Consider the following 56,855-nt stretch of genomic DNA (forward strand, 5'->3'; position numbering starts at 1 on the left):
CCTGGCGCAGCTGGAGGATGGCCGCTACCGCGCGACGATTCTGGCCACCTGGCAGGACAAGCAGGGCCTTGCTTCCCCCTTCGTGCATTGGGGAGTGCTGAGCGAACCGCTGGTCACCATGGCGCTTGACTGCCTGCCCGCCGCGCACCTGCGCGGCTGTTTTACCCGCCTGCTGGGGGATCTCAAGCACAATTGCGCAGGCCTGCCGGACCTCATTCAGCTGATGCCGGAAGCAGCAGATGGCGAGCCGCGCTATCGGATGATCGAGGTCAAAGGACCGGGGGACCGCCTGCAGGATAACCAGCGTCGCTGGATCGACTTCTTCTGCCGCCAGGGAATGCCCGTCGAGGTTTGCCACGTGCGCTGGCAGCCCCATCCATGAGCCGCTATCGCGTGGCGGTGCGTACCCTGTGTGACTTCACCGCCCGCCAGGGCGACCTGGACCACCGCTTTACGCCCGCACCCAGTGCTCAGGAGGGCATCGAGGGGCACGCTCTGGTGGCCAAGCGGCGGGAAAAGATCCCCGGTTATCTCGCCGAACTGCCGCTCTCCGGTGAGTATCAAGGGCTGCGCGTATCTGGCCGCGCCGATGGTTTCGATGTGGCGGGCAACTGTGTCGAAGAGGTCAAGACCCATCGCGGTAGCCTGGCGCGCATGGCGGATAACCAAAGAGCGCTGCACTGGGCGCAGGTGAAAGTGTACGGCGCGCTGCTCTGTGCCGAGCGGGGCCTTGCACATATCACGCTGGCGCTGGTGTACCTGGAGATTGCCAGCGGTCAGGAAACCCGGCTGACCTGCGAGGCACGCGCCGATGAGCTGGAAACGTTTTTTGCCCACCAGTGTCAGCGCTTCCTGGCCTGGGCCGAGCAGGAGGCGGCCCACCGCGAGCGCCGTGATGCATGGCTCGCCACGCTGAGATTTCCCCATGCGGATTTCCGCCCCGGCCAGCGGGCACTGGCCGAGGATGTCTTCAAGGCGGCCAGCACCGGCCGCTGCCTGCTGGCCCAGGCGCCCACCGGTATCGGCAAGACCCTGGGCACGCTGTTTCCCATGCTCTCCGCGATGCCCCGCCAGCGGCTCGACCGCATCGCCTTTCTGACCATGAAAACCCCCGGCCGCCGCCTGGCGCTGGATGCCCTCACCAGCCTGCAGGCTCCCGCGCAGCCGCTACGGGTGCTGGAGCTGGTGGCGCGTGACAAGGCCTGCGAGCACCCTGGTACGGCGTGCCAGGGCGATGCCTGTCCGCTGGCAAAAGGCTTTTACGATCGCCTGCCCGCGGCCCGCCAGGCGGCGGTGGAACATGGCTGGCTAGACCGCGAGGCCCTGCGCGAGGTGGCGCTGGCGCATCAGGTGTGCCCTTACTACCTGGGCCAGGAACTGGCCCGCTGGGCCGATGTGGCCGTGGGGGATGTCAATCACTGGTTCGATAGCCACGCGCTTTTGCACGGGCTGGCCCAGGCCAACGACTGGCGGGTGGGCCTGCTGGTGGATGAAGCCCATAACCTGGTCGAGCGTGCCCGTGGCATGTACAGCGCTGCGCTCTCCCAGCAGCGTCTGAGCTACCTGCGGCGCCACTTCCCACCGGCGCTGGCCAAGCCCTTGGCGCGCGTTGGCAGGCAGTGGCAGGCCCTCAACAAGGCGGTGGCAGACCCGGCGCCGGAGCGTCGTTATCACCTGCTGGATGCGCTACCCAGCAAATTGGTGGGTGCACTGCATACCTTGGCCGGGGCGATCACGGATTATCTGGTGGAGCATCCCGACGGGGCGAGCCAGACGCTTCAGGAGCTGCTGTTCGAGGCGCTGGCGTTCTGTCGTCTGGCAGAGCAGTTTGGCGATCATTCGCTGTGCGACCTGGACGTCGCGGGGAAGGGCAGTGCCGTCCTCGGCCTGCGTAACGTGATCCCGGCGGATTTTCTTGGCCCGCGCTTCAAGCGTGCCCACTGCACGGTGCTGTTCTCCGCCACGCTGTCGCCCTTTCACTACTATCGCGACCTGCTGGGGCTGCCGGAGCACAGCGTCTGGCGCGAGGTGGCGTCTCCCTTCGTGGCGCAGCAGCTGGAAGTGCAGCTGCGCACGGATATCTCCACCCGTTACCATCACCGCGGGGCCTCGGTGGCGCCCATCGTGGCTACCCTGGCGGCGCAGTACCAGCGTCACCCGGGGCATTACCTGGCGTTCTTCAGCAGCTTTGCCTACCTGGAACAGGTGCTGGCTGCGTTTGCCCAGGCCCACCCGGACATTCCCGTGTTTGCCCAGACGCGCAGCATGCAGGAGGCCGAGCGCGACGCTTTTCTGGCGCGTTTTACGCCTGGCGGCTGCGGCATCGGTTTTGCAGTGCTGGGGGGCGCTTTCGCGGAGGGGATCGACCTGCCCGGCGAGCGGTTGATCGGTGCCTTTGTGGCCACGCTGGGCTTGCCGCCCTTCAACGACTTCAACGAAGCGCTGAAGGCTCGGCTACAGGCGCGCTTTGGGCGCGGAGACGACTATACCTACCGTGTGCCGGGCATGGTCAAGGTCGTACAGGCGGCGGGCCGGGTGATCCGTGGCCCTGAGGACCGTGGGGTTGTGGTATTAATGGATGACCGCTTTTCCCAGGCGCGTATACGGGCGCTGCTGCCTCGTTGGTGGCAGCTGGATACCCCTTGACGCTGAGTTACATCCCCTAACCCATAACCACAAGGACCGCATTGCACCATGGCCGATCTACTCTGGTACCAGTACGTGCTCATTGGGCTGATCTTTGCCTGGAGTGGCTTCGTGCGCACCAGTTTGGGCTTTGGCGGCGCCGTGCTGGCGCTGCCGTTCTTGCTGCTGGTCAGCAACGAGCCGCTGGTCTTTCTGCCCATCATTGCCATTCATCTGCTGATCTTCTCCAGCTGGATTGCCTGGAACGGGCACCGGCAGGTGCGGCAGGCGGGCCATGGGGCCGCGGTGCAAAGCAATATCGACTGGGGGTATCTGGTCAAGGCGCTGAAGATCATGATCATCCCCAAGCTGGTCGGGGTGGTGGGCCTGCTGACCCTGCCCAACCATGTCATGACCAGCGTCATCTTCGGCATCGTAATCATCTACGCCATTGGCTATGTCTTGAACAAACCGTTCCAAAGCAAGCACCGCTATGTGGATTACCTGCTGCTGGGGCTGGGCGGCTATGTCAGCGGCACCTCGCTGATTGGCGCGCCGCTGATCGTGGCGGTGTTTGCCGCCCATGTGGCCAAGGAGCAGCTGCGCGATACCATGTTCGTGCTGTGGTTCATCCTCGTGGTCATCAAGATGGTGTCGTTCGTGGTGGCGGGGGTCGACCTGCAGCTGGTACATCAGCTATGGCTGTTGCCGTGCGCTTTCATTGGCCACCTGCTGGGCGAAAAGGCGCACCGTTACCTGCTCCATGCCGATACCGGGCTGTTCTTTCGGGTGCTGGGGGCGGTGCTGATTCTGGTCAGCGTGGTGGGCTTGCTGAGCATGCCAGGCTGAATAACCTTTCAAGAGGAGCGGTGGTCGCATGAGATTCATCGACGCGCTGGCCAGCCTGCAACGTGCAGGTCGGCTGCACAGGTCCCTTCGGCGAGCGACCCAAGGCTTCGTTTGGCTCGTGCTGCCGCTGGCGCTGCCTGCCATGGCCAGCTGCCCTGCGGAGTCCTCCACGGACCTGGCGCACATCAAAGGCATTGGCGAGCAGGCCGCCCTCGCCGAAGGCCAGCGCGTGACCATCGATGGCGTCGTGACCGGGGAGTTTCTGGGACGCGAGCGCCTCAGCGGGTTCTACCTGCAGCAAACCACCGAGCAGGGCCCAGTAGGCATATTCGTGTATGCGCCGGAGCTGGCCGAGCACAAGGCCGCGCAGGTAGTGGCGGGCCAGCATCTTCAGCTACAGGCGCGTACAGGAAGCTTTCGCGGCACCCCTCAGCTGCAGCGCGTCACTCAGCTGGTGACCTGTGACAGCGCAGGCGAGCTGCCCGAACCCATTGCGTTATCCTGGCCCCAGGACGCGGCCTCGCTGGACGCCATGGAGGCGCTATTGGTCACTTTCCCTGAGCCGCTGACGGTCACCGATAACCATGATCTGGGCCGTTACGGCTCGCTGGCGCTGGCCAGCGAGCGGCGCTTTCGCCCGACCCATAGTGCCGCTCAGGCAGCTCCTTCGCCTGCGCCACTGCTGCTGGACGATGGCAGCTACCGCACGAACCCCGACCCCGTGCCCTATCTGAACGAGCAGGGGACGCGCCGCGTAGGCAGCACCCTTGACGGGCTGACCGGGGTGCTCACCCACGCCTTTGGCGGCTACCGTCTGCACCCCACGCAAGCGGTCACGTTCACCGACAGCAACCCCCGCCCCGGCCCGCTGGAAGCACCGGGTGATGCCCTGCGGGTGGCTACCTTCAACGTCGAGAACTACTTCATCACCCCGGGGGAGCGTGGTGCCGCCAATGCGCCCGCGCTGGAGCGCCAGCGCGGCAAGCTGGCAGCGGCCATCGCGGGGCTGGAGGCGGATATTCTGGCGCTGATCGAAATAGAGAACCGCCCCGACGCGTTGATCGATCTGGGCGAGCAGTTGCACCAGCGCACGGGGATTCGCTACCAGCCGGTGGGCGAGCCCGAGCGTCATGGCACGGACGCCATTCGGGTGGCGTTGCTCTATCGGCCGGACCGCGTGGAGGCCCTGGGAGCCCTGCATATCGACCGTGACGATGCCCACGACCGACCGCCGCTGGCCGGCTTCTTCCGCAGTGTGCGAGGAGGGCCAGAGGTAGGGGTGGTGACCGCGCACTTCAAGGCCAAATCCGGCTGCCCTGCGCAGGGGGATATCGACCGTGGCCAAGGCTGCTGGAACGAGCGGCGTGTTGCCCAGGCGCAGGCCACCCAGCGTTTTCTGGACACCTTGCGCGAGGAAGCGGGCCATGAGCGTTTGCTGCTACTGGGGGACCTCAATGCCTACGGTGCCGAAGACCCGATCCGCACTTTGGTACATGCAGGCATGACCGACCTGATCGCGCGTCATCTCCCCGCCGAGCGCCGTTACACCTACGTGTTTCGCGGTGAGTCCGGGTATCTTGACCACGCCCTGGCCAGCGCTGAACTGGCCGAGGCCGTGCAGCAGGTGCATACCTGGCCCATCAACGCCGATGAGCCGCGCTTTTTGAGCTACGACCAACAGCCGGACGACACCCCGCCCAGCCCGTTTCGCTCGTCAGACCATGACCCCATCGCGGTGGACCTGGTATGGCCATGAAACGTGGCGGGCGCTGATGAGGGGCGCAAAAACAAAAACGGCCACTTGCTCTAAGAGCTAAGTGGCCGTTTTCGTTGAATTCTTGGTCGGAATAGCAGGATTCGAACCTACGACCTCTGCCTCCCGAAGGGGATTTAGGGAGTTGATTGGGTAATAAGCTATCTCTTTGGATTGCGAGGTTAGTTCATTTATTTCAAAGAGTTACTCCTGTTTTGCCTTGTCATCTTTTTGCTGAGCCATATGGGTAATTTCCAACCTCTGGAACCTATTTGGAACCTAGAAAAAGGTGACCTTAATGGCTAAAACAACCGCTAGCCTGACGACCCGTACATTGGATCGCTTGACCAAAACGTTGCCTGATGGCCTCGAGGTGTGGGACACAGCCTTAGGTGGTTACCACATCCGCTCAGGTAAGCGTGGTCTTGCCTGTCGACTGTCTTACTACAACACGCTCGGTCAACGTCGTGTGCTGACGCTTGGCCGCTATGGTGAGATTACCGCGGAAGAAGCCCGCCAGTTGGCAAAGGAGGCATTGGCTGACATTGCTCAGGGTAAAGATCCCCGTGCCGTTGCTGAGCAGGCTAAATTCGATCACCAACTTCAAGCACAGCAAACGATTCGTTCTTATTTGGATGGCCCCTACAAAGCTTATCAAAGCCGAAAGAAGGGTGGCCAAGCTACCTTGAGCAGGCTTCATAAAGCCTTTGCGGACTGGCTTGATAGGCCTATGGCTAGTATTACACGTGCGGATGTTGAGCGTTGGCAGGCAGCACAAGAGGCCATGAAACCTTCTAGGCCCAATAGCAAAGCAGCTAACAAGCCACGCGCCTTCTCTACTATGAAGCGTGACTTCGGGGCGTTACACACCTTGCTCGCTCATGCCGCTGAGCGAAAAGTCATCTCTACCAATCCACTCAAGGGTATCAAGCTCCAGAAACCGGCTATGACAGAAGAGGAGCTAGCATCGGTGGGTAATGAGCGGCGGTACCTTGAGCCAGAAGAAGTACAGGCACTTTTTCTAGGCTTGGAGCTGTATCAAGAGGAAAGGCGGAAGCAGCGACGTAATAGTCGAGCGCACGGTAAGGCCTTTCTTCCAGACCTGGATCAGCTGGCATACGTCGATCACGTGAAGCCGTGGATTCTATTCATGTACTACACAGGCTTTCGTCCAGGGGACATAGCTGGGCTCTGCTGGGAGCACGTCAATTTACCCTTCAAAACTGTCCGAAAGACCATCGAGAAGACAGCACACCACCACCCTGAACCACAAACTTTCCCACTATCGAGCTCAGTCGTTGAGGTGTTGACGACTTGGCACAATCAGCAAGGAAAGCCTAAAACAGGACTGGTATTTCCTAACCCCTTAACAGGAAAGCGTTTTGATAGAACCGCGATGCAAAAGCCATGGGCGAAGGTCAGAGCGTTCGCCAAGTTACCTGACGACTTAGTGCTCTATACCCTACGCCATAATTTTGCATCGCAGTTGGTCATGGCTGGAGCCGACCTGCTAGCGGTCTCTAAGTTGATGGCTCACAGTGATATCCAGACGACGATTCAGCACTATGCCCACCTGAGGCCCGACCATACCCGCGACATTGTGGAAGCATTTGCTGCCTCTCTGGCCAACTCACAGGAACACCTGACGCATAGGCTACCCCGTTGCGTATTCCGCCCTATCGTGACCGCCCATTCCGTTTGAACGTGACCGTCTGTTCTGGATGATGGTGACCGCGCATTCCGTTTTATCGTGACCGATTTTGGGCAATTTTCCGGAATCGCCGGTCACGTTGCCGGAATCATCGGTCACGTTCCCCCGGAATCACATCCAACACGCTGGAATTCTTTAACTTTATTCGGCATACCCTTCTTTTTCATCACGAGGAAGTGCGGATGCCGGCTGCGAGGATTTCCATGCGACAGATCATCGAGGTCTTGCGCCTCAAGCACGAAGTAGGCCTGAGCCACGACCGCATTGCCCGCGCCTGTGGTCTCTCCAAAGGCGTGGTCGGCAAGTACGTCAGCCAGGCCCAGGCGAAGGGCATCACTTGGCCGTTGCCCGAGGATGCTGATGAGGCCTGGCTGGAAGTACGGCTGTTCCCCGTCAAGGCACCGCCCTCACGCTTTGCCGAGCCGGATTACTTCCAGGTCCACCAGGAACTCAAGACCAAGGGCGTTACCTTGCAATTGCTCTGGGCCGAGTACACGGAACGCCACGGCGACAAGGCCTACCGCTACAGCCAATTCTGCCACCACTACCGGCTCTGGCGGGGGCGGCAACGGCGCAGCATGCGCCAGGTCCACCGGGCCGGCGAGAAGGTCTTTATCGATTACTGCGGACCGACCGTGTCGGTGGTGGACCGGAGCACCGGAGAGATGCGTCAGGCCCAGGTCTTTGTCGCCGTGCTTGGCGCCTCCAGCTACACCTTCGCCGAGGCCACCGGGAGCCAGAGCCTGCCGGACTGGATCGCCTCCCACCAACGGATGCTGACGTTCTTCGGCGGGGTGCCGGCACTGCTGGTTCCGGACAACCTCAAGGCAGCGGTCACCAAGGCGGACCGTTACACCCCGAAGATCAACGAGACCTACGCTGAACTGGCTGCTCACTATCAGACGGCGGTGCTGCCCGCGCGTCCCTACAAGCCCAAGGACAAGGCAAAGGCTGAAGCCGCCGTGCTGTTGGTCGAGCGCTGGATCCTGGCCCGGTTACGGCACCAGACGTTCTTCTCTCTGGCCGAGTTGAACGCCGCCATCGCCGCGTTGTTACCAGCGCTGAACCAGCGCCCGTTCCAAGGACGGACAGAGAGTCGTCAAAGCCTGTTCGATGCCCTCGACCGACCGGCACTACGACCACTCCCCGCCACGCCCTACACCTACGCCGAGTGGCGTAAGGCACGGCCGGGTATCGACTATCACATCGAGATCGAGAAGCGGCTATACAGCGTGCCCCACGCCCTGGTGGGGGTGAAGCTGGACGTTCGGGTGACCGACACCTCCGTGGAGGTCATGCACAAAGGGCAGCGAGTGGCGCTACATCCTCGTCATGGTAAGGGCCGCTTCGCCACCCTGACTGAACACATGCCTAAATCGCACCAGGCCCATCAGAACTGGTCACCGGGACGGTTCCTGAACTGGGCCAATGACATCGGCCCCGGCACGCTGGGCGTGGTGCAGAAGCAGCTCAAGGATCGGCCTCATCCGGAACATGGTTACCGCGCCTGCCTGGGACTTCTGAACCTTAGTCGGCGCTACAGTCGTGATCGCCTGGAGCAGGCCTGTGCCCGGGCGCTGGCCATCCACTCCGCCAGTTACCAGAGCATCACCTCGATCCTGAAGCAGGGGCTGGATCAGTTACCGCTGCCGTTGGTCGAGGAGCCACCGGAACTGACCGAGCTGCCGGTTCACACCAACGTTCGCGGCCCCCACTACTACCACTGATCCCGGAGAAACGTATGCTAACGCACAACACCCTCGATACCTTGCGCCACCTCAAGCTGACGGGCATGGGCGATGCCCTGGAACAACAACGCGCCCAACCCGAAACCCACGACCTGGCGTTCGAGGAACGCCTGGCCCTGTTAGTGGATCGGGAGGTGCTGCACCGGGAAAACCGTCGGCTGGACCGGCTGCTCAAGGCCGCCCGCCTGCGCGTGCCGGCGTGCATCGAAGACATCGATTACCGTCATCCCCGGGGACTGGAACGCTCGCGTATGGCGGGCCTGGCGAGCAGCGACTGGATCCGCCAGTCCCTGAACCTGTGCATCACCGGGCCTACCGGTTGCGGCAAGACCTGGCTGGCCTGTGCCCTGGGCAATCAGGCCTGCCGGCAAGGCCTCTCGGTGCGCTACCTGCGAGTGCCGCGCCTGTTCGAGCAGGTGCGCATCGCGCACGGTGATGGTAGCTACGGTCGGCTGATGAACCAGTTGCTGAAGACCAACCTGCTGATCCTGGATGACTGGGGCATGCAGAAGATCACGGCGCAGCAGCGGCAGGACCTGATGGAAGTAATCGAAGACCGACACGGGCGGGGCTCCACCCTCATCGCCAGCCAGTTACCCACGGAGCACTGGCATGACTACATCGGCTCCGCCACGCTGGCAGACGCCATCATGGATCGGCTCCTGCACGGCGCTCACCGACTCAATCTGAAAGGGGAATCACTGAGAAAAACCAACGCACAAAAAACGGAATCGGTTGACCCATCGTGACCGCTCAGCGTACAAAACTCTCTCCAGCGTGAAGGCCGTGTGCAAATCGGTCACGATCACCGGAATGACCGGTCACGTTCGCCGGAATACGCACCCGTGAGCGGCCAAGTGCTACTAACCAGACAACGCTTGCTCGATAACATCGCGGGTTTTCGATGGATCATAAACAGTGCTGAATGCCCAGTGGCCAAAGCCTCCTTGAGTGTTGACGGCGGTTATCCAGTTATTCATGGCAGCTCGCTTCGCAGCGTTTTGCGAGCTGTCCTGACCTTTGACCTCAAGCACCAGAGTCTTGCCGTTGCTGAAGCGTATCAAATAGTCAGGCACGAAATTTCGAGATGATCCACGCCATAGGTAGCGAAGCTTGAAGTCGAGGTGATCATTTTTAGCCCAGGCAGTAATATCTGGATGTTTTTCACAGATATCCGCCACCATTTTTTCCCACGTACTGTCGTATACCACATGGCTAATTTGGGAGCGCTGCGTGGGCGAACAAGGCTTTGTGGTTAGCCAAGGGCGCATATAGGCAGTTGAACCAATAGGCTGATGTTCGTCGTAAATCAGCTCTTGTTTTTCAACATTTTGCTCAGTGACATAGTGGCCAACATGGCCGACGACTGTATCCATGTTGAGGGCAAAGAGCAGGCGTCGCCTGATAGGATCCTGGTGCCATAGGCTAGGAATATCGATTTTGTCACTGTTCAAAAATTGCTCAACAATCCGAATAAGCTGCACGGCGAGGTACTGCTTGTCGCCACCAAATGATTCTGCATTCTGCTGGTAGAGCTTCTTCGCAGCCCTAAAAATCAAATTCTGTAGTCGGAAGTCTTGAACCGCTTTTTCCAAGGCAATCTCTGTCACCATCTCCAGGTTCGGAGACCCTGTTAAGGAGGGAGCGATATCTGCGTTCAGCGGTGTTTGCCCCGGGTCAAGCTTAAGAGAGGGCACTTCCTCCCAGTTGATGACTAACTCGGGTTTCAGAACGTTATCGATACGTTCCACATTGGGCCAACGCAGTTCTAGATGATTGCGTCCTGTTTCGACCTCTACACGAACACTGGGCTTGGGTGGAGGGGGTGGTTCACCGCCACCGCTATCATCCTGGAAGATAGAGAGCGGAACACCAAAGACGTTGACGTACTCAGGAACAAATCTTTTCTCAGCCGTCATATCATGAGACACACGACGCAGGCCGCGCCCAATGACTTGCTCGCATAACAACTGACTTGTGAAGGCCCGCAGGCCCATAATATGAGTCACGTTGGCGGCATCCCAACCTTCTGAGAGCATCGCCACAGAAATGACATTCTGGAGCTGTTGGCCTGGTTTGCCTCGCTTGCCCACCGTATCCACAAGTGCACGCAGTTGTTCCTCCTGCTTCATCGCCAACAGGTCTGCTTGTTTATCCTCGGGCAAGCCCGATGCCTTGATCACCGCTTTCAGGCGTTCTGCGTACTGTTTATCTTTTGTGATGCTTTCGCCTTTCTCCGCCTTTTCCAGCACCTTGGAATCTACCCGAAGCGTGGCCTCAGGTGCTTGGGTTCCTGAGATCAAGCAATCACCGCTATTGAAGAAGCGTTCGATGCGAGCTGCTGTCTCGGTACGGTTACATACGGTCAGCATGACGGGGGGAATAGTATGCCCAGCGGTTTGCCATTGCTGCTTGGTCTCTTGCCAATCATAAGAAAGCAGTGCATAAGCTTTTTGAACCAAATCAGGCAAGGGGGCAGTGGCTTCGGCCTTGCGATTAAGGTCTTCTTTCACCTCCCCTTCACGGTAGAGATGATAGAGCTTACTGGCATAGGTCTTGGCGTTAGGCAGTGCATCATCACGAACGACGACACGAGGTGTTTTCACCAGCCCCGCCTCAATAGCATCGTTTAGGCCAAAGTCCGAGATGATCCACTCGAAGAGACCTGATTCCGTATTGCTCTTCCCAGTAGGAGCAAAAGGTGTCGCAGAGAGGTCAAAACAGCGGCGGATACGTCGTGTTTTATGAATTCGATCCAGTCCCTCTATCCAGCGAGTGGCCTCATCCAAGTCTATACCCATTTCCTCCGCTTGCTTCTTGCTGATTTTAGCTTCGGCTGGCTTTCGGTAAGCGTGGTGGGCCTCGTCGTTGATGACGATTAGATCCCGCTCATTCGCTAGCTTACCAAGTACTCTGCGGGTAAAGGCTTCGTCACTCTCTTTGCCTTTACGCACCACAGAACGGTCCTGCTCTTTTAATGGCATCAAGGCATGCCAGTTTTCGATAACCAGTTGTACCTGGTTCAGCTGCTGCCGCATGGCTTCGTTTGGGCAAAGGTTGAACTCATCGTACACGTTTTGCAGGTGCCCTGGTTGTAACACCTGCAAGCGGCTCTTCACTGTGAGCCCAGGGGCAACAATAAACACAGCCTTGGAGTAGCGCCGGTCTTTAGGGTACTGAATGGCGTTAAGCGTCTGCCAAGTAATGATCAACGACATGACAGATGTCTTACCCGACCCCGTGGCCATCTTGGAGTTATAGTCAAATCTGGTGGATGGCGGTCAGGCGACAGTCCTGTCTGACTGATCGGTTACCTGCTCTCCATCCTGAAACCGGACGTTGTTCACGACCAGTTCCAGCTTGCTGAACCCCTTGATGCGCTTCCAGCGCTTCTCGGCGCTCTGGAGCAGCTTGAAGACCATCGCCAGGGTCGTCGCTCGGGAGCCGCAGTTCCGGCTCCGCTTGGTCCTCAGGCGGACCGTGGCGAAGGTCGACTCGATCGGGTTGGTGGTGCGGATATGCACCCAGTGCTCTGCCGGGTAGTCGTAGAACGCCAGCAACTCCTCCCGATCCTTGGCCAGGCACTCCATGGCTCTGGGGTACTTGGCCTCGAAGCGTTTCACGGTGCGATCGAAGGCCTTGTGTGCCTCATCGCGGGTCTCGGCCATCCAGATCTCGTGAAGGTCGGCCTTGACCTTGAGCTGCACCGATTTTGGCAGCTTATTCAGTATGTTGGCAGTCTTATGTACCCAGCAGCGCTGATGGTCGGTCTCTGGGTAAACCTTGCTCAAGGCCGCCCAGAAGCCCATGGCGCCGTCGCCGACCGCGAGCTTGGGGGCGGTGGTCAGCCCGCGCCCACGCAGCCCCGTGAGCAGCTCTTTCCAGCTGGCTTCTGACTCACGCTGGCCATCTTCGACGACGACCAGTTCCTTGCGACCCTGCTCGGTGACGCCGATGATCACCAACAGGCACAGGCGGTCATCCATGCGCACGTTGCTGTAGATTCCGTCGGCCCACCAGTAGACGTAGCGCTGGTCGACCAGGTCTCGCTGCCGCCACTCGGCATGCTCGTCTTCCCACTGCTTCTTGAGCCGCGACACCGTGTTGGCTGACAGCCCCTTGGCCTGGTCGCCCAGCAGCGCCGCCAGGGCTTCCTGGTAGTCGCCGGTGGAGATTCCCTTCAGGTAGAGCCAGGGGATCAGCTCCTCGATGCTGCGGGCCCGCTTCAGGTAGGGGGGCAGCAGGCTGCTATTAAAGCGAGCGCCTCCACCGCTGCGGTCTCGCACCTTGGGCACCTGCACGCTGACATCCCCGATGCCAGTCTGGACCGTACGCTCGGGCAGGTACCCGTTGCGGACCACGGCCTGGCGGCCATCGTCGAGCCGATGATCGGCATACTGCGCCAAGAAGGTAGCCAGTTCGGCCTCGACAGCCTTGGCAATCAAGTCACGGGCGCCTTGGCGCAGCAGCTCGTGCAGCGGGTCAGCGACCTGGGGTTCTGGTTGTGAAAGAGCCCGGAGGGTAGAATCGGTCATGGCGTATCCACTCTGTTGGTTGAGATCTTGGTCGTGATCAATCAACAGGATACGCCACCCTTCCTATCTCCTCCCATACACCAGACTTGAGCTTAACTCGGCCATCTTGTTACAGATGCGTTCCCAAGGCCCGCCATCACCATGCAGGTAAATACCTTGGCGATACTGTTCTTGAGCCTCTAACCACCAAATCAGTGTTTCGATAGCTTCAAGTTGGCAAAAATAGAAGGGGTACTGGCGTGGGCCACCTTCCCATCGGCAGCCATCCTCATCCCATTCACCACGCTCATGCCAATGCTCTAACAGTTGTCGAGTTACCGAGGTGACCCCCGGGTAGCCCGCTTCTCGCCACTCATCAACACGTTCTCGAATGCGGTTTACCTGTTCCAGGGGTTCTGAACGCGTTGTATTGCTGCGAGTATCAAAAATATCGTAAGCGGCAGGACGACGACCTTGTTGTAAATTCAGCTTCTTACCATCTCGCTCCCAGTAAGCCGTTGGGACATCATAAGGCGAGTTGATGATCAGCGATGAATGGCTCATTCGGTGGTTCCTTCTACCGCGGTATATTTTTGCTGGCTATGGTTAGGCGTGTCGGGATACTGCAGCGCTAACTGTCGATTGAGAACCATAGGCTTCAGATAGCTGTGGCGTAAACTTTCACTGTTACGCTGCATCAGCGTAGCAAGTTCGTATACGCTGAGGTAGCGGCCTTGGCAAAGGGTTAGCAATATGTGTTTCACCGTCTCTGTTGGCGGTTTTCTACCCCGGGCGGGGCTTGCAACCTGCCAAAGGTAGTCAGCGACATCCCTACCGAACTGGCTCTCCAGCTCAGCAAACGGCTGATCATCGTTACCAGAGGCTAGGGAGCTATCCCCGGATAATAGGGAGCTAGATTCAGATACTAGGGAGCTGGCTTCGGATTCTAGGGAGCTAGGTTCGGATGCTAGGGAGCTGCTGGAATCGTCGTTCGCAGCAGTAACGGCGCCAATGCCTGCGGAGTGTGTGTGGTTGGGTTCTGCCAAGGTGTAGTACATGCCACGGCTGCGGCCGTGAGGCTCTAAAAAACCCTTATCAACGAGCCCAGCCAACATCCCTGTAATGTCGACACGATGCAGGGTCAGCATTGCTTGTAGGCGCTGGTTGGTGACCTGGTTTTCTGTAGAAGCGATGACGATGGCTTGAGCTTCATCACGAGAAAGAGCCTTGAACTCAGGGCCAAACAACTGGTGAAGCCGATCGAGCACATCTTCAGGCATCATGCTGATGAGCGGGAGTGATAGCTTGACGCGATCCGGGCGAAACGTCTCGCTCAAGCTAGGTGGCTGCCAAAGATTGGCGTGCCAGCTACGGCGAATTTTATCCAATCCTGAACCAGCTTTATCGCCTACGCCTAGCCATTGGAACATCTTCTGTAGCGACTTGTTTCGGCACTCGCTCACACCTCCGGCGACCAACTGTTCTTGCGAGAGCAGCAACGTACCAGGGTTCGAAAACTCAAACGCATCCTTGAAGCGCTCAATGATGATGCCACCCTGGCCAGAGTGATCAGCATGAATCAACGCATTCACCAAGGCTTCTTTCAGAGCTTCATGGGCATCACTAGACCCACGTCGTTCTTGATTGAAAGGCACTTTCAGTGCCGGATCATGGGTCAGCTTTTGTGAGACGCGCTGATAAAACTGAAAAAGATTAGCTTCCCAGGTGCCATCGATATGCAACCGGTCACTCCAGCGAATGTTGTCGTCGTCTGCTAACCGCTCACGAAAGTCGAGCTGAAAGCCGGGGAGTACCTCGTTGTCTTGAATGGCTTCCGTTTTGCCGAACATCAACAGCCCAGCTACCGTTAAGCCAGTACTACCTGTACGACGATCCTTACGCCAACCACCTAGCTTAGTGAGCAGGCCGATATCATCTTCTGTGAGCCAAGGGTGATCAGGTGCGCGTGAGGCCACACGGTTACGAAACTGTTTAAGCGAGGCAGCATCCAAGTCGTCTAAATCGAAGTGAGCCAGAATACGACTATCCGCAGGCTCATGGTCGAGACGATCCGCAAACATTCGCTGCACTTCCGCATCGTTGCAGCGGAAATCACCTTCGTGGTTACGCCGAAAGGTTCCTTTGATGGGATCTACCCCAATATAAACGGGGCGTTCGCTTCTGGATGCACGTGGGACTTCAATCACCAGAATGGCATCACCGCCGTACGTTTCGACATTGACGTGATGCTCCTGAAGAATATTGGCACTGACTTTCTGGGCATTGTTAATCGTCACCCAGAAGTCGCCCCGTAACTTCTCTACGTCCGTTTCGCTCAGCCGAGCGGTAACAGGGCCATCATCACCTTCCTTGACGCCGAGGTAGATTGTGCCGCCTGCGGTGTTAGCAAAAGCGCTATAGGTTTCCCATAGGCTCTTGGGCAGGCCGCCTTTGGCTGCTTTGTACTCGGTATCGACCCCTTCATGGCGAGACAATACCTCGAATAAGCTAAGTTGCTGGGTCATGGCTCAGTCCAACCGAACGACTTTGAGCGATTCAATGCCTCGGTTATCAACAATCTTCACCGCAATACACTGGTTATCGCCTGGCTCAAAAGGCAGCGATTTCGTGCCGTGGTACTGGTCGAGCAGCGACTCATTGAGCTCAGCACGAATGTCTTTCTTCAGCTTGTACCAGCCGTCTTTCTTGCCGGCCATGGGGAAGAAGACTTGGCGAGGGTAAAGCGAGCGGTCGTCGTAGTCGGTATCCAGCTCCCAAACTGCAATGTCACGCTTGCCACCGGACTTCAGCTCACCGGTTTTGGTATCAAAGTAATCGAAGCCATGTACTTCTACCTGTAACTTGCCACCTTCTAGCTGATGAACTTCTACATCCGGTTGACCCATGAGCCAGAAAGACTGGTTGCTGCGGCTATTTTTCTTCAAATCTTCGGTCAGCAAGTCAGTGTTCATCTGTACCCGCAAGGCCTGAATGCCTCGGATACTGTCGATATCTTTAGCGGCCTCAGGGTCGAAGGTGAAAGCACAGAACACCAGCAGCTTAGGAGTAGGGAAAAGGTCACCCGCTTCATTCTTGGCGATCTCTACCTGACGCTGCTCCAGTGCGGCATATTCAGGCCCAAAGCTAACGGCAACTCGCTCACCGGTATCGGCCACAGTGCCTACCGCATGCAAGTATTTGGCATCTGGCAGGGTTTCCAAATCCATCAGCTTGAGTAATTGGCCGCCTTTACCGCGTATACCCGCCTTTAACAGCTCATCCCGCCACTGGGCATGGCGTGAGGTCGCACCAGAACGGGCAACAGCTACATCGGCCTCTTTGGGTTGTTCCGCCTCATCTAAACCAAGCACGGTAGCAAAAGGCACGGCTTCGACGGTGAAGGGGCCGGTAATGCGCAGCTTATCTTTGCTGGCTTCGGGTTGATCGTAGAGGGTTTCCTGGCCAGCGTGGTTAGCGATACTTTCATCCATTTTTCGCTGCATGGCTTGGCGTGCCGTGTGGAAAGCATCAAAGCTAGCTTCTGCTTTAGCTGGCCAGTCGGTAGGAAAGTCGAAAGGCACTTCCCATTCCAGCAGTGCGTTAACCAGTACCGTTTCCCCAGAAGGTAACGTCACGGTTTTGCTGTCGGATGCAGAGAAATCAACCTTATCACCCTTGCGGCCACCCTCAGAAACCTTATAAGTCAGCGGCTCACCTTTGAGTTTGCTGTTCAACTCGGCCAAGGCTTGCTCAATGGTCGGGTGGTGCTGCTCATAGATCTGATCGATCTCAGGGTTATTGGCAATCGATTTGAGGGTGATATGCGGCACGGTCTTGTAGATAAAACCACCGCTCAACCCTTCCTGCGGATACTTGAGTTCAAAGTAGTCGTAGCTGGCGGTCATCAGGCGCTGCTTGGCTAGGGTTACAGCCACACGGGAGGTGTCACAGGTAACCCAACGCCTGCCCCATTTCTCGGCCACATAGGCGGTGGTGCCAGAGCCGCATGTGGGGTCGAGAACAAGATCCCCTGGGTCGGTCGTCATTAAAAGGCAGCGCTCGATAATAGCCGCCCCAGTTTGAACAACGTAAACTTTTGGATCTGAGCGGCTTTGTACGCCTCCTCCAATATCTGTCCACATAGAAGTGAGGCGTACCAATGGGAAATCATCAAAATAACGAACGTAGCTCAAGCTTCCATTTGACGTTTGTCCTGTCCTTGAGGCTTTAATAAGCCGATTCATTCCATTCGGAACCGATGCCTTCCAGTTATTGCTTTGCCCTGGGTGAAAAAAAGATCCTTTGTATATTATTGGTTTCGTTGTTTTTTCACGGAAACCAGATGACACAATCGTATCAAACCTGAATACCTTATTTATCTCTGTAGGCAATGCCTTGGATTGTGGTGTTCTCTTCCCAAAAAAACTCTCAGCCTGATCGTATTTCGAGGATGGATCATCTTCTTGCGTGGCTTTTCGATTGAAAAGAGGACGATATTTCAAAGATTTTCTACTTTTTCCATACCAAATAACGAAGTCACCAGCTCGGCTAAGCGTATCGCTAGTGAAAGATCCGGCAGTCTGGTAATGAATTAAAGATACGAAATTGTCGTCTCCGAAAACTTCATCTAATAAGCTTCTAACTCTGTGGATATTCTCATCTGAGATCTGCACAAACACTGAACCACTGTCACTCAGCAGCTCCCTAGCCAATAACAACCGATCACGCAGGTAGGTGAGGTAGGAGTGAATGCCCAGCTCCCAGGTATCCCGGAACGCTTTGATCATCTCCGGCTCTTGGGTCAGGTCCTCATCCTTACGATCCTTCACATCCCGCTTGTGGGTGAACGGCTGAAAGTTGGAGCCGTATTTGATGCCATAGGGTGGGTCGATGTAGATCATCTGAACCTGCCCCGCCATGCCTTCTTTCTGCAGCATGGAGTTCATGACCAGTAGGGAGTCACCCGCGATTAGGCGGTTGGCCCAGTCACGTTCATGCTTATAGAAGTCGATAGCTTCACGCAGGGGCAGGTTTTCAAACGGCGCATGGAAAATATCCGGCTGAAAGGCACTGCCGCTTTTCTGGCTGGCTTTCATACGCTTTTGAACTTCACCTAAAATAGTCGCTGGGTCGATCCGCTCGTGCACGTGCAGAGAAACCGTATCCACGTCAAAACTGGTTCGTTCAGCTTTGCCTGCCCACTGAAGGTACGGCGACTGCAAGCGCTTTAGCTCTTCTAACGCTGCCCGCATCTGCTCTTGATCACCAGACGCTAAAGCATCATCAATCAGCGTTTCTACCTGGGCACGGCTAGCGGAGGAGTCAAACTGTAGCTCAGGGTCTAAGTGGGGGTCATACGCCCAAGTGGTTCGTTCTTCCACACCATCGCTGGCGGTATCCACCATACCCACGTGCGGGTTGTTCTTGCGCTTTTCATCGTGGCGGTAGGAAAGCACCTGAGCTTGGTCGGCCTTCTTCTGACGGGCTTTGCTGGTAGGAGCTTTCCTGGTGGGTGCTGATGCCAGTGGCGGTTCAGCAGGCACCTCCTGCATTTGCAGGGTGAGGTCGGGTTCTTTGTTGGCAGCCTCTGATGATTGAACCAAGAAAACTGATCCCCCTCGACCACGTCCTTTACCCAGCGCGCCTTCCTCCACCAGGGCGTCGCGTACACGCTCAAAGGCGCTTCTATCGATGCTGCTGTCTTGATGAGTAATCAAGCCCAGTAACTTGACGTTACCTACGGTAGAGCCGTCCTGTGGAACGCTTGAAAGAATTAACTCACGCAGTTGGGTATCGGTCAGGCTCATGGGGGCATCCCTGTCATACATCTGAAGGTGTCATTAGGGCGAAATAGTGCCTGACCCACCAGGAAATGAGAAGGCGACGGCTCAATGCAACGATGGCTTCGGTACCCAACCCACTGTTTTGGGACTGTCATGAGCACCAACCTGTACCTGGCAATTAGTCCAATGCTACGAAATTTTTCTAGGTTAAATTAGATTATGAGAATATGATTTCTCACCCTCTTAAGGAGAATACTATGGGACGGTGGATCGTGCTGTTGGGGATGGTGGTATTATTAACCCGGCAATAAAATAGCTATGATGCGGCGTATCGAATTGACGGGGCTTTGAAGTATTTCGCGACTCGCCTCGGGAGCTTCTGAAGCTTCCGAAGGTGAGACATCGCCTTCCTCTTCAGCTGGTCTCTGCTGCGCGCCGGAGTACCGCTATGCACGCCGGCTTTGAGGTCGCAGTTCAGATACTCATCGGGGTTCAATTCCGGCGAGTAGGGTGGAAGGTAGAACACTTCAATCTCATCCCGATGCTCCGCCAGCCAGGCCTTGACGATCTTGGCGTGATGGACCTTGAGGTTGTCCAGGATCAGGAAGACCTTCCGCTTGGCATCACGAATCAAGCGCTTCATGAAGTCGATCAGAATTTGCGCATTCATGGTGCCGTCGAAAAACCGGAACCGTACCTTGCCCTGGTTAGTGACGGCGGAAATGAGATTGATCGTCGCTCTTCTCGCATTGAGCCGGAGGATGGGGGTGACGCCTTGAGGTGAGTAGCCACGCACATGCTGGCTATCGCTACGCAACCCGGTCTCATCGCCCCAGTAAATCTCGGCATCTTCGGCCTTGGCTCGGGCATGAATGGTTGGGTAGTCCTCCTCCAGCCAGCGCTTTACTTCGGCTGGACGCTGCTCATAGGCCTGCTTCTTGGGCTTCTGAACAGTGAACCCCCAGCGTTTCAGATATTCGCCAATGGTGCGAATTGGCACCCACTTCCCGGTTTCCAGCTTGATCAACTCCTGTACGGCCTTGCGTGTCCACAGGGCATACTGAAGCTTCAACTGGTCAGGTGTCTTGTCGACCAACATGGCCTGGAGTCGACTTTCTTCATCAGGGGTGAGCTGGCGGCCAGAGCCCTCTCTTCGCCCACGAACCTGGGCGAGCAAGGCCTTTAGACCGCCTTCACGGTATTTCGTAAGCCACCGGCCGACGGTGAGGGGGTGAACGCCAACCTCCTTGGCGATCTCTTTGTTCTTCATCCCACGCTTGGAAAGGCGAACCGCAAGTTTTCGCTTTTCTTCCTGAGCGGCGGGATGGAGTGTGCGAGCATCTTCTCTGTTCATGCCGGCATTATAGCATAGCTATTTGGATGCCGGGTTAATAACAGGGTGTGCTAGTAGTCCGCGACAGGCTCCTGAACTACCAGAAACAAGCTATCGGCCTATGGCCGAATCCTGGGTAAAGCTCCAGCGGTGTATTGAGCAAGGCCATCTTTCCCCCGAAATCAGTGCATTAGGAGAAAGGTACGCCAATGGGGCGTTTACGGACTATAGCTACAATGTGGGGCGCATGAATGCCCTCATTAATGCGGTTTATCGTGATACGCCTCGTGTTCATAGGGGACACTGTAACAGTCTGGCTTCGTCCATAGCAGGACGAAAACAACAAATCGACATGCACAACGCCCAAGTCGATCAGAACCGCCAGGCTCTCCAGAACCAGATCAATCAGATCAACCAGAACCGGCCGGTCATCTGTAACCGCGTCGGCACTTACACGATGTGCCAATAAGGGAAGCTACGAGCATGCTTGACCAGTTAAAAGACCTAGTTGAAAAAAAAGGATGGATTCGGTTGTGGTTAGTCGTTGGTCTGGTCATAGGCCTCATGGGCCTATTTGCTGGAAGCGAAGGATTGCTTTTTCTAGGGATGCTAGCCATTGGTTTAGGCTGGGTGTTGCGTTGGGTGGTGCGAGGATTTGAGTAGCACTGCCATATATAACGGCAGCACCTGGCGAGGAAATTGTATTGTCATCGTCAAGGTGACAGGTCGTCACTGTAACGATGACAAAATGGCTGACCTCAGAGCTCAGCCGCTAGGTTTGAAACGCTCGCGGTAAAATTGCTCCCATCATCCACCGTTTGGAAACCATGCCTATTTGCAAACCCTTGGATCGATGAGGTCTTGCCTTGCTCGATCCCAATGACATCGTAGCGATACTTCTGGGCGAAATCGACAAGCAGTTTCAGTAGTGCGGTGCCATGGCCTTGTCGAGTTTTATCGAAATCAATACGGGCAAGGATCAGGGCTCTGCCTCCCCAAAACTTATCCTCATGTTCAAAAACTCTGATGTAAAGGTCGAATTTTTTACGCTTGGCGGTGATGTTGGTGTTGAGGCTGGAGCAGAAGGCGCATGAGGTTTTATAGCCAAACCGGGCCATCAAAAAACTATCGAGGCGAGTGCATAAGGCGTCTACGTCTGAAAGCTCACGGCGGTCAAGAAGGGTCGTCATGTTGAGGGCCTCAGCCAGAAAGGGGGGGGATGAAATATCCTATCCAGCTGTGGAACCAAGCAGCAATATCAAAGAAATGAACCAGGCGTACCAGGCATCTAGTACCAGCAACGCAGCCCTATACTCTTGGTTCTAGCAGTTCGTCCTCCTCAACTGAGGAATGGATATGGGGATATCTACAGGTTATTGGCCTTGCCTGCATCCACCCACCCTGGTTGTGTGTGGAGAGTATCAAGCGACTCCTTGCTCAGGGAAGGTGAAGCCAGTGCTGTTCTGTGGGTAGAGGGTTAGCAGTGTTTGCGGAAAAGTACACCTGCCCTTATGGAGTTCTAAGGGCAGGTGTACTTTTTTGGCCACCCCCAAGCTGGCTGACAACTTTGGTTTCTCTTTGCCTCACCCCTCTTTCCCCTGCGGTGCCGGAACTGGCGCAGCAGACACTCCGCCGCTAAAGCGGCGGTCTCTACTGCTTGTTCCTTACCGCTGGGGAAAGAGGGATGCGCTTCTCGTTAGTTTGGTATTTTTTCAAATAAATCAGTGGCTTGGTTTTTTTTGGTGTTGTTGGTGCCTGGAAAAAGTACACCTTCCCTTAATGCACCTTTAAGGGAAGGTGTACTTTTTGGCTACGAAAAAACAGTGGCCAGTAGAGGACAGAAGTCTGAAGTTGATGAATAATGCTCCTCTTTTTTTCTCAGCATGGCACCCATAATGATCCAAGAAATTCTGCATGTAAGTAAGCGTTCATTCCAAGACGTAGTTGACCTACTTCACGTCACGGAGGGGCCTTAATAACTCCGGCGAGACCTTGTATTGCTTCCTGCCATCCTCCCCCAGCACGATCACACTCTTGCGGTTGATCTTGGTGACGATCCCAAGCACCGGTCCTTCTCGACCTTCGAAGGTCACTTTCAGACCAACCCGCAACCGACTCAAGGCTTGCAGGGTTTCCTGTTCTTGCAGTTCATCAATGCGCTGGCAGATGTACTGGTTCAGTTCCAGCAACTGGTCGATGCTCATGTCTTCAATGCGCATGAACGGTGGCCTCCGGCTGTGGGTTCTGGCGATCAGGATGACGTGGATCGATCAGCGCCCGTAGTGGATTCTCGGCGAACCGGATTTTCCAGAGTCGGGGCGTCAGGTCGCTGACTTCAAGGGCCGGGTGCTGGCTGATGCGTTGCAGTACGTCCACCAGGTAAGTGTAGGGGTTAATATCGTGCAGCTTGCAGGTGCTGATCAGGCTCTGGATGATACCCAGGTGTTCCGCGCCCAGTTCAGTCCAGCAGAACATCCAGTTTTTCTTGCCCATGGGAATGGGCCGCAAAGCCCGTTCCAGGTGGTTGGTGTCTGGCTGCACGTCCGGGTTTTCCAGGAACACGGTCAGGCTGGCTTCCCGGCTGAGAACGTAGTTCAGGGCCTTGGTCAGTGGGTCGCTGGGCACGAGGCCGCCTTGTGCCAACTGATCCCGGCACCACTGGAAGAAGTCGCTGACCACCGGCTTCGAGTGATCCAACCGGTACTGGCGTTTCTTCTCGCCAGTTAGCCCCTGAGCTTTGATGGCCTCTTCATTCCGATACAGCATCGCGATCCGTTGCAGGGCCTCGGTGACGGTCTCAGGATGATCTTTCTGTGCTTCGATAAAATAGCGGCGACCATGCACCCAACATTGGGCATGGGTGACGTTCTCCTGGGCCGCGGCATAACGGGCATAGGCCGCATAGCCGTCACTGATCAGGGTGCCGCTGAACGATTCGCTGAGTACCTGTTCAATGTGGGCGCGACCACGGCTGTTCGAGTAGGTGAACACCACCTCGTCGGCATCGCCGTACAGCGGCCAGAACCAGCCAGTTTTCATCTTGCCTTTTTGCGGGCCTGCGCGCCCCTGGTGGCCGGCTTTGATGGGCGTTTCATCCATCGCCAGCACCCGGCTGCGCAACACGTTGTCGGTCTGGGCATCCACGATGGGTCGCAGCAGGTCGATGGCCCGCTTGACCAGGTTGGTCAGGGTGCTGCGACTGACGGTGACGCCGGCTTGCCGGATGCGTTGGTGCTGACGATACAGCGGCAAGTGGAACTGGAACTTGTCGACCAGCAGCCCGGCCAGCAGGCTGACATCGGCCAGGCTGTTATCCAGTACGTTGAACGGGGCTGGCGTGGTAATGGGCTTGTCGCTGCCCTTACGCCGGAACACCGGGCGTTCGCACTTGAGCACCACATAACTGGAGGCCCGCTGGGCCAGCCGGAAGGTAGTCTTGCTGCCAATCACTTCGTACTGATCGGCCTCCAGGCCGGTCAGCTCCGGTGGCAGGTGCTCAACCACTTCTACCGGCACATCGGCAGTAAAGCGCAGGCCGGTGTCGTTCAGGCAGTCGTCGTCCCGCTGTTTCTTGGCGGTGCCACGCTGATAGGCTTTAACCGTGCGCTTCTCATTTTTCGGCGGCTGCACCGGAACCGGGGCGTCATCCGACGCGAACAGGCTATCCTGCCCAGGCAGGTCAAACACCTGCTTCTCGGATTTGGGGCCGAACAGCTGCTTCTTGAACCAGTCCAGTTGATGGGTCAACTGACGAATGGCTTCGGCCTGAGCGCCCAACTGCTCCCGCAACAGGGCATTCTCCTCGGCCAGGGCCGAGTAGGAAGGTGCGTTGGACTGGGATGCGGAAGCCGTTGAATTCATGGCCCATATTATACCGGAAGTCCGTCTTCTATACCCCTCGAAAACGCTTGAACTGGCGGTATTTCTGCACCTCGATGCCATCGATCAGCAGTTGCAGATCCGTCAATGTCAGGGGGCGCTGACCGGAGGCGGATAACGGCACCCGGAACTGCCCTTGTTCCAGGCGCTTGGCCCACAGGCAGTAACCGGTGGTCGTAAAATACAGCATCTTCATCTGAGTCTTGCGCCGATTAACGAAGACGAAATACTGGCCGCTGAGCGGGTCGTGCTTCAACTGATTCCGAACCAGGGCACTCAGGCCCCGGAACGATTTGCGCATGTCGGTGGGCTCGGTGCACAGCCAGATGCGGGCCTGGCTATCGAGTCCGATCATCCGTGCTGGCTCAGCCGGAGTTCAACGCCGTTGCCCAGGCTGAGCACAATGTGCCAGCCTGGGCCGGAGGATGGGGAGTTGCCCATCAACGACGAGAGATCCAGAAAACCGGCTTCACCGGATCCAGTCGAATCATTGGTCGACGGATCGGACAGACGCTTGCGCCAATTGCAGAAACTGGCGTAACCAATGTTCCCTTGTTTGCAAAATTGCGAAGCCGAGAGGCCGCTGTCACGCTGCTGATCAACCAGGGTCTGCCACTGTTCGGGTGTGCGGTGCTTTCTCATGGGGGTAACCTCGTGTTGGAAAATGTGAGGTTACTGTAGGGCGAATTTTAGCGAGGCGGCAGAACGTCGTGGAATGAACGCTTACTAGAGGAGGCTATAACGGAGCTGAAATTATCATCAAAATGACATTGTCTAGACAACTGGTGTTCATCTGCTTCCACCAGAATGGCGCTATTCCTAAAGGAGAAGCGTCATGTCTATTCCTACTATTAACGCTGAAGGCTTAAACAAGTCGTTTGGACACCGTCAGGTGCTAAACGACGTCAGCTTTCGCGTTGCAAAAGGCGAGATGGTTGCGCTGATTGGGCCATCCGGCTCAGGCAAGTCCACGTTACTACGCCATTTGGTCGGTCTGACCTGCGGAAACCGTCATCAGGGTGGCCGTGTGTCGCTGATGGGTCGTGAAGTGCAGGCGAGCGGGCATTTGCGCAGAGCCGCTCGCATCGAGCGCTGCCGCACCGGTTATATCTTTCAGCAGTTCAATTTGGTAGGGCGTCTCAGCGTACTGACCAATGTGTTGGTTGGGCAGTTGGGTAGCATGTCGCGGCTAAGAGCTCTCTTTGGCCGCTTTACCGAGCAGGAGCGCCAGCGTGCGCGTGCTTGCTTAGCCCGAGTAGGGCTGGAAGAGCTCATTGACCAGCGCGCCAATACGCTTTCGGGTGGACAAATGCAGCGGGTAGCCATTGCCCGGGTACTCATGCAGGACGCCGAACTGATCCTGGCGGATGAACCCATTGCTTCTCTCGACCCGCGTAGTGCCCGCGAGGTCATGGAAATTCTCAGCCGCATCCACGCTGAAGATGGCCGCACTGTCGTCGTCACCCTGCACCAGGTCGATGTAGCGCGTCGCTATTGCCACCGTGCCGTTGCGCTCAAGGATGGCCGCTTGTACTTCGATGGCCCCATTAACGAACTCACCGATGAACGCCTACAAGCGCTTTACGAAAATGCCGATCTTGATGAGCTCCGCGCAAGCGAAGCCTCAAACGGCGAAGCGCTGTCCAGTGATCGCAGAGATAGAAGGCCACATACCGTCGTAACGCCGGTGCTGGGCTGATACCTGTGCCGATCACGTATGAAACTTGCCATTGATAACCCTATTACTCTGGAGAGACACCCATGACGTTTAAATATCGCCGTTTGGTTCTGCCGCTGATGGCGGGAATTGGTCTGGTGGCTAGCGCTCAGCTGTTCGCCGCCGAAACGCTCAAGTTTGGCATTATTTCTACCGAATCGAGCCAGAACCAGCAACCTATGTGGCAGCCGTTTCTGGATGATATGTCACAGAGCCTTGGGGTAGAAGTTGAGCCCTTCTTTGCGACCGATTACGCCGCGGTGATTCAGGCAATGCGCTTCGATCAGATCGATCTCGCCTGGTACGGCAACAAATCGGCGATGGAAGCCGTCGATCGTGCGGGTGGCGAGGTGTTTGCCCAGACGATCCCTGAGAGTGGTGAGCCAGGGTATTGGAGCTTGATGATTGTGCATGAGGATAGCGACCTGCACAGCATCGAAGACGTATTGGCTAACGCATCTGATCTCGTCTTTGGTAACGGCGATCCCAATTCAACGTCTGGTTACTTGGTGCCCGGTTACTACGTGTTTGCCCAGAATGACGTGGATGCTTCTTCTGCCTTTAAGCGCACCTTGAACTCCAACCATGAAACGAACGCGCTTTCGGTCGCCAACCGACAGGTCGATGTGGCGACCTTCAATACCGAGAGTATGGCGCGCCTGGAGATCACCGCACCTGATAAAGCGGAACAACTTCGCGTGGTGTGGACATCTCCGCTGATCCCTTCTGATCCCCTCGTATGGCGCAGCAACCTGCCCGAGGAGACCAAAGAGAACTTGCGCGACTTCTTCTTCAATTATGGCGAAAGCGAAGAACAGAAGGAGATTTTAGCCCCACTGCAGTGGAGTCATTTTGCTCCTTCCAGCAACGATAGCCTCTTACCGGTTCGTCAACTTGCGTTGTTTAGTCAGCGTGCTGATATCGCCAATGACCAGAGTCTCTCTGACACTGATCGTGAAGCGCAGCTAGCGGCGTTAGATGAACAGCTGGATGCGCTCAATCAACGCCTCAAGGAAATGGAAGAGGCTGAATCGGACGCTCCCTCTGTGGCCAACGCCGAATAACGCTCAAGCACCTAATTGATTATCCACGGCGGGGGATCGCTGGCCGATCCCCCAGCCCGGAGAGACCATGAATACTCACGCTTCTCAAATGACAGCACCGCTGCAGCGCCGACGCAGCTGGTTTTCGCTAATCGCCTGGGGTGTGTTACTGGGTGTGCTGGCCTGGTCCTGGCAGGGTGCCGAAATGCGCCCCAGCTTGCTGGTGACGAATGCTGACAACATGGCCACATTGGCTGGGGATTTCTTTCCCCCCGCGTTCGGCAATCTGGGTCATTACATCAATCAAATGTTGATAACGATCCAAATCGCTATTTGGGGCACATTGCTGGCCATCATTGTTGCGGTGCCCTGCAGCCTGCTCTCTTCCGAAAACTTGGTGCCCTGGTGGGTTTACCAACCGATGCGTCGCCTCATGGACGCGTGCCGTGCCATCAATGAACTGGTCTTTGCCATGCTGTTCGTGGTGGCTGTGGGGCTGGGGCCTTTTGCCGGCACGCTGGCACTGTTTGTACACACAACGGGTGTGCTGGCGAAGCTGTTTTCAGAAGCAGTGGAAGCCAGCGATGCGGGCCCAATGGAAGGGATTCGCGTGACAGGAGCAGGGCGTATCGAGGAGATCACGTTTGGACTGATCCCTCAGGTACTGCCGCTATGGATATCGGTCAGCCTTTACCGCTTCGAGTCGAATATTCGTTCTGCAACCGTACTTGGCATGGTGGGCGGCGGCGGCATTGGGGTAGCGCTGTGGGAAACCATGCGCGGATTTCAGTTCGCTGAAACCGCCACCATCATGCTGGTCATCATCGTCGCTGTCACGTTGCTTGATGTTGCCTCCCAGCGTTTACGGAAGCGCTTCATTTAGGTTGGAAAACCTCGCCATGGTCTCCCTTATCGGGGTGCGAGGGGTAACCCAGCGTCTATTTGTCAGGAGTATAAATGTCTAGACAACTGATACAGCACCACCGTCAGGAAGCGAGCGAGCCGCGCTATCGCCAATTGGCTACGATTCTGGCCCAGGAAATTCGTAGCGACCATAGCGCCGGTGACCAACTACCAAGCGAACTGGCATTGGCCAAACGCTTTGAGGTAAATCGCCATACGGTTCGCCGTGCGCTGGATGAACTGGTCGCGGCCGGCATGGTGACGCGCCATCAAGGGTGGGGCACACAAGTGGTAGATCGACGGCTGGATTACATGGTGAGCGCCGGTAGCAAGGTCACCCACAACCTGGCGGAATTAGGGCTTAACACCGAAACACGCTGTTTAGATCAAGGGCTTTTGCATCCGCCAGAAGCTATCGCTCAGCGCTTTGAACTGGCTGAGGGTGAGTGTCTGTTATGCGTGGATACGTTGCGGCTTGTGGATGGTGCGCCGCTGCTTCATTTGCGTCATTGGTTCGATGCCTCTCGAGTGCCCGACTGGTGTGAGCGTTATCGCGGTGGCTCTACCCGCGCAGTGCTTGACCAGCACTATGGTCTGCGACTCTCCCGCGCCGCAGTGCGCCTGGATGCAGTTCAGGCGGATCGTGACGATAGCCGCTTACTGCAGTGCCCTCAGCTTGCGCCGCTATTGATTCTGACCAGCGACAACGTCGATGAATCACGGCGCTTGGTGGAAATTTCCGTCAGTCGCGCCCGGGCCGACCGTGTCGCCTACCACTTCGATTTTCCTAATGAGCGCTAACTCAGGGTCGGCCTTCACCGATCTGACAACGACGAGGAACAATGATGACTCCTGAACAGCGTCACCGCATTCTCGCGCTGACACCTATAGAGCGCCTCAATGAAGGCTGGCTGAAGCTTGGTATCAAGGCGACTCATCGCTGCGTACGCGGGCCTGAAACCGGGATGGTCATGGTGCGTGGCCGTATAGGCGGGACGGGCAATGCTTTTAACCTGGGCGAGATGACCCTGACCCGTGTCAGCGTGGTGCTCGATGAAAACGCGCCCGATGGTGGCGACATCGGCCATGGGTGGGTCGCGGGGCGGAGCCGTGAACACGCGGAGTTAATCGCCTTGATCGACGCTTGCGCCCACAAAGCGCACTGGGCGCGACGCATCGATGCGGAGCTGATTGAGCCACTGACTCAGGCGCTAGCGGACGAACGCGCTGAGCGCTCCCAGCTTGCTGCGGCAACGCGGGTCGATTTTTTCACAATGGTGCGAGGGGAGTAGATATGCACGACATCACGATGGAGCTCTCGTCGGAACAATCACCTCATGTGCCCAAGCCGCATCAATGGCCAGCATTGAAGGAAGCGGTTCACCACAGCCAGCAGCTGTTCCGACAAGTATTAAGCAGTATGGCCGAACCTGGCACCTTTGCTGAGGTGGACCTGGCACCGCTACCGCAAAACGTTGCGATGTCGCCCGCTGCCTGGGCAGTGCTACTGGTACTGTGTGACCTGGATACACGGGTATGGATTGCTGACGAGCTAAACCGTGATGGTTTAGCTGAGGCGGTCGCTTTCCATACCGGGGCACGCATTGTGAGTCGCGCGGAAGAGGCTGATTTTGCGCTTGTGGTGCCATCGACCTGTCAGGCAATGCCGCGCTTTTCTGAAGGCAGCGATATCTACCCTGACCGGAGTACCACGCTCATCGTGGTGCTGGAGTCCTTGGCGGAAGGGCGTAGTGATGCCAGCCGCCGCGGCAAGACATGTTGGCAATTAAGCGGACCCGGCATTTTAAACCAGCGAGTGCTTGAACTCGATGACACGGCCGAGGCGCTAATGCACCGCCTAGCGCTCAACCGCGCAAGCTTTCCACTGGGTCTCGACACGATTCTTACCTCGGGATCTTCCCTAACGGCCATTCCCCGTAGCACTCGTATCCAGAAGCCGTTGGAGGGTGCATCACCCACTCCCCTTACTCATCCAGCCAAGGAGCGCGTCTGATGTACGTTGCCGTTAAAGGAGGCGAGCAGGCCATTGCGAACGCCCACCGCTGGATGGCGGACCGCCGTCGAGGCGACCGACACCAGCCTGAACTGCAGACCGAACAGATTCGTGACCAGTTGGGGCTTGCGGTGGATCGCGTCATGGCAGAGGCCTCACTGATGGACGTTGAGCTTGCCGCGTTGGCGTTGAAGCAAGCCAGCGGTGACCTAACCGAAGCAGTGTTTCTGCTGCGTGCCTATCGAACCACGTTACCCCGGCTGGCCGACAGCGTGCCGCTCAAAACAGAGGCCATGCATGTCGAGCGGCGTATCAGTGCCGCCTTCAAGGATGTGCCTGGCGGGCAGGTGCTGGGGCCAACCTATGACTACACCCATCGACTGCTGGATTTCATGCTGCTGGCCGAAGGGGAGATTCCTGATCCGGAAAGAGCCCAGGCAGGGCTTGAGGCTTGCCCCCAGATCCTGGATTCGCTCGATGCCGAAGGATTGATTGAAAAAGAGCTGGACGATGGCGCCGAACCCTACGACATCACCAGGGATCCCCCCGATTTCCCCGTTGACCGAGCCACGCGTTTACAAATGCTAGCGCGAGGCGATGAGGGTTACTTGCTGGCGCTGGGCTACTCGACTCAGCGTGGCTATGGCCGCAACCACCCCTTTGCTGGCGAGATTCGTCAGGGCACCGTTGAGGTGGAAATCGAAGTGGAAGGCTTCGATGCTCCTCTCTGTATCGGTGAGGTCATGATCAGCGAATGCCAGATGATCAACCAGTTCGGCGGCAGCCGCGAAAAGTCGCCACAGTTTACCCGCGGCTACGGTTTGGCCTTTGGTCGCAATGAGCGCAAAACCATGGCGATGGCGTTGATCGACCGCTCCTTGCGCGCTGAAGAGCTTGGCGAACCGGTACAAGGGCCCGCCCAGCAAGCCGAGTTCGTGCTTGCCCATGCCGATAACGTCGAGGCCTCGGGCTTTGTTTCTCACTTGAAGTTACCGCACTACGTCGATTTTCAGTCGGAGCTAGAGCTGTTGCGCCGCCTACGCCGGGAGCACGACCTCCGCGAACCCTCAGAGCAGGAGCGCCCCGTATGACTCTCAGCGTTGATGACCAAGGTGGTCTAGCTTACAGCGGCTATAACTTTGCCTACTTGGACGAACAGACCAAACGTATGATTCGCCGCGCACTGCTAAAGGCTGTGGCGATTCCCGGCTATCAGGTGCCTTTCGGTGGTCGCGAAATGCCGATGCCCTATGGTTGGGGCACCGGCGGGATGCAGCTTACCGCCAGTATCCTCGGCGCTGACGATGTACTTAAAGTGATCGATCAAGGCGCCGATGACACGACTAACGCCGTCAGCATTCGCACATTTTTCGAGCGTGTGGCGGGGGTTGAAACCACCACCAGCACAGCGGCGGCTAGCGTTATCCAGACGCGCCATAGAATCCCGGAGCGTCCCCTTTCTCGACACCAGATCCTGGTGTTCCAGGTGCCCATTCCTGAGCCATTGAGATTTATCGAACCGAGCGAAGAGGAAACTCGGGTGATGCACGCTCTCGAAGAGTACGGCGTGATGCACGTGAAGCTCTACGAAGATATTGCTCGCCATGGCCATATCGCCACTACCTATGCCTATCCGGTGAAGGTGGATGAACGCTATGTGATGGATCCCTCGCCCATTCCCAAGTTCGATAACCCTAAACTCGATATGAATGAGGCGCTTATGCTGTTTGGCGCTGGGCGTGAGAAGCGCCTTTACGCGATTCCTCCCTATACCCAGGTCAAGAGTCTCGATTTCGAGGATCACCCGTTCGAGATCCAGTCGTGGGATGAGGCATGCGCGTTGTGTGGAGCTTCGGACAGCTACCTAGATGAGGTCATTACCGATGACCAAGGCGGGCGGATGTTTGTCTGCTCAGACACGGATTACTGCCAGCAATGTCGCGGGGAGGTGGCATGAAACGCCCACAGCTAATACGCCCGGCACTGCTTGAAGCACGCAATATCACTCGTCTATACGGCCCCAAACAGGGGTGCGAAGAGATTGATTTCACACTGCACCAGGGTGAAGTGCTCGGTATTGTCGGTGAGTCCGGCTCGGGCAAGTCGACCTTGCTGAGAGTGCTTTCAGGGCTTGAAAAACCGGACAACGGCCAAGTGATTTATCACCGTTCTGAGCCATCTTTTTCTGAGCTTACTGGCACAGAGCCTGCTCACACAGGGCTAGGCGGGGCCGAAGGCGCACTTGACCTCTACGCCATTAGCGAGGCACGCCGCCGCTCGCTACTGCGTATGGAGTGGGGGCTAGTGCATCAAAATCCCCGCGATGGTCTGCGTCTTGGTGTCTCCGCCGGTGCCAATGTCAGCGAACGCCTCATGGCGTTGGGGCAGCGTCACTATGGCAATTTACGCGCCGCAAGCCAGGACTGGATGGGCCGCGTGGAACTGGACCCACGACGTATCGATGATGCGCCACGTACCTTCTCTGGTGGGATGCAGCAGCGCTTGCAGATCGCCCGCACTTTGGTGACCGAGCCTCGCTTGGTATTCATGGATGAGCCCACCGGCGGGCTCGACGTGTCGGTGCAAGCGCGTCTTCTCGACATGCTCCGCACCTTGACCCGACAGCTTGGGTTATCGGTGATCCTGGTGACACATGACTTAGCCGTTGCTCGCCTGCTGGCCCACCGATTGATGGTCATGCGGCAAGGTCGGGTCGTAGAGGCCGGTCTGACCGACCAGATTCTCGATGACCCGCAGCACGACTATACCCAACTACTCGTCTCATCGGTGTTAACACCATGAGCCGCACAGATGTTCAGGATCTCATCTTCAGGAGCCTGCTATGACGGCGATAAGGCAACCTTTTCTGAGCGCGTCGGCGCTCGACAAGTCCTTCGTGCTACACGCACAGAGTGGTCAGCAGTTAGATGTGATGCGCGGTCTCGAGCTGCGTTTGATGCCCGGTGAATGTCTTGTGCTGGCCGGGCGCAGTGGTATCGGTAAAAGCACGCTGCTCAAAATGGTGAATGGCAACTATCGTGTTTCCGCGGGTCGGTTGACGCTGCACTTTGATGACGGAGAGCTGGAACTCTCCGACCTGCCCGCCCAGGCCTGGCACGTGCTTCGGCGCGACGTGATCGGCTACGTCAGTCAGTTTCTACGTGTGGTGCCCAGGGTCTCTGCGCGGCAGGTGGTGATGGAACCACTGCTATCGCAAGGCGTTGCACTGGACGGAGCGTGTCGCCGAGCCGAGGCACTGCTGGCAAGGCTCAACCTTCCTAAGCGGCTATGGGATCTAGCACCGGGGACGTTCTCCGGCGGTGAACAGCAGCGTGTGAATATCGCTCGGGGCTTTATCGCCGAGCACCCGTTGCTGTTATTGGATGAGCCTACCGCCTCGCTGGATAGCGCCAACCGCGATGTGGTGGTTGAACTCATTCAGGAGGCCAAAGCGCGCGGTACGGCGATGCTGGGAATTTTCCATGATGAGGATGTGCGTGAACGTGTCGCTGACCGCCAACTGCCACTGGAAGAGCATATGTTGAGAGCGGGGGACGCCTCAACCGCTGTGAACAATGATGACCAGGAGTCACCACGATGAGAGCTAATGAACAGGTTCTGACCAACGCCCGCTTAGTGCTAGATGACGATATCGTTCATGGCAGCTTGGTGATTCAGGCAGGGCGCATCAAGGCCATCGAGCAGGGTACCACCACGCTGCCCAGCGCCATCGACTGCGAAGGCGACTTGCTGATCCCTGGTCTGATAGAACTGCATACCGATAACATGGAGAAGTATTTTCAGCCGCGACCCAAGGTATCGTGGCCATCGCGCTCGGCTGCCTTGGCCCACGATGCCCAGATGGCAGCAAGTGGTATTACTACGGTGTTTGATGCTGTCTCCATCGGCGATGTGGATGACCAAAGCATGCGCCAAGAGGCGCTATATCAAATGGTGGAAGCGCTAGCTAACATCAACCGCAGCGGCATGGCGCGGGTAGACCACCGTTTGCATCTACGTTGTGAAGTTTGCCACCCGGATACGCTGGCACGCTTTCAGTCCCTTGCGGATACACCTGGGCTTGGGTTGGTATCGTTGATGGACCACTCGCCAGGGCAGCGCCAGTTCGCCAGCCTTGACGCATACCGGGTGTACTACAAGGGCAAACACGGTTTCGATGACGCTAGCCTTGACGCGTTCATCGAGCGCCAGCAGGGCTTTAGTGCTCAATACTCAAGTGCCTACCGTAAAGCGATTGCTCAGGCCTGCCATGAGCGTGGTCTGGCGCTCGCCAGTCATGACGACGCCACGATAGAGCACGTGGCCGAAAGCCTTGAGTACGGCACGCAAGTGGCGGAATTCCCCACCACTTTGGAGGCCGCTCATGCTTCTCATCACCACGGCATGGCCGTGATGATGGGCGCGCCTAATGTGGTACGCGGAGGTTCTCATTCGGGCAACATTGCTGCCAGCGAACTGGTGCGGCTCGGTGTGCTCGACATTCTTTCCTCGGACTACTACCCCGCTGCGCTACTCGATGCGGTCTTCCTGATCACCAAGATGGAGGATGGCTATGACTTACCTCGCGCCGTCGCCTCTGCCTCACGAAAACCTGCCGAAGCGGTGGGCTTGAGTGACCGTGGGCGCATTGCCGAAGGGTTGCGTGCCGACCTGATTCGTGTGCGTGAAGTCGATAGCCATCCTCTGGTTCAGAGAGTGTGGTGTGCCGGTAAGCAGGTGCACTAATGGGCCGCTTGATCTACCTGATGGGGGCTAGTGGCGTCGGTAAAGATTGCCTGCTGCAAGCTGCCCGCCGTGCGCATCCAGAATGGCTGGTAGCTCACCGCTATCTCACCCGGGAAAGTAGTGCCACCGAGGATTGCGTCGCGCTCAGCGATGCTGAGTTCTCGGTGCGTAGTGAGTTGGGGATGCTTTGCCTTGCATGGCAGGCCCATGGGCTCAAGTACGGCGTTGGCGTAGAGGTCGAAGCGTGGCTCGGCAGAGGCACTACGGTGCTGCTCAACGGTAGCCGCCGGGCGTTGCCGATGGCGCTTGAACGCTTCGGTGATGCACTGGTGCCCGTCGTGATCACTGCACCCCCGGAAGTGTTGCGCCGTCGGCTGATGGGACGTGGGAGAGAGTCGATCGATGAGATTGAGCATCGACTCAAGCGCCATCAGGAAATGGAGCGTGAATTGATGGACGCCTTTCCTGGCGTCGCCCGAGTCAATAATGGGGGGCGACTTGCGGACAGCCTTACGGAACTGACAGCGGTGATCAAGGGATGTTCTGCTCAGGCCTGATGGCCTGGGACTTCATAGCGGGAGAGCTATTGATGGAGTTTCGTTTTGGCGGTACCGGCGATAGCGCCCAGGTGCCACGCTTTGGATGTGACTGTGAGGCCTGCAGTCGGGCTAGAGTGTTTACTAGCTTGCAGCGTGGCCCTTGCTCGGCCGAGGTACGGGTCGATGGCAAGCTCTACTTACTCGACGCTGGGCGCATGGACTTGGCGCACAGTTGCGAGATCGAACGGCCGTCGGCTTTTCTGATTACGCATTATCATGCCGACCATGTTCAGGGGCTTTTCCATTTGCGATGGGGAAGCGGAGAATCGATCCCCGTGTATGGCCCTAAGGATGCCCATGGCTGCGCCGATTTGTACAAAAATTCTGGGGTGCTGGATTTCCAGCCCGGTCTCAAACCTTTTAAAGCCATTAAATTCGAGAGCTTAACGGTGACACCCGTACCGCTTAAGCATTCGAAACCAACATTGGGCTACTGTCTTGACGACGGAGGAACAAGGCTTGCGTATCTCACTGACACCTGCGGTCTGCCAGCTGAAACGGAACGCTTTTTACGCAGTTGGAAGCCTGACGTGGTGGTATTAGATGCCTGTTACCCCGCCACCTATCAGGCACCGCCCAATCACAACACTATTACCCAGGCACTGGAGATTATCACCCGACTCGCTCCCCCACGGGCGTATCTCACTCACATTGGCCATGACCTAGACGCCGAGTGTTTGGCAAGCCCGTCGCGTTTGCCCCCAAATGTGCATATCGCCCGAGATGGAGAGAGTCTTAAAGAGTGGTTGGTGTCGCCATAAAAGAGAGCGGTAGCTTGCTGTAGGGTCACGTGCAAATACTGATTTTGAATACCATTATTTCTGATGCTGGCCGACCATATAGAATATCTTTAAGGAAATGCTGAACAGTTCATTTCTGGGCAACTGAAGCGGTCAATGGGCCCGTGTATTGTCTCCGCGATCACTATTTAGCCACTACCGGTGGCTTTATTACCGAACAGCTGTGTTTTCGGCTGTCAGGCCGAATTTCAAGACCCACTAACCCCATGAGCGTGTTTCTGGCATCGTCCAGCTAGTACGAGGTTCTGTCTGAAAAGTCATAATTGCTATGCTGTCCCTGTGTGTTGAGCAGGAGACTGTCATGGCAGGCCGTTACGAACTTACCGATCAGCGCTAGCTAATGATCAAGGACATCGTTTCTCCACCGCAGTCGATGGGACGTCCACGCCGTAATGATCGCCGTATTTTATGTATTCTCTGCTCCGGGGCACAGTGGCGCGATTTGCCGAAGCGTTAAGGCCCCTGGAAGACCGTCTATTAGTGCTTCCGTCATTGGCGTGATGACGGTACCTTCGACCGGATCTTCAACGCTGAGCAGGTCGAAGGGATGCCAGAACACCACTACCAGACCGCGGGGACGGTGCTCATCCGGTGCAGCGCATCGCACGCGCCGATCATCGACAACCTCCAGCGCCGCATCCGCGAGATCACCCAAATCCAAAGCCTGATTGACCCCGAAATTCTTCAAAAGGTACGGCGCACCCTTGAGTCTATCGAGTCCCCGGTCAGCAATGAGGCCGTCAATCGGGCCGTCGATAAAATTCGCTCTTTGCGCAACCAGCTCGCCCATCGCACTTCGTCCCAAGAAACGCCGCGTGCCCCAAGACCAGCCTATCGGCTGGAGGATGATCAAGATGGCTGGTGTCTCTATCCTTGATGTCCTGCTCTATGGGGAGCCTATCGGCACGCTTACTAATGTCGGCGGAGACCGGACGATTTTCGCCTTCAACGAAGCCTATATCGACAACCCTGACAGGCCGACCCTGGGACTGGCCTTTAAGGACGAATTCGGCGCGCTGCTTACGAATTTCCGAGCCTATCAGAAGCGCTTGATGCCGTTTTTCTTGAATCTTCTACCTGAAGGCCATCTGCGTAAATACCTTTCAGAGAATGCGGGCGTCAATCCCGAGCGCGAGTTTCATCTACTTTGGCCGCTTGGTCACGACCTGCCCTGAGCGGTCACGATCAAACCCGCCGATGGCGAGGCAAGGCCGCCGGTTGGTGGTGAGAGTACCGGGGCCGGTGAGGCCGAAGTAGATCGCCGCGAGAACGCCTTGCGGTTCTCACTTGCAGGGGTGCAGCTCAAATTCTCGGCGGTTCTCGCGCCGACGGGGGGCCTGACTATTACCACATCTGGCGTTGGCGGCTCATGGATCGTGAAACTCCCATCGCGCGAGTTCGAAGGCGTTTCCGAAAACGAATTTTCGATGATGACGCTCGCGCGCCCCACTGGAATAGATGTCCCGTCGATTGGTCTTGTCGATGTCGGCAGCATCAAAAAAAGGCCCCTGCCGGAGCCAATGAAAAGGAACAAATTAGAGGGAATTAGGCCTTCCATGGGGGGTGACATCCTTGTCTAGAGGCTCCATGCCATAACATGGATTAACTTAGTCGAAATTTTGCGCCGCATCAAATTAGACATCTATGGTTTAGCGCGTGCTGTCGTTTCTTCATCTGTAAATTCGTTTGGTCTACTACGCACCTTACCCAGCCCTGTTGTCATCATCCTGAATCCGTGAAGCCGGCGCCGACACTTTCCCTATCACCGCCAGCGAGCACTTTTTGATCATTCGCCCCGTGCAAGTTGGCTTTCGCAAGCCCGTTATTGCCAAAACCCACCGTGCTGATCGGTGCTGACGGCCCGTTTTGTCATGCCTTTCCACCCGCCAGGCACGACATATCTGGCGATCGCGTGTCGCCTGGAACTGCTTGTGGATAGAGTGTCGCCGATTGACGGTCAGCATGGCGTTCCTCATGGATAACGCAGTCGGCTCCGCAGCGTCTTGAGCACCGTCATGCGCCCGATATCCTGCCCGAAGTCGAGGATGATCTGCCGTGCCTTGTGAATCACGAGAGCCGCACGGTGCACCAACTCTTGTAGCACGGTGCGCAGCCGGCGCCGCTTGGCCGGGTGGCGAACCGGGCTCAGCTCGCCGGTCATGCCCAGCTGTCCCATCAGGCGCAGGATGTTGTAGGCCAACTGGGCGAGATGCAGGATCAGATCGTTGGTGGCGAACTTGCCGGACGGCAAGCGCTCCAGGTCGAGATCGGTCTTGATCTCGCTGTGAAACTGCTCATGGGTGGCATGCGCCTGGTAGCGCTTGATCACCGCCTCCGGCGCCTCGTCCAGGCTGGTCCACCAGCCTTCCAACTCATAGTCCGGTTCGAGCAGCAACTGGCCATCGCGATCGGCGGTGCGCTCTACCAGGCGCATCACGCGTTGGACGACGTATTCGGTCTTGTTGTCGTCGTGGATCGAGACGGTCTGCGTCCACAGCGCCTGGCGCTTGCCAGGACGCAGCTCTTCCCAGTAGTCCGCCGCCACCGCCAGCCAGGTATCTCGATCAGCCGTGGCCGAGCCGCGCGGGTTCCATTTGACGACATAGTCGAGCCGGCGCCCCTCGTCGGCAAAGACCTGGCGTTGCTGTTCGAGAAGCGCCAGGTGCGCCTGGCTGTCGAAGCCGCTGTCCTCGCGTAACAGGATCGGTTGCCTGGTCAAGCATTGGGCGCGAGGCAGTACCCGCTCCAGGAAGGCGTTGCTCTCCTTCATGGTGTGCTGCTTGCCAGGCCGCAGTTCCAGACCCAGGCACCACCCTTCGTTGCCCAGATAGGCGGCGATCGGGGTGTAGCCATCGACCTTCTGGTAGGTCCGCGAGACGCCTTCCTTCTTCGAGTTGCTGTTGTCCATGACGAAGGTGTCGATGTCCAGGCAGACGTGCGTCGTCTCGGCGGTGATCGGTGCTTCGATCAGTGACAGCAGGGTCGTGGACCAGGTGGCGGTGCGCGCCTGCAGGTCGTTGGCGGCAAGTTTCTCCAGCCGCTGTCGCAGCGTCGCCGCGCTCGGCACCTTCTGCAGGGTCAGCAGTTGTTGGAAGGGCTTGTCGCGGCGGAAGTTCTCGACAGCGTCATAGTCGCTCATGCCCAGACACAGCAGGCCCAGGTAGCTCTTGATCACGTCACTGGTGCGCATGCCCAGCGTGGTGGGGAAGCGGCTGTCGATGCTGTCGACGCCAGCGATCTCGAAGCATTGCCCGATGATGGACAGCCCGGCGTGGCTGGTGAGGGTGCGGCGACTGGCGCGGAACTTTATGTTGGGCATGGCACTGTCTGGGTGAATGGCGATAATGGCTATATTGCCATGCAGGTCAGTGGGTTAGAAGTGCTTCCGGGGGCCGGTCTCACGGATTCAGGATCATATTTTAGTGCTCAATCGTAAATGTGGCGCCATCCCCATCGGATAATGCCGGAGCAAGCCTGCCTCATTTTGAAACGTCAGCTAATTCAGCACTTTTTCAACTGTTATGATGGCTAGACTTCTTCATAAGAGATAGGCGATACGCGATTGCGTTGAACCTTCGCCTGCTAGGTACCGTTTATGACATCGATATCGAGTAACACCATCGCCCCAAGTCGTCGAGTGCAGCGCTCGCTCCTGCGCATGATCACGTTCCCCTTTGCGACATTACGTGGACGCTTGGTTGTGGGGGCCGTGGTGCTGTGGAGTTTGCTTTGCCTGATCGTACTCACGTTTGGCTGGCAGGCGGGCAAGCTCCTGGTAAATGAAACCAACCACCAGCACCTGCGTTACGAGGCAGAGCTCATTAGCCACTCCATCACGCGCCAGGTGAATGAGCGCTTCAGCGAACTGGAACGGTTGGCCGAGAGGATGTCGCTTCCCAGGCAGGGAACCTTGATTGATCAGCACGCGTACACGATGGAGCCTCTCTTTGAAGCGCTGCTGGTGTTTAATCTAAGCAGCGATGTCGTTGATGAATGGCCTGCCGATAGAGGGGGGAGCGGTAACAACTTTGCGGATCGTGAATATGCTCGATTTATGCATGCATTCAAAACGCCTTATGTCAGCGCTCCTTTGGTTGGACGGATTACTAATACTCCGTTGGTACTGATGCTGGTCCCCCTTCATGATGACACGGGTCGTTACACAGGCTTTTTAGGTGGCTTGGTCGATCTAAAGGAAAGTCGTCTGTTCAACGGCTTTGATCAGCTCCGCTTGGGTGACGATGGCTATGTCACGATAACGACGGCAACGGGTCAGCGTATTTACGCCCCTAATCAACAAGAAGCCATAGTCACCCTACCTGACACCATTTCACCTGACTTAGAGCAGGCGTTAGATGGTTGGGAAGGCGAGAGTGTGGGGCGGTCTTTGGCTGGCGAATCCCAACTGGTCGCCTATCGACAAATATGGCCAGCGAACTGGATCGTGGGCGTGCATTTGCCGCAAGCCCAAGCTGAAGCCCCGCTTGTTGCGGGCATGAAGCAAATTACTACCTACGTTTGGGGCGTGCTCGTACTGATTTTACCCTTGGTGTGGGGAGTGATTTGGTTAGCATTACGCCCCCTGGCGCATCTCGCCCGTCAGATTCAAGAGCTACAAGACGGGCACCGCTCTGTGCTGACTATCCCCACCACGATGAAAGAGCTGCGCCGTGTTATTGATGTGATTAACCGGACCGAAGCGGCACGCCAAGCAAGCTTGCACGATTTGGCGGAACGGGAAGCCTTGCTCAGGGGAACGTTATCTGCGTCGCCTCAAGGCACGTTCGTGACGAACCCCCGCGGTCAACTGACCTTTATCAATGACGCGCTGCACGAGATTTTGGGTGAGCAAACGCCCCACAGCTTACAAGATTGGAGCGACCGTATTCATCATGACGACCGCCCAGAGGTAAGAACCGCTTGGTTACGTAGCCTCGTTAAACAAACAGATTTTGCGCGCCAGTTTCGTTTCTTGGGCGCCGGTCATGAGGTGTACTGGTTAGATGTGCAAACAGCGGCTGTCCGTGTGGATGATCAATTTATCGGGACAGTAGGTACGGTACGCGATATCACTCAGCACCACCACGACTATGCACAAAAGCGTTGGGAAGCAGAGCACGATCCTCTCACTCGTCTACTGAATCGTCGCGGTTTGACGAGGCATCTCGAAGAATTGCTGATGCAGTGGCAGTCACATGACAAACCGACCGCCGTCATGCTGTTTGATTTAGATCGTTTTAAGCCTGTGAACGATCAAGGCGGTCATGCGCTAGGCGATCAAATGCTTCAATACATCGCGAATATCGTACAGAGTGAGATTCGCAGCAGTGACTATGCCGCTCGCCAAGGGGGAGATGAATTTGCCGTGTTACTGCCGGGCTGTACGCCTGCACGTGCCCTCACTATCGCCGAATCTCTACGTGCCAGTATTGCCGCTAGCTTTATCGAAGCGGAGGATCGTCAATGGCAAGTCACCGCCAGTATCGGGGTGAGCCATTTCCGCCCAGAGGATACGTCGATCGACGATGTACTTAATCGCGCTGACGCGGCGAGTTATCGCGCAAAGCAATGCGGACGTAACAGAGTCGAGGGAGATGTCGATATCTAGCAGTATCACTGGTGCTGTGTCGAAGCTGAGAGGGCAGATAGACTAACAAATAATAACGCTGTATCTCTCAGGATCGGCGGAGCCGCAGGTCGCTCATTGAAGCGCCTTGCGGCCCCCACCCACGTTATGAGGTCACGCCACGTTGACGACCACTCTTCCCCTGATCTTACCTGCAAGCAAGTCTTCCGCGACGCTAATGGATTGCGTTAGGTCGATGGGTCGAGTAATTGCTTCCAATTGAAGAGGGCTCAGTAGCTCTCCTAAGCGACGCCAAGCCTCGACACGGTGGGCCAGCGGCCTCATGACGCTATCGATACCCGCGAGCGTGATACCGCGTAAAATAAAGGGGGCAACGCTGGTGGGTAAGTCCATCCCCTGTGCAAGCCCACAGCATGCCACGGTGCCACCATACTTGGTGGAGGCCAACACATTGGCGAGGGTATGGCTGCCCACAGAGTCAATGGCTCCTGCCCACCGCTCTTTGGTCAATGGGCGTCCGGGTTCGGAGAGCTCACGACGGTCTATCACATTCTCAGCCCCCAGCTCGACAAGGTAGGGCGCTTCCTCGTGACGCCCCGTAGAGGCAACGACGCGATAGCCTAAGCGAGCCAGCAGCGTAATCGCGTAGCTGCCCACGCCGCCGCTCGCACCGGTAACCAAAATTTCTCCTTGGTCAGGCCTAACACCGCGCTCTTCTAGTGCCATGACCGCTAGCATGGCGGTATAGCCCGCCGTGCCAATAGCCATCGACTGATAAGGCGTAAACGCTGACGGCTGTGGAATAAGCCAGCGGCTGTCTAAGCGCGCCTTCTCGGCCAATCCTCCCCAATGCTTTTCGCCTACGCCCCAGCCGTTCAGCAGCACCGTATCCCCTGGTTTGAAGTCAGGCGAGGCGGAATGCTCGACGACCCCTGATAGATCAATGCCGGGCACCATAGGAAATTGCTTCACCACAGGCCCTTTGCCGGTAATGGCCAAGGCGTCTTTGTAGTTAAGCGTGCTGCACTGCACGCTGACGGTCACATCGCCTTCAGGTAACGATGCTTCGTCTAGCGAGGTAATGGTTGCCTGCTGCTTACCCTCTGCCTTATCGATCAGCACTGCTTTGAACATGTTGCACCTCTTTTGTAGACGGTCGTCTATTAAATGATAAAAAAATTACGGAGATATTCCGTCTAAGAACGTATCAAGAAAGGTATCCATTGGGCGTATTTGCGCGTCAAGTCGCGCACGCATGACAGCCCCTTCCCAGCCAATCCAAAAGGCCTCAGCGAGTCGATCGCAATCTGCTGAAGAAATGATGTCGCCCAGTCGTTGGGCTTCACGTAAACACACCGCAATTCGTTGTTGCCAGTCGGTCAGTATCGCTTGCAGGCATGCACGATAGCCTTCGGGAAGACCATTCACTTCCTGCCCTAAGTTGCCGACCAAACAGCCGCGCTGAAAATTGTGACGTTGCATGCCTTCCTTAGCATCTGCTACGAAAGCTTTGATACGAAACAACGGCGGTAGCGTGTCGTTGAGCAAATGACGATCCAATTTTTTGGCAAAGTAGGCGCCGTAATGCTCTAAAACGGCGTAACCAAATGCCTCTTTACTGGAGAAGTAGTAATAGAAAGACCCCTTGGGAACGCCGACGCGCTTGAGGATGCCATCGATGCCCGCATTGGCAAACCCTTGCTCCGTCAGCACTTCGGTCCCGCTTCTAATCAACGCAGCACGCGTATCCACGTGATGATGTGGATGCTTAGGAGGGCGACCACGCCGCTTGATGGAGGATGATTGGTTCATGCAAAGAAATATAGACTGTCCGTCTATAAAATAAAACTCTAGATGGAAATTTTGTGTTTCTGCACATCTCGCTAGTGCAAAGGACCTTGTCGTTGGCTACATTCTGCTCCTGGTTCGAAATAGGCCTGTGCCTGTTCACTGGATTATTTACTGCGCTATCGGGTACAACCGGAGAGTTAGAGATATTGAGCGCGGCCTACGGCTTCAAGAAGGTTGTGCCATCGGGATGCCTTCAATGAGAGGAATCTGTTGGATCCCTGATCTATTCCAAGCTGCTACCTCAATCGTTTTACAGTCAGAAGGCTGTTCACTCTAGGTATGCCTATCGCCTAGTGATTCGAGTGGCAGGCTGACTTATCATGAAACAGCTCAGCAAATATGTCGTAGCCGTAGTTCGTGATCCTTGGAACCTATATGGAACCTAGAACCAACGCATACAAAAACGGCCACTTGCTCTAAGAGCTAAGTGGCCGTTTTCGTTGAATTCTTGGTCGGAATAGCAGGATTCGAACCTACGACCTCTGCCTCCCGAAGGCAGCGCTCTACCAAGCTGAGCTATATTCCGAGGGTTGCCAAGGCGTGCTTAACAACGGGACGCATCATACGTAGTTCAGGGGCTTTTTTCAAGCCCCTTTTGCGCTTGTCGGGCGCCGGTCAGGCCTGACGCTCCACGGCGAGGCGGGCCAGCTGGGCCATGCTGTCGCGGAAGGGGCTTTCGGGCAGCGCGTTCAGCTCGGCCAGGGCCTTGTCGGCCATCTCGATGGCGCGGTCGCGGGTGTAGGTGAGAGCGCCGGTGGCGTGAATGATCTCCAGCACTTCGTCCAGTTGCTCCAGGCCGCCTTTGCGAATCACCTGGCGGATCAGCTTGGCCTGTTCGGGGGTGCCGTGCTCCATAGCGTGGATCAGCGGCAGGGTCGGTTTGCCCTCGGCCAGATCGTCGCCTACGTTCTTGCCCATGGCGTCGGCGTCGCCCTGGTAGTCCAGCAGGTCGTCGATGAGCTGGAAGGCCAGGCCGAGATAGCGGCCGTAGTACTGCAGCGCGCGCTCCTGCTCCGGGGTGGCATCGGCCAGCACCGCGCCGCTGTGGGAAGCGGCTTCGAACAGCATGGCGGTTTTGCCCTGAATGGTCTCGAAGTAGTCGGCTTCCGAGATGCTCGGGTTGCCGATGTTGGTCAACTGGAGGACTTCGCCTTCTGCGATGACACAGGTCGCGCCGGAGAGGATCGCCATGATGTGCATGGAGCCGACATCGACCATCATCTGGAACGAACGGGAGTAGAGGAAATCGCCTACCAGCACCGAGGGTGCATTGCCCCAGGCGTCGTTGGCGGTTTTTTTGCCCCGGCGCATGTGCGACTCATCCACCACGTCGTCGTGCAACAGAGTGGAGGTATGCATAAACTCGATCAGCGTGGCGAGGGTAATATGCTTGTCGCCCTCGTAGCCCAACGAGCGCGCTGCCAGCAGTACCAGCAGCGGGCGCAGGCGTTTGCCGCCGCTTTCGATGATGTACTGGCCGATGGTTTCCACCAGCGGCACGCGAGAATTCAACTGCGTCACAATGGTGCGGTTGACGGCCTCAAAATCGTCGGCCACCACGGCGTGCAGCGGTGAAGGCGAAGGGCTGGCAGGCGGGGTTGAGGAGACGTTGGCTGTCATGGGTTCCGTTCATCGCGGCAGGTAAGAGAGTGGGGGTCATGCTATGGGGCTGCCTGTAAGGCGTCAAGGCATAGCGACGCCGGGCGGGCGGCGGGGTGATTGACAAGCCCCGGTGGCCTTGTGGTAAAGCGCGATAGTCGTTATAATCCGCGACCCACTCATCATGCTCCCTGTCAGATGGCTGCCAAAAGAGGCGCCACTCGCAGCAGGTCGATAAGAGCGGAAGGCGATGAGCGTTGGTTACGCGGGGCGTAACTGGCATTAACGACAAGTCCGGAGAGCGACATGTACGCAGTTATCAAAAGCGGTGGCAAACAGTACCGCGTTCAAGAAGGTCAGACCCTCAAGCTCGAAAAAATCGAAGTCGCGACCGGCGAAACGATTGAATTCGATGAAGTGCTGTTGGTTGCAGACGGCGACGACGTGAACATTGGCGCACCTTTCATCAGCGGTGCCAAAGTTTCCGCCGAAATCGTTTCCCACGGCCGTGGCGACAAAGTCACCATCATCAAGTTCCGCCGCCGGAAGCACCACATGAAGCGTCAGGGCCACCGCCAGTGGTTCACTGAAGTCAAAATTACCGGAATTTCTGCGTAAGCAGTCACTTCCCTTTAGGAGGATTTTGCAATGGCACATAAAAAGGCAGCCGGCTCCACGCGTAACGGTCGCGATTCCGAATCTAAGCGCCTGGGTGTGAAACTGTACGGTGGCCAAGCGGCAACCGCCGGTAACATCATCGTGCGTCAGCGCGGCACGCGCTTCCACGCTGGCACTGGCGTTGGCCTGGGCCGTGACCACACGCTGTTCGCTCTGAACGACGGTGTCGTCAAGTTCGAGACCAAAGGTCCGAAAAACCGTAAATTCGTCAGCATCGTTTCTGCCTAAGCAACTCAGGTTGCGCAGTGCGAAGATGACGAAAGAAAAGCCCCGCCATGGCGGGGCTTTTTTGTCTTTTCAAGCCCTTTTGCCCGTACCGGGAACAGGGTGATGCAGTCAGGGCGGCGGAAGCGGCCGGGAGAATCCAATGCAGTTCGTCGATGAAGCCTCGATCATTGTTGAGGCAGGTAAAGGCGGCAATGGCTGTCTGAGCTTTCGCCGCGAGAAATATGTGCCCAAGGGTGGCCCCGATGGTGGTGATGGCGGCCACGGTGGCAGCGTTTACCTGATTGGTGATGACTCGCTCAACACCTTGATTGATTTCAAGTTTCAGCGCTTCTACAAAGCTGAAAATGGGCAGGGCGGCATGGGCCGCCAGATGAGCGGCAAGGCCGGTGAAGACCTGCACGTCAAGGTGCCGGTGGGCACCACCGTGATCGACGAGGACACCCTCGAAGTGATCGCCGATGTGACCGAGATCGGGCAGGTCGTGCTGGTGGCGGCCGGTGGTCGTCGTGGCCTGGGTAACATTCACTTCAAATCCTCTACCAACCGCGCACCGCGCCGCACCACGCCGGGCACCGAAGGCGACCGTCGTAACCTGCGCCTGGAAATGAAAGTGATGGCGGATGTGGGCTTGCTGGGCATGCCCAACGCCGGTAAGTCGACGCTGATTCGTTCGGTCTCTGCGGCCAAGCCCAAAGTGGCCAACTACCCGTTCACCACGCTGGTGCCGAACCTGGGCGTGGTGAAGCTGGGCATGCACGAGCACTTCGTGATGGCCGACGTTCCGGGACTGATCGAAGGCGCCTCCGACGGCGCAGGCCTGGGGCTGCGTTTTCTGAAGCACCTGACCCGTACGCGGCTGCTGTTCCACGTGGTCGATGTGGCGCCGTTTGACGAGTCTGATCCGGTCGACGCTGCCAAGGCCATCGTGCACGAACTGGGCCAGTTCTCACCGGCGCTCTCCGAGCGGCCGCGCTGGCTGGTGCTGAACAAGTTCGACCTGCTGCCGGAAGAGGAGCGCGAAGCGCGGGCCCAGGCGATCATCGATGCGTTGAACTGGGAAGGCCCGGTGTTCCGTATTTCGGCGATCAGCAGCGAAGGCACCGACAAGCTGGTGCAGGCGGCGTACCGCTGGCTCACCGAGCAGCAGCGTCTGGAAAACGAAGACGAAGAGGCCCATGCCCGCGAGCAGGAGATGCGTCGCCGCATGGAAGAGGAGTCGGTGGCCCGTACCGAAGCGCGACTTGGCCGTCGCCGCAAGCGCGATGACGAAGAAGACGATGACGATTTCGACGACGATGATTACGATGTCGAAGTAGAGTACGCCCCGTAAACGGCAGGCGTGCCGACCAGGATGAATCGCGTGAGCGCATATGGCGTGGGAGAGTCGCGACGTGGAACACAACGAGCAGTTGCCGGGCCGTGAGGCGCTGAGTAGCGCCCGCCGGATAGTGGTCAAGATTGGCAGCGCGCTGCTCACCAACGATGGCCGTGGGCTGGACGAAGCGGCCATTGGTGGTTGGGTGGATCAAATTGCTGCCCTGCACCAGCAGGGTATCGAAGTGGTGCTGGTCTCTTCGGGAGCCGTGGCGGCAGGCATGGTCCGCCTGGGGTGGCAGGCACGCCCCAGCGCCGTGCATGAACTGCAGGCGGCGGCGGCCGTGGGGCAGAACGGGCTCACCCAGTGCTACGAGCAGCACTTTGCTCGCCACGGCATGCTCACCGCGCAAATTCTGCTCACCCACGACGACCTCTCCAACCGCAAGCGCTATTTGAACGCGCTGTCGGCGCTGCGTACCTTGGTCGAGATGCGCGTGGTGCCGGTGATCAACGAAAACGATACCGTCGTCACCGACGAGATCCGCTTTGGCGATAACGATACCCTGGGCGCGCTGGTGGCGAACCTGCTGGAAGCCGATGCGCTGTTGCTGCTCACCGATCAGGAGGGCCTGTTCGATGCCGACCCGCGCCATCATCCTGACGCGCAACTGATAGCCGAAGGCCGTGCCGATGACCCACGGCTGGCCGCCGTGGCAGGCAGCGGCGGTGCGCTGGGCCGAGGGGGCATGAGCACCAAGGTGCGTGCCGCGCAGCTGGCGGCGCGTTCCGGCGCGGTAACGGTGATTGCCAGCGGCCGTCAGCCCGAGGTGATCACCCGTATCGTGCAGGGCGAACCGCTGGGCACGCTGCTGCGCCCGGACCAGGCGCCCATGGCGGCCCGCAAGCGCTGGCTGGCAGGGCAGCTACAGGTACGCGGTACGCTGGTGCTGGATGCCGGTGCGGTCAACGTGCTGCGCGGCAAAGGGTCCAGCCTGCTGGCCGTGGGCGTGCGGGACGTACAGGGCAGCTTCAGACGCGGCGACATGGTGTTGTGCGTGGACGAACAGGGCGCACGGGTCGCCAAGGGGCTGGTCAACTACGGTGCCGATGAGGCACGCCAGTTGGCGGGCCAGCCAAGCCACCAGATCGAAGCCATCCTTGGTTACGTGGAAGCCCACGAGCTGATTCATCGCGATAATCTGGTGGTGGTGTAAGGCGGCAGCGGTATTTGCTGTGGCCAGCCGTCCGGCACGATCATCACCCGCAACGGAGGGTGAGCCGGGTGGCTGAGCATCACCTGCTGAGGCCCGTAGCGGTCGATCAGCGCCATCACGCTGGCCGTTTGTAGCGCCAGTGCATCGAAGGCTTCCGGCAGCGGCGGCGCCAGCCAGTGGGGCTTTTCCAGCCAGGCCATGCTGGGTGCGTCGGCGTAGCTCTCTGCCAGTGCTGGCCAATCCTTCCTGTAGCACCACAGCCCGCGCCGGTGGTCAGGCGTTGCCCCGTCCGGCGGTGGCAGGGTTGCGTGCCATGGGTAGAACAAGACGCCGGGCATGGCCACTCGGGGCTGCAAGGCGGGCAGGATTTCGCCGCTGTCGCGGGGGGCGAGCCAGTGGCGCAGCAAGTGTCGCGCAGGTGGCGTACACGACAGCGGCAGCTGATGCTGGCGCAGGTGCTGGCACTTCAGCGCCAGACTATCCAACCCTCCGGGGCCGACCCAACGGCTCTGGCTCGTCTGCCCTCCAGGCCCTTCGGGCAACCCCAGATAAAACTTGATGGCCACCTCCAGGTGCATGGGCGCCGGGTTCTGCCGAGTACGGTAGAGAATATCCAGCTCGCCCAGCGTCAGGCGGCGCTGGGTAATGCGTACGTTGTGGCCCAGCAGGCGAGTGTTGGGCGCGCTGTCCAGCAGCAGATGCCACAGCCGTTCATGGTAATGCCCCATGCGCTGAGGCGGTAAACGCCTTGTCCTTCCAGCCGCTTGTGGAGACTCATCCTGCCGAAAATGGTCCGCATGGCGGGCCAGCCAGGCGTGACGCTGTGCGGCGCTGGCCAGGCCCAGCTCGGCGGGGGTGGGGCGGCCAGCCAGATGCTCGGCCAGCGTCACCAGGTCCGGGGTTGCCAGCAGCCACAGCATGTCGCGCAGCAGCCGCTGCGGCGAGTGGGGCCAGACGCCTTCCAGGCAGCCGTCGCTCATGCCATCAACGTAGCCAGAAGGCCAGCAGCGTCAGGGCAATCAACACGACCAGCGTGGCAGTGCCCAGGTGGCGGGCGTAGTGGTGCAGCATGCGAACCTCTCTCAGACGATGTCGAAGCGATCGGAAAAAATGTGCGTCGGCGGGATGCCGTGGGCAATCAGCCCGCGTTCGGCGCTATCCATCATCGGGTCGGGGCCGCAAATGTAACAGTCGGTCCGCGGGTCCAGGTCCGGCAAGACACGTTCGATCAGTGCCTCGTCCACATAGCCGGTTTCGCCCTGCCACCCTTCGTGCGGGTCGGATAGCACGTGAATCACCTCCAGCGGCAGCTCGTTGCTAAGCGTTTCCAGGTGCTCACGGAAGGTGGCTTCCTGCCAGGTCGGGTTGGCATAGATCAGCCAGATCGGGGGGGCGTTGCCCGTGTCACGAAAGCTGCGCAGCATGCTGATGAACGGGGTGATACCGATACCGCCCGCCAGCATCACGATGCCATGAGGGTTATCGGGGTTGGGGGTAAAAGCGCCGAAAGGCCCTTCGATGAAGGCACGGGTATTGGCCTTGACCTTGGGCAGGGTGCGGGTGAAGTCCCCCAGCCGCTTGGCACTGAAGGCCACCCTGCCCGGCTGTGATGCGCTGGAAACGATGGAAAAAGGGTGCTGCTGCAAGGTAAAGGGGGTATCCCCTAGGGTGATCCAGAAAAACTGCCCGGGCTGGAAGTCCAGCTGGTGCTGGCCATCTGCCTCCAGCGTCAGCGTCGTGGTGTCGCCTCGCTCCAGCTGGTTATCCACCACGCGCCAGGGCTGGCGGCGTAGCCGCCACGGGCGCAGCAGGCGAGTTTCCACCAGCAGCCCTAGCGGCAGCAGGAGCAGCAGGGCAAAGACGCCCGAGGTGACGACGCCTTGGGTGTAGCGCTGAGCCATCAGCGCATGCCCCAGCCCGCCCATGACCACGAAAGCGGTCAGGCCGCCATGCAGCAGTCGCCATGTCTCGTAACTCAACCCCAGCCGCTTGCGCCATAGCGAGGTGACCACCAGGGTCAGGCTGGCCAGCAGCAGGGCCATCAGGGCCAGGGCGCGTAGGGTGTCCTCGCGGGGGTCGAGATAGTGCAGCAGGCTGGGCTCGGCGATGAATGTCAGCGTGGGGTGCGCCAGTACCAGCAGCAGGGCACCGATCCCCAGCTGGCGATGAAACTGCAGCACGTTATCGAACCCTGCGCGGTTACCAAAGCCGTGACGGCCCGAAATCAGCGCTTGCAGCGCCATGATGCTCAGCGCCAGCGCACCGAGCAATACGCCTGCCTCGGCCAAGGCGCTGCGTGGAGCTGGCGGCGACACCAGCAGCCAGCTCACCGGCAGTAACGCCAGCACCATGTAGAGAGTGACCCAAAGCAGCGCTTGGCGGATGACGTGGTTCACGAATGCTTCTCCTTATGCGTCCTTGCGAATGGCGAGTGTTGCCCCGTCTTCCTGTGGGTGGCTAGTCCAAGTGTGGGAAAAACCGAGCATTTCGCAAGTCTGGCCGCCAACGCAGCAGGAGCTGCTACGCTGACGGAAGGGCCATCGAGAGTCAGTATGGTCGATAGCGCCAGCATTCACCCGACAGGAGCAGCATGATGGGCAAAGGAAAATCGAAGAAACGCCAGCCGAGCAAGTCCGACTCTACAGCGTCCTCGGCGGCTGCCAAGGCGCCACAGCAGCTGACCCCCGATACCGGGGCTGCCTTGTTTGAAGACGCTCGTTCGCGGCTGGTGGCCGTGTTCGAGGCGTTGGAAATCCACCCGGATGCTCAGGCGCGTTTGATGCAGCCGAGCCTTTCATTGCAGGTCAGCGTGCCGGTGCGCATGGATGATGGCAGCCTGAAGGCGTTTCCGGCCTGGCGCGTGCAGTACGACACCAGCCTGGGACCTGCCAAGGGCGGGGTTCGCTTCCACCCGGACGTGAACCAGCATGAAGTCACCACGCTGAGTTTCTGGATGGCGGTGAAGTGCGCGGTGGTCAACCTGCCCTACGGTGGCGGCAAGGGCGGCGTTCAGGTGGATGCCAAGTCGCTGTCGTCGCTGGAGCGGGAGCGGCTGGCACGGGGCTATATCCGCGCCATCGCCGACATCATGGGGCCCGACCGCGACATCCCCGCACCGGACGTGAATACCGATGCCACGGTGATGGGCTGGATGATCGATGAGTACGAGCACATTCTGCGTGCCCAGGCGCCAGCCGCCATCACGGGCAAACCGCTGCCGCTAGGAGGCTCGCCAGGCCGGGTGGAAGCCACCGGCCGTGGCGCGCTCAAGGTGCTCGACCTGTGGGCGGCGCAGCGGGAGCGGGCGCCGGAAGAGACCACCGTGGCGGTGCAGGGCTTCGGCAACGCCGCGTACCACTTTGCCCGTTTGGCCAGCGCCGAAGGGTATCGCGTGGTCGCGGTTTCCGACTCCAGTGGAGGCCGCTATGCGGCGGACGGGCTGGACATCGAAGCGCTGAAAAAGGACAAGCAGTCCCACGGCCAGCTGTCGAAAAGTCAGCAGGGGAAAGCCCTGAGTGGCGAGCAGCTGCTGGCGCTGGAGGTGGATGTGCTGGCGCTGGCCGCGCTGGAGAATCAGGTGCATGGTGACAACGTGGCCGAGGTGCAGGCAGGCGCCATTCTGGAGATCGCCAACGGCCCGCTGACCAGCGACGCCGACCGGGCGCTCGAAAAGCGCGACGTGGACGTGCTGCCCGACGTACTGGTCAATACCGGCGGGGTCGTGGTCAGCTACTTCGAGTGGCTGCAGAATCGTGCCGGTGAAAAGTGGAGTGAAGAGCAGGTCAACGAGCGGCTGGATACCCTGCTGGAGCGCGAGGCAAGCCGGGTACTCAAGCGGGCCGAGCAAGAGCAGGTGTCGTTTCGTCACGCGGCGTACTGTCAGGGCATCGAGCGGATTGCCGAGGCCATCATGGCCCGCGGCAACTGCCAGGACTGCCGCTAACCCACGGTGTCGATGACGCCATGAAGATGGCATGAAAAAGGCGGGCCACCAGGGCCCGCCATGCAAGGTGGCTTGCGCGTATCAGTCGCGGTCGATCTCGGTGACCTGGAACGAACCCTGACGCATCTTGATGTCCAGCTCACGACCGTTCTGATCGCGCCCTTCGATGTCGATGGTGCCGCTCTTGTCGATCTCGATCTCCTCGAACTCCATCATGCCTTCCTGGCTGGCGATATTGAGCGCTTGGCGCACATCGTCTTCGCTCATGCCCCAGGCACCGGTGATCAGACGCTTGCGCTCTTCCTTCAGGGTATCGCCGTTATCCAGCGAGAACTCGACATCGGCATACCACTCATCGTCCAGCCAGCCTTCGACTTCGGCGCGTCCACGGCTCTTGATGCTGATCTCTTCATAGTGCGTAAAACCATAATCGCTGGCGTAGGTCAGAATGTCGTCGATGCGGTCCACCGGTTGGGTATCGGCATACACGGTGCTGGCGGCTGCGCTCAACAGCAGGGCAGAGGCAGGAATCATCAGCATTTTTTTCATGGCGTTCATCACAAGCTCCTTTTTCACGATATGTCAGTTGAAGCGACGAGACAGTTATAGCAGCTGGGGTCTTACCGGAAGCTGACAAAGTCATTCATCTACCGTTCATGTTGACTTTGGCATGCTGGCACCATGAAAACCACGACCGCTTTCCTACGCTCCTTGCGCACCTGGCTCCGCCTTCGGGTGGTGGCCTGCGCGCTGGCGCTGGCCTGGATGGGTAACGCCATTGGCGACCAGCCCTGGCAAGCGCTGCACGGTGAAGTAGGGCGTGGCGATGTGGTGCCGCTGGAGACGATTCTGGACTGGCTGGAAGTCAACTATATGGGCGATATTCTGGAAATCGAGATCGACCGGGACGACGGGCTGGTGGAGTATGAGATCAAGATGCTGGGCCCCCAGGGCCAGGTGGTCGAGTTCGAGTTCGATGGTCACAGCGGCCAGTTGATGAAGATCGAAGGTGTCCGCATTCGCGAGATGCAGCGTAACCCCTGAAAGGATGGCGTGATGAAGTGTTTGCTGGTAGAGGATGACCAGGCGCTTGCCCGTGAGCTGAGCCAGGCCCTGCGTGAAGGTGACTGGATCGTCGAACGAGCCGAAAATGGTCAGGAAGCCGACTTTCTGGTGCGTACGGAAGCCTACGATACGGTGATTCTGGACATTGGCCTGCCGGATGGCGATGGCACCCGCTGGCTCTCTTCCTGGCGGGAAGATGGCATCGACCTGCCGGTGCTGATCTTGACCGCTCGTGAGCGTTGGGCCGACAAGGCCGCAGGCTTTACCGCCGGAGCCGATGATTACGTGACCAAGCCTTTCGAGCCCGCTGAAGTACTGTTTCGGCTGCGCGCTCTGGTGCGACGCACCCATGGCCACGCCCATCCGGTCTTGCGGGTAGGCGAGCTGAGCCTGGATACCCACACCCAGCACGTTACCCTGGCAGGCAGGCCCGTCAGCCTGACCGCCCAGGAAACCCGTCTGCTGAGTTATCTCATGCATGCCGCGCCGCGGGTAGTAAGCCGCAGTGAGCTCTCGGAGCACGTCTATGACCGTGACCACGAGCCCGACTCCAACGTCATCGACGTGCAGGTCAGCCGCCTGCGACGCAAGCTGGGTGCCTGGCGTATTGCCACCCTGCGCGGCCAAGGCTATCGCCTGCTGGCCGATGAGCCTGACACACCATGAGCGCTGCCGGGCAGCCTTGGCGGCAACGCTGGGCCAGCCGCTCCATTCATCTGCGCTTGCTGCTGGCAGCGCTGCTGATCGTACTATTGGCCCTGCCGGTGGCGGGTGGGCTGCTGGCCCATCACTATCGTAGCGCCGCAGTGAGCGCGTTCGACGAGCGTCTCGAAGCAACCCTCAACGTGATCATTGCCGGGGTCGCCTACGACCCCCTGAGTGAACAGCTGCGCTACGAACGTGGCTTGGGCGATCCCCGTTTCGAGCATGTGTTTTCGGGCTGGTATTGGCAAATCACCGACAGCGAGCAGCACACGGTAGCGTCGCGCTCGCTATGGGATCAGCGGCTGCCCGTGACCCACAGCGAACAGCTCTCGGCGCGTACCGTGCCGGGGCCAAGAGGGCAGCAGCTGCGAGTGGTGGAGCGGGATATCTATCTGGCCCCCCTGGAATCGCCTTTGCACGTTAGCGTGGCTGCCCGGGACGATGTTCTGGTGGCCGAGATTCAGGCTTTTCAGCGTCTGCTGTGGTTAGGCTTGCTGGGGCTTGGTGCAGTGTTGCTGGGGGTGCTGGCGCTCCAGGTGCGCTGGGGATTGGCACCTTTACGGCGTATGAATGCCAACCTGCGCGACGTGGAGCAGGGACGGGCAGCGCAACTGGATACCCGACTGCCGCAAGAGTTGGCCACCCTGGCCAGCTCCATGAACGCTGTATTGGCGCGCGACCAACGGCTGATCGAGCGCGGTCGCTATACCGCCGGTAATCTGGCTCATGCCCTCAAGACGCCGCTCAGCGTCATGCGCCTGCTGGTGAAGCAGCTGCCCAGCGACAGCCGAGCCACCTGGGACGTAGAGCTTTCGCGTATCGACAACGCGGTGCGTCACCACCTGGCCCGGGCCTCGGCGGCGGGAGACAGCGGGCGTTTCGCGGCCATTGACCTGCAGGCTACCCTGGCGCCGCTGATGAACGGGCTGGCGCGTCTCGCTCAGCGGCGGCACATCACCCTGACGCAGCGTGTGGATAGCCAGATGCGAGTACACATGGACGACCAGGACCTGCAGGAGATGGTGGGCAATTTACTCGATAATGCCCTGCGCTGGGCCAGCCAGACGGTGCATGTGAGCTTTCAGGCGCAGCAAGGCGTATTGAGGCTCACGGTGAGCGATGACGGCCCCGGCATGACCGCCGAGGAGTGCCAAGCGGCGGTGCAGCGCGGCAAACGGCTGGATGAGCAGCGCTCCGGGAGCGGGCTGGGGCTGGCCATCGTGGCCGATCTGGTGGCCCTGTATGGCGGACAGATGCGCCTGCAGCGCGCCGAAGCGGGCGGGCTGCAGGTGGTGATCGAACTACCCGTGCTGGCCGCGCGGGCCTGAAGGAGCAACGATGATCGACGTCACCGAAACACTGCCTGACGTACTGGTGGGGCCGCTGCTGCGTCGCTTGTCGCCGTCACGCCTGGTGATGTGGCTGGTGGCCACGCGACCACTGGCTCTCCAGCTGGTTCTGTTTCCGGACACCTCCGACCAGCAAACCTACCCACTGTCTCGCCAGGATCACCAATGCGTGGTCATCGGCGAGCGGGCCTACCTGTACTGCATCGACCTGAGCTTGCCCAGGGCACTGCCCACCGATACACGCATCGCCTACGACCTGCAGGTACAGAGCCACCAGGGCGTATGGCAGCGCCTTCCCGAGTGGGCACCGTGGTTATGTCACGCCGGGCAGGCCTACCCGGCCTTTGTGCTGGCATCGCGTCACCACCGCCTGATGCACGGCTCTTGCCGCAAGCCCCACCACGACAGCCCCGATGGTCTGGTGCGTGCCGATGCCTGGCTGGCCGAGCGCCAGGAAGCCCCTGGCGAGTGGCCTGCCTGGCTATTGATGACCGGTGACCAGGTCTACGTGGATGACGTGGCAGGCCCCACCCTGCGCGCCGTGCATGCACTCATCGCCCGGCTGGGGCTGGCCGATGAGCAGTTGGAAGGCGCCACGGTGAACGATAGCCAAGCGCTCTATGCGGCTCCCGAAACCTATTATCATCGCGAGTCGCTGCTGCCGGATGTCACCAGCAACGCGGCCCTGCGCGAGCGTTTCTTCGGCGGGGTGAAAAAGCCGGTGTTCACCTCGGCGCACGCCCAGAACCACCTGATGACCCTTGCCGAAATGCTGGCCATGTATTGTCTGGTCTGGTCGCCGACTCCCTGGCAGATCATGGCGCCCACGCCTCCCGAGCTGGCCGAGCAGGAGGCCGAAGCGTACCGTACCGAACAGGCGGTCATCGATGCCTTCGTGGCAGGGCTGCCCCAGTGCGCGCGGCTGATGGCCCACGTGCCCAGCCTGATGATCTTCGACGATCACGACGTCACCGATGACTGGAACCTGACCGCCGATTGGGAGCGCTGTGCTTATGGGCATCCGTTCTCCAGGCGCATCATTGGCAACGCGCTGGTGGCCTACCTGCTTTGCCAAGGGTGGGGCAATGCCCCGGACAAACTCAACCCGCTGCTGCATCAGGTCGGCACGTTGTTCGATGGGTCGGGCATCTTGAACCCCCAGGCCCAGGACAGCGTGATTGAGCGGCTTCTGCGCTTTCAAGGGTGGGAGTTTCAGGTGTCAGGCGCCCCCGCGCTGATCGTGCTCGATACCCGTACGCGCCGCTGGCGCAGTGAGCGCAACCCCAAACGGCCCTCCGGGCT

53 protein-coding genes, 1 tRNA gene and 1 pseudogene (2 of these 55 cut by a window edge) are annotated in these 56,855 nt (G+C 58.3%); 36 read left to right on the forward strand and 19 right to left on the reverse strand.

Annotated features, from left to right (window positions below):
• The 7 genes from RVM26_RS17320 to istB all read left to right on the forward strand — a co-directional run.
• A protein-coding gene (locus RVM26_RS17320) for a VRR-NUC domain-containing protein (protein WP_287805228.1) crosses the window boundary here: on the forward strand, positions 1-382 show its 3' end. 1,298 nt of this gene lie to the left of the window's left edge; 382 of the gene's 1,680 nt are visible here — the last part of the coding sequence; its start codon lies beyond the left edge, outside the window; it ends in the stop codon at positions 380-382.
• Positions 379-2,646, forward strand: coding sequence for an ATP-dependent DNA helicase (locus RVM26_RS17325; protein ID WP_498939865.1), 2,268 nt, complete (start codon positions 379-381; stop codon positions 2,644-2,646). The genes RVM26_RS17320 and RVM26_RS17325 overlap by 4 nt, the downstream gene beginning before the upstream one ends.
• A gap of 48 nt (positions 2,647-2,694) precedes the next feature.
• Entirely contained in the window at positions 2,695-3,474 is a 780-nt protein-coding gene (locus tag RVM26_RS17330; RefSeq protein ID WP_498939867.1) for a TSUP family transporter, read from the forward strand.
• Positions 3,475-3,502: 28 nt separating this feature from the next.
• Positions 3,503-5,230 carry an ExeM/NucH family extracellular endonuclease gene (locus RVM26_RS17335; RefSeq protein WP_498939869.1) on the forward strand — a complete coding sequence of 576 codons (1,728 nt, stop codon included), beginning with the start codon at positions 3,503-3,505 and terminating at the stop codon, positions 5,228-5,230.
• Between the two features lie 295 nt (positions 5,231-5,525).
• Positions 5,526-6,929 carry a site-specific integrase gene (locus tag RVM26_RS17340; RefSeq protein WP_498939871.1) on the forward strand — a complete coding sequence of 468 codons (1,404 nt, stop codon included), beginning with the start codon at positions 5,526-5,528 and terminating at the stop codon, positions 6,927-6,929.
• A 191-nt stretch (positions 6,930-7,120) separates the two neighbouring features.
• Positions 7,121-8,665 (forward strand): IS21 family transposase, encoded by a 1,545-nt coding sequence (istA, locus tag RVM26_RS17345; protein ID WP_498939609.1) that lies wholly within the window; start codon positions 7,121-7,123, stop codon positions 8,663-8,665.
• A 14-nt stretch (positions 8,666-8,679) separates the two neighbouring features.
• On the forward strand, positions 8,680-9,435 hold the full coding sequence (gene istB / locus RVM26_RS17350) for an IS21-like element helper ATPase IstB (RefSeq protein ID WP_427390083.1): 756 nt from the start codon (positions 8,680-8,682) through the stop codon (positions 9,433-9,435).
• A gap of 114 nt (positions 9,436-9,549) precedes the next feature.
• On the opposite strand, the gene RVM26_RS17355 is transcribed toward istB, so the two are convergent.
• The 6 genes from RVM26_RS17355 to RVM26_RS17380 form a co-directional block, all read right to left on the reverse strand.
• Positions 9,550-11,934: a DEAD/DEAH box helicase gene (locus tag RVM26_RS17355; protein WP_498939873.1), complete on the reverse strand. Its 2,385-nt coding sequence runs from the start codon at positions 11,932-11,934 to the stop codon at positions 9,550-9,552.
• Positions 11,935-11,967: 33 nt separating this feature from the next.
• Entirely contained in the window at positions 11,968-13,221 is a 1,254-nt protein-coding gene (locus RVM26_RS17360) for an IS256 family transposase (RefSeq protein ID WP_498939527.1), read from the reverse strand.
• 63 nt (positions 13,222-13,284) lie between these two features.
• Positions 13,285-13,764 carry a hypothetical protein gene (locus tag RVM26_RS17365; RefSeq protein WP_498939875.1) on the reverse strand — a complete coding sequence of 160 codons (480 nt, stop codon included), beginning with the start codon at positions 13,762-13,764 and terminating at the stop codon, positions 13,285-13,287.
• On the reverse strand, positions 13,761-15,725 hold the full coding sequence (locus RVM26_RS17370; RefSeq protein ID WP_498939877.1) for an RNA/DNA-binding domain-containing protein: 1,965 nt from the start codon (positions 15,723-15,725) through the stop codon (positions 13,761-13,763). Before RVM26_RS17370 ends, RVM26_RS17365 begins: the two co-directional genes overlap by 4 nt.
• 3 nt (positions 15,726-15,728) lie before the next feature.
• The gene (locus tag RVM26_RS17375) at positions 15,729-19,007 is read right to left on the reverse strand and encodes a site-specific DNA-methyltransferase (RefSeq protein ID WP_498939879.1); all 3,279 of its coding nucleotides are present in this window, start codon (positions 19,005-19,007) and stop codon (positions 15,729-15,731) included.
• A gap of 292 nt (positions 19,008-19,299) precedes the next feature.
• A complete protein-coding gene (locus RVM26_RS17380; protein ID WP_287804249.1) occupies positions 19,300-20,337 on the reverse strand; it encodes an IS630 family transposase in 1,038 nt (345 codons plus the stop codon).
• Between the two features lie 100 nt (positions 20,338-20,437).
• Here RVM26_RS17380 and RVM26_RS17385 point away from each other — a divergent pair, with 100 nt between their 5' ends.
• Together RVM26_RS17385 and RVM26_RS17390 are read left to right on the forward strand one after the other, a co-directional pair.
• A complete protein-coding gene (locus RVM26_RS17385; protein WP_498939880.1) occupies positions 20,438-20,785 on the forward strand; it encodes a hypothetical protein in 348 nt (115 codons plus the stop codon).
• Positions 20,786-20,799: 14 nt separating this feature from the next.
• Positions 20,800-20,979 carry a hypothetical protein gene (locus RVM26_RS17390; RefSeq protein ID WP_193461377.1) on the forward strand — a complete coding sequence of 60 codons (180 nt, stop codon included), beginning with the start codon at positions 20,800-20,802 and terminating at the stop codon, positions 20,977-20,979.
• 95 nt (positions 20,980-21,074) lie between these two features.
• Here the strand turns inward: RVM26_RS17390 and RVM26_RS17395 are convergent, their stop codons facing one another.
• From RVM26_RS17395 to tnpA, 5 genes are all read right to left on the reverse strand, one after another.
• Entirely contained in the window at positions 21,075-21,506 is a 432-nt protein-coding gene (locus tag RVM26_RS17395; protein WP_193461376.1) for a GNAT family N-acetyltransferase, read from the reverse strand.
• 759 nt (positions 21,507-22,265) lie between these two features.
• Positions 22,266-22,535, reverse strand: a complete 270-nt coding sequence (locus RVM26_RS17400; protein ID WP_229772301.1) for a hypothetical protein — start codon at positions 22,533-22,535, stop codon at positions 22,266-22,268.
• On the reverse strand, positions 22,525-24,177 hold the full coding sequence (tnpC, locus tag RVM26_RS17405) for an IS66 family transposase (protein ID WP_498939882.1): 1,653 nt from the start codon (positions 24,175-24,177) through the stop codon (positions 22,525-22,527). Before tnpC ends, RVM26_RS17400 begins: the two co-directional genes overlap by 11 nt.
• A gap of 28 nt (positions 24,178-24,205) precedes the next feature.
• Entirely contained in the window at positions 24,206-24,550 is a 345-nt protein-coding gene (gene tnpB, locus RVM26_RS17410) for an IS66 family insertion sequence element accessory protein TnpB (RefSeq protein ID WP_498939066.1), read from the reverse strand.
• Complete coding sequence (gene tnpA / locus RVM26_RS17415) at positions 24,547-24,837, reverse strand: IS66 family insertion sequence element accessory protein TnpA (protein WP_498938428.1); 291 nt, start codon at positions 24,835-24,837, stop codon at positions 24,547-24,549. The genes tnpB and tnpA overlap by 4 nt, the downstream gene beginning before the upstream one ends.
• A gap of 193 nt (positions 24,838-25,030) precedes the next feature.
• Between tnpA and phnC the strand changes: the two genes are divergently transcribed.
• From phnC to RVM26_RS17500, 17 genes and pseudogenes are all read left to right on the forward strand, one after another.
• Positions 25,031-25,894 carry a phosphonate ABC transporter ATP-binding protein gene (phnC, locus tag RVM26_RS17420; RefSeq protein ID WP_498939884.1) on the forward strand — a complete coding sequence of 288 codons (864 nt, stop codon included), beginning with the start codon at positions 25,031-25,033 and terminating at the stop codon, positions 25,892-25,894.
• Positions 25,895-25,956: 62 nt separating this feature from the next.
• Positions 25,957-26,976 (forward strand): type 2 periplasmic-binding domain-containing protein, encoded by a 1,020-nt coding sequence (gene phnD, locus RVM26_RS17425; RefSeq protein WP_498939886.1) that lies wholly within the window; start codon positions 25,957-25,959, stop codon positions 26,974-26,976.
• A gap of 67 nt (positions 26,977-27,043) precedes the next feature.
• Positions 27,044-27,838: a PhnE/PtxC family ABC transporter permease gene (gene phnE, locus RVM26_RS17430; protein ID WP_498939887.1), complete on the forward strand. Its 795-nt coding sequence runs from the start codon at positions 27,044-27,046 to the stop codon at positions 27,836-27,838.
• A gap of 74 nt (positions 27,839-27,912) precedes the next feature.
• The gene (gene phnF, locus RVM26_RS17435) at positions 27,913-28,659 is read left to right on the forward strand and encodes a GntR family transcriptional regulator (RefSeq protein ID WP_498939889.1); all 747 of its coding nucleotides are present in this window, start codon (positions 27,913-27,915) and stop codon (positions 28,657-28,659) included.
• Between the two features lie 41 nt (positions 28,660-28,700).
• On the forward strand, positions 28,701-29,150 hold the full coding sequence (gene phnG / locus RVM26_RS17440; protein WP_498939891.1) for a phosphonate C-P lyase system protein PhnG: 450 nt from the start codon (positions 28,701-28,703) through the stop codon (positions 29,148-29,150).
• 2 nt (positions 29,151-29,152) lie between these two features.
• Entirely contained in the window at positions 29,153-29,872 is a 720-nt protein-coding gene (phnH, locus tag RVM26_RS17445) for a phosphonate C-P lyase system protein PhnH (protein ID WP_498939893.1), read from the forward strand.
• Positions 29,872-30,963: a carbon-phosphorus lyase complex subunit gene (locus tag RVM26_RS17450; RefSeq protein WP_498939895.1), complete on the forward strand. Its 1,092-nt coding sequence runs from the start codon at positions 29,872-29,874 to the stop codon at positions 30,961-30,963. Before phnH ends, RVM26_RS17450 begins: the two co-directional genes overlap by 1 nt.
• Entirely contained in the window at positions 30,960-31,829 is an 870-nt protein-coding gene (locus tag RVM26_RS17455) for an alpha-D-ribose 1-methylphosphonate 5-phosphate C-P-lyase PhnJ (protein ID WP_498939897.1), read from the forward strand. Before RVM26_RS17450 ends, RVM26_RS17455 begins: the two co-directional genes overlap by 4 nt.
• Positions 31,826-32,674, forward strand: coding sequence for a phosphonate C-P lyase system protein PhnK (locus tag RVM26_RS17460; RefSeq protein ID WP_498939899.1), 849 nt, complete (start codon positions 31,826-31,828; stop codon positions 32,672-32,674). The genes RVM26_RS17455 and RVM26_RS17460 overlap by 4 nt, the downstream gene beginning before the upstream one ends.
• A gap of 40 nt (positions 32,675-32,714) precedes the next feature.
• Positions 32,715-33,473 (forward strand): phosphonate C-P lyase system protein PhnL, encoded by a 759-nt coding sequence (gene phnL / locus RVM26_RS17465; RefSeq protein ID WP_498939901.1) that lies wholly within the window; start codon positions 32,715-32,717, stop codon positions 33,471-33,473.
• A complete protein-coding gene (locus RVM26_RS17470; RefSeq protein ID WP_498939903.1) occupies positions 33,470-34,618 on the forward strand; it encodes an alpha-D-ribose 1-methylphosphonate 5-triphosphate diphosphatase in 1,149 nt (382 codons plus the stop codon). Before phnL ends, RVM26_RS17470 begins: the two co-directional genes overlap by 4 nt.
• Complete coding sequence (gene phnN, locus RVM26_RS17475) at positions 34,618-35,175, forward strand: ribose 1,5-bisphosphate phosphokinase PhnN (RefSeq protein WP_498939904.1); 558 nt, start codon at positions 34,618-34,620, stop codon at positions 35,173-35,175. Before RVM26_RS17470 ends, phnN begins: the two co-directional genes overlap by 1 nt.
• Before the next feature lie 32 nt (positions 35,176-35,207).
• A complete protein-coding gene (gene phnP / locus RVM26_RS17480) occupies positions 35,208-35,978 on the forward strand; it encodes an MBL fold metallo-hydrolase (protein WP_498939906.1) in 771 nt (256 codons plus the stop codon).
• A gap of 379 nt (positions 35,979-36,357) precedes the next feature.
• Positions 36,358-36,495: pseudogene (locus RVM26_RS17485) on the forward strand (transposase); the annotation flags it as partial.
• A gap of 69 nt (positions 36,496-36,564) precedes the next feature.
• Positions 36,565-36,894, forward strand: a complete 330-nt coding sequence (locus tag RVM26_RS17490; protein WP_498939908.1) for a hypothetical protein — start codon at positions 36,565-36,567, stop codon at positions 36,892-36,894.
• Positions 36,872-37,192, forward strand: coding sequence for a HipA N-terminal domain-containing protein (locus tag RVM26_RS17495; protein ID WP_498939910.1), 321 nt, complete (start codon positions 36,872-36,874; stop codon positions 37,190-37,192). The genes RVM26_RS17490 and RVM26_RS17495 overlap by 23 nt, the downstream gene beginning before the upstream one ends.
• Positions 37,193-37,291: 99 nt before the next feature.
• Positions 37,292-37,597, forward strand: coding sequence for a HipA domain-containing protein (locus RVM26_RS17500; RefSeq protein WP_498939911.1), 306 nt, complete (start codon positions 37,292-37,294; stop codon positions 37,595-37,597).
• A 392-nt stretch (positions 37,598-37,989) separates the two neighbouring features.
• Here RVM26_RS17500 and RVM26_RS17505 read toward each other — a convergent pair whose 3' ends face one another.
• Positions 37,990-39,336 carry an IS1380 family transposase gene (locus tag RVM26_RS17505; RefSeq protein ID WP_498939457.1) on the reverse strand — a complete coding sequence of 449 codons (1,347 nt, stop codon included), beginning with the start codon at positions 39,334-39,336 and terminating at the stop codon, positions 37,990-37,992.
• 276 nt (positions 39,337-39,612) lie between these two features.
• Between RVM26_RS17505 and RVM26_RS17510 the strand changes: the two genes are divergently transcribed.
• Positions 39,613-41,625, forward strand: coding sequence for a sensor domain-containing diguanylate cyclase (locus RVM26_RS17510; protein ID WP_193461373.1), 2,013 nt, complete (start codon positions 39,613-39,615; stop codon positions 41,623-41,625).
• Between the two features lie 132 nt (positions 41,626-41,757).
• Here RVM26_RS17510 and acuI read toward each other — a convergent pair whose 3' ends face one another.
• The 4 genes from acuI to ispB form a co-directional block, all read right to left on the reverse strand.
• Complete coding sequence (gene acuI, locus RVM26_RS17515; RefSeq protein WP_193461372.1) at positions 41,758-42,738, reverse strand: acrylyl-CoA reductase (NADPH); 981 nt, start codon at positions 42,736-42,738, stop codon at positions 41,758-41,760.
• Positions 42,739-42,783: 45 nt separating this feature from the next.
• Entirely contained in the window at positions 42,784-43,416 is a 633-nt protein-coding gene (acuR, locus tag RVM26_RS17520) for an acrylate utilization transcriptional regulator AcuR (protein WP_193461371.1), read from the reverse strand.
• A gap of 488 nt (positions 43,417-43,904) precedes the next feature.
• Positions 43,905-43,981: transfer RNA gene (locus tag RVM26_RS17525), tRNA-Pro, on the reverse strand.
• A gap of 89 nt (positions 43,982-44,070) precedes the next feature.
• Positions 44,071-45,075 carry an isoprenoid biosynthesis enzyme family protein gene (gene ispB / locus RVM26_RS17530; protein WP_498939914.1) on the reverse strand — a complete coding sequence of 335 codons (1,005 nt, stop codon included), beginning with the start codon at positions 45,073-45,075 and terminating at the stop codon, positions 44,071-44,073.
• Positions 45,076-45,360: 285 nt separating this feature from the next.
• On the opposite strand from ispB, the gene rplU reads away from it, so the two are divergent.
• From rplU to proB, 4 genes are all read left to right on the forward strand, one after another.
• Positions 45,361-45,672, forward strand: coding sequence for a 50S ribosomal protein L21 (rplU, locus tag RVM26_RS17535; RefSeq protein ID WP_016915863.1), 312 nt, complete (start codon positions 45,361-45,363; stop codon positions 45,670-45,672).
• 30 nt (positions 45,673-45,702) lie between these two features.
• A complete protein-coding gene (rpmA, locus tag RVM26_RS17540; RefSeq protein WP_016915864.1) occupies positions 45,703-45,960 on the forward strand; it encodes a 50S ribosomal protein L27 in 258 nt (85 codons plus the stop codon).
• Between the two features lie 139 nt (positions 45,961-46,099).
• On the forward strand, positions 46,100-47,290 hold the full coding sequence (cgtA, locus tag RVM26_RS17545) for an Obg family GTPase CgtA (RefSeq protein WP_287805221.1): 1,191 nt from the start codon (positions 46,100-46,102) through the stop codon (positions 47,288-47,290).
• 40 nt (positions 47,291-47,330) lie between these two features.
• Positions 47,331-48,491, forward strand: coding sequence for a glutamate 5-kinase (gene proB, locus RVM26_RS17550; RefSeq protein WP_016915866.1), 1,161 nt, complete (start codon positions 47,331-47,333; stop codon positions 48,489-48,491).
• Here the strand turns inward: proB and RVM26_RS17555 are convergent.
• Positions 48,464-49,471: a DUF1853 family protein gene (locus RVM26_RS17555; protein WP_498939917.1), complete on the reverse strand. Its 1,008-nt coding sequence runs from the start codon at positions 49,469-49,471 to the stop codon at positions 48,464-48,466. The genes proB and RVM26_RS17555 overlap by 28 nt on opposite strands.
• Before the next feature lie 102 nt (positions 49,472-49,573).
• On the reverse strand, positions 49,574-50,887 hold the full coding sequence (locus tag RVM26_RS17560; RefSeq protein WP_016915868.1) for a ferredoxin reductase family protein: 1,314 nt from the start codon (positions 50,885-50,887) through the stop codon (positions 49,574-49,576).
• A 197-nt stretch (positions 50,888-51,084) separates the two neighbouring features.
• Between RVM26_RS17560 and RVM26_RS17565 the strand changes: the two genes are divergently transcribed.
• Positions 51,085-52,434: a Glu/Leu/Phe/Val family dehydrogenase gene (locus RVM26_RS17565; RefSeq protein ID WP_498941796.1), complete on the forward strand. Its 1,350-nt coding sequence runs from the start codon at positions 51,085-51,087 to the stop codon at positions 52,432-52,434.
• Between the two features lie 81 nt (positions 52,435-52,515).
• Here the strand turns inward: RVM26_RS17565 and RVM26_RS17570 are convergent, their stop codons facing one another.
• Entirely contained in the window at positions 52,516-52,992 is a 477-nt protein-coding gene (locus RVM26_RS17570; RefSeq protein ID WP_498939919.1) for a PepSY domain-containing protein, read from the reverse strand.
• Positions 52,993-53,115: 123 nt separating this feature from the next.
• Between RVM26_RS17570 and RVM26_RS17575 the strand changes: the two genes are divergently transcribed.
• The 4 genes in view from RVM26_RS17575 to RVM26_RS17590 are tightly spaced (at most 12 nt apart) and all read left to right on the forward strand, a layout consistent with a single transcriptional unit that may run on beyond the window.
• The gene (locus RVM26_RS17575) at positions 53,116-53,478 is read left to right on the forward strand and encodes a PepSY domain-containing protein (protein ID WP_081138002.1); all 363 of its coding nucleotides are present in this window, start codon (positions 53,116-53,118) and stop codon (positions 53,476-53,478) included.
• 12 nt (positions 53,479-53,490) lie between these two features.
• Positions 53,491-54,165, forward strand: coding sequence for a winged helix-turn-helix domain-containing protein (locus RVM26_RS17580; RefSeq protein WP_394425738.1), 675 nt, complete (start codon positions 53,491-53,493; stop codon positions 54,163-54,165).
• The gene (locus tag RVM26_RS17585; protein ID WP_498939922.1) at positions 54,162-55,532 is read left to right on the forward strand and encodes a sensor histidine kinase; all 1,371 of its coding nucleotides are present in this window, start codon (positions 54,162-54,164) and stop codon (positions 55,530-55,532) included. Before RVM26_RS17580 ends, RVM26_RS17585 begins: the two co-directional genes overlap by 4 nt.
• Positions 55,533-55,542: 10 nt before the next feature.
• Positions 55,543-56,855: the 5' portion of a metallophosphoesterase family protein gene (locus tag RVM26_RS17590; RefSeq protein WP_498939924.1), read on the forward strand. 634 nt of this gene lie beyond the right edge of the window; the window shows 1,313 of its 1,947 coding nt (coding positions 1-1,313); its start codon is at positions 55,543-55,545; the stop codon falls past the right edge of the window.

This window comes from Halomonas sp. KM072, assembly GCF_050710315.1.
In the GTDB taxonomy this organism is placed as follows: Bacteria; Pseudomonadota; Gammaproteobacteria; order Pseudomonadales; family Halomonadaceae; genus Vreelandella; species Vreelandella hamiltonii.

Bases quoted from the DNA above. Each gene is read 5' to 3' on its own strand.
- RVM26_RS17325 (WP_498939865.1), top strand. From the start codon at position 379: ATGAGCCGCTATCGCGTGGCGGTGCGTACCCTGTGTGACTTCACCGCC.
- RVM26_RS17330 (WP_498939867.1), top strand. From the start codon at position 2,695: ATGGCCGATCTACTCTGGTACCAGTACGTGCTCATTGGGCTGATCTTT.
- RVM26_RS17335 (WP_498939869.1), top strand. From the start codon at position 3,503: ATGAGATTCATCGACGCGCTGGCCAGCCTGCAACGTGCAGGTCGGCTG.
- RVM26_RS17340 (WP_498939871.1), top strand. From the start codon at position 5,526: ATGGCTAAAACAACCGCTAGCCTGACGACCCGTACATTGGATCGCTTG.
- istA (WP_498939609.1), top strand. From the start codon at position 7,121: ATGCCGGCTGCGAGGATTTCCATGCGACAGATCATCGAGGTCTTGCGC.
- istB (WP_427390083.1), top strand. From the start codon at position 8,680: ATGCTAACGCACAACACCCTCGATACCTTGCGCCACCTCAAGCTGACG.
- RVM26_RS17355 (WP_498939873.1), bottom strand. From the start codon at position 11,934: ATGGCCACGGGGTCGGGTAAGACATCTGTCATGTCGTTGATCATTACT.
- RVM26_RS17360 (WP_498939527.1), bottom strand. From the start codon at position 13,221: ATGACCGATTCTACCCTCCGGGCTCTTTCACAACCAGAACCCCAGGTC.
- RVM26_RS17365 (WP_498939875.1), bottom strand. From the start codon at position 13,764: ATGAGCCATTCATCGCTGATCATCAACTCGCCTTATGATGTCCCAACG.
- RVM26_RS17370 (WP_498939877.1), bottom strand. From the start codon at position 15,725: ATGACCCAGCAACTTAGCTTATTCGAGGTATTGTCTCGCCATGAAGGG.
- RVM26_RS17375 (WP_498939879.1), bottom strand. From the start codon at position 19,007: ATGAGCCTGACCGATACCCAACTGCGTGAGTTAATTCTTTCAAGCGTT.
- RVM26_RS17380 (WP_287804249.1), bottom strand. From the start codon at position 20,337: ATGAACAGAGAAGATGCTCGCACACTCCATCCCGCCGCTCAGGAAGAA.
- RVM26_RS17385 (WP_498939880.1), top strand. From the start codon at position 20,438: ATGGCCGAATCCTGGGTAAAGCTCCAGCGGTGTATTGAGCAAGGCCAT.
- RVM26_RS17390 (WP_193461377.1), top strand. From the start codon at position 20,800: ATGCTTGACCAGTTAAAAGACCTAGTTGAAAAAAAAGGATGGATTCGG.
- RVM26_RS17395 (WP_193461376.1), bottom strand. From the start codon at position 21,506: ATGACGACCCTTCTTGACCGCCGTGAGCTTTCAGACGTAGACGCCTTA.
- RVM26_RS17400 (WP_229772301.1), bottom strand. From the start codon at position 22,535: ATGCGCATTGAAGACATGAGCATCGACCAGTTGCTGGAACTGAACCAG.
- tnpC (WP_498939882.1), bottom strand. From the start codon at position 24,177: ATGAATTCAACGGCTTCCGCATCCCAGTCCAACGCACCTTCCTACTCG.
- tnpB (WP_498939066.1), bottom strand. From the start codon at position 24,550: ATGATCGGACTCGATAGCCAGGCCCGCATCTGGCTGTGCACCGAGCCC.
- tnpA (WP_498938428.1), bottom strand. From the start codon at position 24,837: ATGAGAAAGCACCGCACACCCGAACAGTGGCAGACCCTGGTTGATCAG.
- phnC (WP_498939884.1), top strand. From the start codon at position 25,031: ATGTCTATTCCTACTATTAACGCTGAAGGCTTAAACAAGTCGTTTGGA.
- phnD (WP_498939886.1), top strand. From the start codon at position 25,957: ATGACGTTTAAATATCGCCGTTTGGTTCTGCCGCTGATGGCGGGAATT.
- phnE (WP_498939887.1), top strand. From the start codon at position 27,044: ATGAATACTCACGCTTCTCAAATGACAGCACCGCTGCAGCGCCGACGC.
- phnF (WP_498939889.1), top strand. From the start codon at position 27,913: ATGTCTAGACAACTGATACAGCACCACCGTCAGGAAGCGAGCGAGCCG.
- phnG (WP_498939891.1), top strand. From the start codon at position 28,701: ATGATGACTCCTGAACAGCGTCACCGCATTCTCGCGCTGACACCTATA.
- phnH (WP_498939893.1), top strand. From the start codon at position 29,153: ATGCACGACATCACGATGGAGCTCTCGTCGGAACAATCACCTCATGTG.
- RVM26_RS17450 (WP_498939895.1), top strand. From the start codon at position 29,872: ATGTACGTTGCCGTTAAAGGAGGCGAGCAGGCCATTGCGAACGCCCAC.
- RVM26_RS17455 (WP_498939897.1), top strand. From the start codon at position 30,960: ATGACTCTCAGCGTTGATGACCAAGGTGGTCTAGCTTACAGCGGCTAT.
- RVM26_RS17460 (WP_498939899.1), top strand. From the start codon at position 31,826: ATGAAACGCCCACAGCTAATACGCCCGGCACTGCTTGAAGCACGCAAT.
- phnL (WP_498939901.1), top strand. From the start codon at position 32,715: ATGACGGCGATAAGGCAACCTTTTCTGAGCGCGTCGGCGCTCGACAAG.
- RVM26_RS17470 (WP_498939903.1), top strand. From the start codon at position 33,470: ATGAGAGCTAATGAACAGGTTCTGACCAACGCCCGCTTAGTGCTAGAT.
- phnN (WP_498939904.1), top strand. From the start codon at position 34,618: ATGGGCCGCTTGATCTACCTGATGGGGGCTAGTGGCGTCGGTAAAGAT.
- phnP (WP_498939906.1), top strand. From the start codon at position 35,208: ATGGAGTTTCGTTTTGGCGGTACCGGCGATAGCGCCCAGGTGCCACGC.
- RVM26_RS17490 (WP_498939908.1), top strand. From the start codon at position 36,565: ATGCCAGAACACCACTACCAGACCGCGGGGACGGTGCTCATCCGGTGC.
- RVM26_RS17495 (WP_498939910.1), top strand. From the start codon at position 36,872: ATGGCTGGTGTCTCTATCCTTGATGTCCTGCTCTATGGGGAGCCTATC.
- RVM26_RS17505 (WP_498939457.1), bottom strand. From the start codon at position 39,336: ATGCCCAACATAAAGTTCCGCGCCAGTCGCCGCACCCTCACCAGCCAC.
- RVM26_RS17510 (WP_193461373.1), top strand. From the start codon at position 39,613: ATGACATCGATATCGAGTAACACCATCGCCCCAAGTCGTCGAGTGCAG.
- acuI (WP_193461372.1), bottom strand. From the start codon at position 42,738: ATGTTCAAAGCAGTGCTGATCGATAAGGCAGAGGGTAAGCAGCAGGCA.
- acuR (WP_193461371.1), bottom strand. From the start codon at position 43,416: ATGAACCAATCATCCTCCATCAAGCGGCGTGGTCGCCCTCCTAAGCAT.
- ispB (WP_498939914.1), bottom strand. From the start codon at position 45,075: ATGACAGCCAACGTCTCCTCAACCCCGCCTGCCAGCCCTTCGCCTTCA.
- rplU (WP_016915863.1), top strand. From the start codon at position 45,361: ATGTACGCAGTTATCAAAAGCGGTGGCAAACAGTACCGCGTTCAAGAA.
- rpmA (WP_016915864.1), top strand. From the start codon at position 45,703: ATGGCACATAAAAAGGCAGCCGGCTCCACGCGTAACGGTCGCGATTCC.
- cgtA (WP_287805221.1), top strand. From the start codon at position 46,100: ATGCAGTTCGTCGATGAAGCCTCGATCATTGTTGAGGCAGGTAAAGGC.
- proB (WP_016915866.1), top strand. From the start codon at position 47,331: ATGGCGTGGGAGAGTCGCGACGTGGAACACAACGAGCAGTTGCCGGGC.
- RVM26_RS17555 (WP_498939917.1), bottom strand. From the start codon at position 49,471: ATGAGCGACGGCTGCCTGGAAGGCGTCTGGCCCCACTCGCCGCAGCGG.
- RVM26_RS17565 (WP_498941796.1), top strand. From the start codon at position 51,085: ATGGGCAAAGGAAAATCGAAGAAACGCCAGCCGAGCAAGTCCGACTCT.
- RVM26_RS17570 (WP_498939919.1), bottom strand. From the start codon at position 52,992: ATGAACGCCATGAAAAAAATGCTGATGATTCCTGCCTCTGCCCTGCTG.
- RVM26_RS17575 (WP_081138002.1), top strand. From the start codon at position 53,116: ATGAAAACCACGACCGCTTTCCTACGCTCCTTGCGCACCTGGCTCCGC.
- RVM26_RS17580 (WP_394425738.1), top strand. From the start codon at position 53,491: ATGAAGTGTTTGCTGGTAGAGGATGACCAGGCGCTTGCCCGTGAGCTG.
- RVM26_RS17585 (WP_498939922.1), top strand. From the start codon at position 54,162: ATGAGCGCTGCCGGGCAGCCTTGGCGGCAACGCTGGGCCAGCCGCTCC.